This window comes from Chitinophagaceae bacterium, from assembly GCA_016710165.1.
Classification (GTDB): domain Bacteria; phylum Bacteroidota; class Bacteroidia; order Chitinophagales; family Chitinophagaceae; genus Ferruginibacter.
In genome coordinates, this window is the sequence record JADJLJ010000004.1 from 230687 (window position 1) to 288357 (window position 57671).

At 43.8% G+C, this 57671-nt stretch carries 46 protein-coding genes and 2 pseudogenes (1 of these 48 cut by a window edge); 16 read left to right on the forward strand and 32 right to left on the reverse strand.

From position 1 onward, the window contains the following. A protein-coding gene (locus IPJ02_15695) for a bifunctional hydroxymethylpyrimidine kinase/phosphomethylpyrimidine kinase (GenBank protein MBK7376928.1) crosses the window boundary here: on the reverse strand, nucleotides 1–585 show its 5' portion. The gene continues 339 nt to the left of window position 1, outside the view; 585 of the gene's 924 nt are visible here — the first part of the coding sequence; it begins with the start codon at nucleotides 583–585; the stop codon falls past the left edge of the window. A 110-nt stretch (nucleotides 586–695) separates the two neighbouring features. Here IPJ02_15695 and IPJ02_15700 point away from each other — a divergent pair. Continuing rightward, nucleotides 696–1303, forward strand: a pseudogene (locus IPJ02_15700) (threonylcarbamoyl-AMP synthase). A gap of 62 nt (nucleotides 1304–1365) precedes the next feature. Here the strand turns inward: IPJ02_15700 and IPJ02_15705 are convergent. After that, entirely contained in the window at nucleotides 1366–1668 is a 303-nt protein-coding gene (locus IPJ02_15705) for a hypothetical protein (GenBank protein ID MBK7376929.1), read from the reverse strand. Nucleotides 1669–1744: 76 nt separating this feature from the next. Beyond that, on the reverse strand, nucleotides 1745–2341 hold the full coding sequence (locus tag IPJ02_15710; GenBank protein ID MBK7376930.1) for a ribonuclease HII: 597 nt from the start codon (nucleotides 2339–2341) through the stop codon (nucleotides 1745–1747). Nucleotides 2342–2503: 162 nt separating this feature from the next. Here IPJ02_15710 and IPJ02_15715 point away from each other — a divergent pair. Beyond that, nucleotides 2504–3553: pseudogene (locus tag IPJ02_15715) on the forward strand (COX15/CtaA family protein). A 54-nt stretch (nucleotides 3554–3607) separates the two neighbouring features. Beyond that, on the forward strand, nucleotides 3608–5665 hold the full coding sequence (locus IPJ02_15720) for a patatin-like phospholipase family protein (protein MBK7376931.1): 2058 nt from the start codon (nucleotides 3608–3610) through the stop codon (nucleotides 5663–5665). 165 nt (nucleotides 5666–5830) lie between these two features. Here IPJ02_15720 and IPJ02_15725 read toward each other — a convergent pair whose 3' ends face one another. The 7 genes from IPJ02_15725 to obgE form a co-directional block, all read right to left on the reverse strand. Beyond that, on the reverse strand, nucleotides 5831–6730 hold the full coding sequence (locus IPJ02_15725) for a diacylglycerol kinase family lipid kinase (GenBank protein MBK7376932.1): 900 nt from the start codon (nucleotides 6728–6730) through the stop codon (nucleotides 5831–5833). A gap of 44 nt (nucleotides 6731–6774) precedes the next feature. Further along, nucleotides 6775–7824 carry a ketoacyl-ACP synthase III gene (locus tag IPJ02_15730; GenBank protein MBK7376933.1) on the reverse strand — a complete coding sequence of 350 codons (1050 nt, stop codon included), beginning with the start codon at nucleotides 7822–7824 and terminating at the stop codon, nucleotides 6775–6777. Nucleotides 7825–7935: 111 nt separating this feature from the next. After that, nucleotides 7936–8469 (reverse strand): hypothetical protein, encoded by a 534-nt coding sequence (locus IPJ02_15735; GenBank protein MBK7376934.1) that lies wholly within the window; start codon nucleotides 8467–8469, stop codon nucleotides 7936–7938. A gap of 79 nt (nucleotides 8470–8548) precedes the next feature. Then, entirely contained in the window at nucleotides 8549–8788 is a 240-nt protein-coding gene (locus tag IPJ02_15740; GenBank protein MBK7376935.1) for a hypothetical protein, read from the reverse strand. Continuing rightward, complete coding sequence (locus IPJ02_15745) at nucleotides 8785–9717, reverse strand: CPBP family intramembrane metalloprotease (protein ID MBK7376936.1); 933 nt, start codon at nucleotides 9715–9717, stop codon at nucleotides 8785–8787. The genes IPJ02_15740 and IPJ02_15745 overlap by 4 nt, the downstream gene beginning before the upstream one ends. An 87-nt stretch (nucleotides 9718–9804) precedes the next feature. Further along, nucleotides 9805–10653: a hypothetical protein gene (locus tag IPJ02_15750; protein MBK7376937.1), complete on the reverse strand. Its 849-nt coding sequence runs from the start codon at nucleotides 10651–10653 to the stop codon at nucleotides 9805–9807. 64 nt (nucleotides 10654–10717) lie between these two features. Continuing rightward, entirely contained in the window at nucleotides 10718–11728 is a 1011-nt protein-coding gene (gene obgE / locus IPJ02_15755; GenBank protein MBK7376938.1) for a GTPase ObgE, read from the reverse strand. 289 nt (nucleotides 11729–12017) lie between these two features. Here obgE and IPJ02_15760 point away from each other — a divergent pair, with 289 nt between their 5' ends. Continuing rightward, on the forward strand, nucleotides 12018–12245 hold the full coding sequence (locus IPJ02_15760; protein MBK7376939.1) for a hypothetical protein: 228 nt from the start codon (nucleotides 12018–12020) through the stop codon (nucleotides 12243–12245). Here the strand turns inward: IPJ02_15760 and IPJ02_15765 are convergent, their stop codons facing one another. The 12 genes from IPJ02_15765 to IPJ02_15820 all read right to left on the reverse strand — a co-directional run bounded on the left by IPJ02_15765 (nucleotide 12246) and on the right by IPJ02_15820 (nucleotide 21016). Next, nucleotides 12246–12836 (reverse strand): transferase hexapeptide repeat family protein, encoded by a 591-nt coding sequence (locus tag IPJ02_15765; GenBank protein ID MBK7376940.1) that lies wholly within the window; start codon nucleotides 12834–12836, stop codon nucleotides 12246–12248. A gap of 38 nt (nucleotides 12837–12874) precedes the next feature. After that, nucleotides 12875–13273: a four helix bundle protein gene (locus IPJ02_15770; GenBank protein ID MBK7376941.1), complete on the reverse strand. Its 399-nt coding sequence runs from the start codon at nucleotides 13271–13273 to the stop codon at nucleotides 12875–12877. A gap of 71 nt (nucleotides 13274–13344) precedes the next feature. Then, nucleotides 13345–13776 (reverse strand): hydroxyphenylacetyl-CoA thioesterase PaaI, encoded by a 432-nt coding sequence (paaI, locus tag IPJ02_15775; GenBank protein MBK7376942.1) that lies wholly within the window; start codon nucleotides 13774–13776, stop codon nucleotides 13345–13347. Nucleotide 13777: 1 nt separating this feature from the next. Next, complete coding sequence (locus IPJ02_15780; GenBank protein MBK7376943.1) at nucleotides 13778–14554, reverse strand: enoyl-CoA hydratase/isomerase family protein; 777 nt, start codon at nucleotides 14552–14554, stop codon at nucleotides 13778–13780. 24 nt (nucleotides 14555–14578) lie between these two features. Continuing rightward, nucleotides 14579–15223 (reverse strand): MgtC/SapB family protein, encoded by a 645-nt coding sequence (locus IPJ02_15785; protein MBK7376944.1) that lies wholly within the window; start codon nucleotides 15221–15223, stop codon nucleotides 14579–14581. A gap of 33 nt (nucleotides 15224–15256) precedes the next feature. Then, nucleotides 15257–15739, reverse strand: a complete 483-nt coding sequence (gene paaJ / locus IPJ02_15790; GenBank protein MBK7376945.1) for a phenylacetate-CoA oxygenase subunit PaaJ — start codon at nucleotides 15737–15739, stop codon at nucleotides 15257–15259. Further along, the gene (gene paaC, locus IPJ02_15795) at nucleotides 15733–16524 is read right to left on the reverse strand and encodes a phenylacetate-CoA oxygenase subunit PaaC (GenBank protein ID MBK7376946.1); all 792 of its coding nucleotides are present in this window, start codon (nucleotides 16522–16524) and stop codon (nucleotides 15733–15735) included. Before paaC ends, paaJ begins: the two co-directional genes overlap by 7 nt. A 58-nt stretch (nucleotides 16525–16582) precedes the next feature. After that, nucleotides 16583–16954, reverse strand: a complete 372-nt coding sequence (gene paaB, locus IPJ02_15800) for a 1,2-phenylacetyl-CoA epoxidase subunit B (protein ID MBK7376947.1) — start codon at nucleotides 16952–16954, stop codon at nucleotides 16583–16585. A gap of 12 nt (nucleotides 16955–16966) precedes the next feature. After that, nucleotides 16967–17383: a hypothetical protein gene (locus tag IPJ02_15805; protein MBK7376948.1), complete on the reverse strand. Its 417-nt coding sequence runs from the start codon at nucleotides 17381–17383 to the stop codon at nucleotides 16967–16969. Continuing rightward, nucleotides 17383–18327: a 1,2-phenylacetyl-CoA epoxidase subunit A gene (gene paaA, locus IPJ02_15810; GenBank protein MBK7376949.1), complete on the reverse strand. Its 945-nt coding sequence runs from the start codon at nucleotides 18325–18327 to the stop codon at nucleotides 17383–17385. Before paaA ends, IPJ02_15805 begins: the two co-directional genes overlap by 1 nt. An 87-nt stretch (nucleotides 18328–18414) precedes the next feature. Further along, a complete protein-coding gene (locus IPJ02_15815; GenBank protein MBK7376950.1) occupies nucleotides 18415–19095 on the reverse strand; it encodes a response regulator transcription factor in 681 nt (226 codons plus the stop codon). A 49-nt stretch (nucleotides 19096–19144) separates the two neighbouring features. Further along, a complete protein-coding gene (locus IPJ02_15820) occupies nucleotides 19145–21016 on the reverse strand; it encodes a hypothetical protein (protein ID MBK7376951.1) in 1872 nt (623 codons plus the stop codon). Between the two features lie 371 nt (nucleotides 21017–21387). Between IPJ02_15820 and IPJ02_15825 the strand changes: the two genes are divergently transcribed. From IPJ02_15825 to IPJ02_15850, 6 genes are all read left to right on the forward strand, one after another. Continuing rightward, complete coding sequence (locus IPJ02_15825; protein ID MBK7376952.1) at nucleotides 21388–30243, forward strand: hypothetical protein; 8856 nt, start codon at nucleotides 21388–21390, stop codon at nucleotides 30241–30243. Between the two features lie 28 nt (nucleotides 30244–30271). After that, a complete protein-coding gene (locus IPJ02_15830; protein MBK7376953.1) occupies nucleotides 30272–36112 on the forward strand; it encodes a hypothetical protein in 5841 nt (1946 codons plus the stop codon). 445 nt (nucleotides 36113–36557) lie between these two features. Continuing rightward, nucleotides 36558–38225: a trypsin-like peptidase domain-containing protein gene (locus IPJ02_15835; protein ID MBK7376954.1), complete on the forward strand. Its 1668-nt coding sequence runs from the start codon at nucleotides 36558–36560 to the stop codon at nucleotides 38223–38225. A 44-nt stretch (nucleotides 38226–38269) separates the two neighbouring features. Continuing rightward, complete coding sequence (locus IPJ02_15840) at nucleotides 38270–39466, forward strand: serine/threonine protein kinase (protein ID MBK7376955.1); 1197 nt, start codon at nucleotides 38270–38272, stop codon at nucleotides 39464–39466. Between the two features lie 3 nt (nucleotides 39467–39469). Continuing rightward, entirely contained in the window at nucleotides 39470–40396 is a 927-nt protein-coding gene (locus IPJ02_15845; GenBank protein MBK7376956.1) for a Stp1/IreP family PP2C-type Ser/Thr phosphatase, read from the forward strand. A 2-nt stretch (nucleotides 40397–40398) separates the two neighbouring features. Then, nucleotides 40399–42084, forward strand: coding sequence for a protein kinase (locus IPJ02_15850; protein MBK7376957.1), 1686 nt, complete (start codon nucleotides 40399–40401; stop codon nucleotides 42082–42084). Nucleotides 42085–42111: 27 nt separating this feature from the next. On the opposite strand, the gene paaK is transcribed toward IPJ02_15850, so the two are convergent. The 6 genes from paaK to IPJ02_15880 all read right to left on the reverse strand — a co-directional run bounded on the left by paaK (nucleotide 42112) and on the right by IPJ02_15880 (nucleotide 48936). Beyond that, nucleotides 42112–43188, reverse strand: coding sequence for a phenylacetate-CoA oxygenase/reductase subunit PaaK (gene paaK / locus IPJ02_15855; protein MBK7376958.1), 1077 nt, complete (start codon nucleotides 43186–43188; stop codon nucleotides 42112–42114). 5 nt (nucleotides 43189–43193) lie between these two features. Continuing rightward, nucleotides 43194–43784 (reverse strand): TetR family transcriptional regulator, encoded by a 591-nt coding sequence (locus IPJ02_15860; protein ID MBK7376959.1) that lies wholly within the window; start codon nucleotides 43782–43784, stop codon nucleotides 43194–43196. Nucleotides 43785–44281: 497 nt separating this feature from the next. Continuing rightward, nucleotides 44282–44941, reverse strand: coding sequence for a DUF2461 domain-containing protein (locus tag IPJ02_15865; GenBank protein ID MBK7376960.1), 660 nt, complete (start codon nucleotides 44939–44941; stop codon nucleotides 44282–44284). A gap of 80 nt (nucleotides 44942–45021) precedes the next feature. Continuing rightward, nucleotides 45022–45585, reverse strand: a complete 564-nt coding sequence (locus tag IPJ02_15870; GenBank protein ID MBK7376961.1) for a hypothetical protein — start codon at nucleotides 45583–45585, stop codon at nucleotides 45022–45024. 83 nt (nucleotides 45586–45668) lie between these two features. Next, nucleotides 45669–47768 carry an NAD-dependent DNA ligase LigA gene (gene ligA, locus IPJ02_15875; protein MBK7376962.1) on the reverse strand — a complete coding sequence of 700 codons (2100 nt, stop codon included), beginning with the start codon at nucleotides 47766–47768 and terminating at the stop codon, nucleotides 45669–45671. A gap of 79 nt (nucleotides 47769–47847) precedes the next feature. Then, a complete protein-coding gene (locus IPJ02_15880; protein ID MBK7376963.1) occupies nucleotides 47848–48936 on the reverse strand; it encodes a hypothetical protein in 1089 nt (362 codons plus the stop codon). Between the two features lie 193 nt (nucleotides 48937–49129). On the opposite strand from IPJ02_15880, the gene IPJ02_15885 reads away from it, so the two are divergent. Then, on the forward strand, nucleotides 49130–50776 hold the full coding sequence (locus IPJ02_15885; GenBank protein ID MBK7376964.1) for an amidohydrolase: 1647 nt from the start codon (nucleotides 49130–49132) through the stop codon (nucleotides 50774–50776). A 580-nt stretch (nucleotides 50777–51356) separates the two neighbouring features. Here IPJ02_15885 and IPJ02_15890 read toward each other — a convergent pair. The 3 genes from IPJ02_15890 to IPJ02_15900 all read right to left on the reverse strand — a co-directional run bounded on the left by IPJ02_15890 (nucleotide 51357) and on the right by IPJ02_15900 (nucleotide 52717). Then, entirely contained in the window at nucleotides 51357–51782 is a 426-nt protein-coding gene (locus tag IPJ02_15890; protein ID MBK7376965.1) for a hypothetical protein, read from the reverse strand. Continuing rightward, complete coding sequence (locus tag IPJ02_15895; protein ID MBK7376966.1) at nucleotides 51760–51924, reverse strand: hypothetical protein; 165 nt, start codon at nucleotides 51922–51924, stop codon at nucleotides 51760–51762. The genes IPJ02_15890 and IPJ02_15895 overlap by 23 nt, the downstream gene beginning before the upstream one ends. Nucleotides 51925–52069: 145 nt before the next feature. After that, nucleotides 52070–52717 (reverse strand): response regulator transcription factor, encoded by a 648-nt coding sequence (locus tag IPJ02_15900; protein ID MBK7376967.1) that lies wholly within the window; start codon nucleotides 52715–52717, stop codon nucleotides 52070–52072. Nucleotides 52718–52885: 168 nt separating this feature from the next. On the opposite strand from IPJ02_15900, the gene IPJ02_15905 reads away from it, so the two are divergent. Further along, nucleotides 52886–53071 carry a hypothetical protein gene (locus IPJ02_15905; GenBank protein ID MBK7376968.1) on the forward strand — a complete coding sequence of 62 codons (186 nt, stop codon included), beginning with the start codon at nucleotides 52886–52888 and terminating at the stop codon, nucleotides 53069–53071. Nucleotides 53072–53456: 385 nt separating this feature from the next. Here IPJ02_15905 and IPJ02_15910 read toward each other — a convergent pair whose 3' ends face one another. Further along, the gene (locus IPJ02_15910) at nucleotides 53457–54434 is read right to left on the reverse strand and encodes a hypothetical protein (protein ID MBK7376969.1); all 978 of its coding nucleotides are present in this window, start codon (nucleotides 54432–54434) and stop codon (nucleotides 53457–53459) included. A 181-nt stretch (nucleotides 54435–54615) separates the two neighbouring features. On the opposite strand from IPJ02_15910, the gene IPJ02_15915 reads away from it, so the two are divergent. The 4 genes from IPJ02_15915 (at nucleotide 54616) to IPJ02_15930 (ending at nucleotide 57568) form a co-directional block, all read left to right on the forward strand. Further along, nucleotides 54616–55146, forward strand: a complete 531-nt coding sequence (locus IPJ02_15915; protein MBK7376970.1) for a hypothetical protein — start codon at nucleotides 54616–54618, stop codon at nucleotides 55144–55146. Nucleotides 55147–55598: 452 nt separating this feature from the next. Next, nucleotides 55599–56294: a hypothetical protein gene (locus IPJ02_15920; GenBank protein MBK7376971.1), complete on the forward strand. Its 696-nt coding sequence runs from the start codon at nucleotides 55599–55601 to the stop codon at nucleotides 56292–56294. Nucleotides 56295–56316: 22 nt separating this feature from the next. After that, on the forward strand, nucleotides 56317–56739 hold the full coding sequence (locus IPJ02_15925) for a hypothetical protein (GenBank protein MBK7376972.1): 423 nt from the start codon (nucleotides 56317–56319) through the stop codon (nucleotides 56737–56739). A gap of 394 nt (nucleotides 56740–57133) precedes the next feature. Next, complete coding sequence (locus tag IPJ02_15930) at nucleotides 57134–57568, forward strand: hypothetical protein (GenBank protein MBK7376973.1); 435 nt, start codon at nucleotides 57134–57136, stop codon at nucleotides 57566–57568. Nucleotides 57569–57671: the final 103 nt, after the last annotated feature.

Genomic DNA, 57671 nt, shown 5'->3' on the forward strand with positions numbered 1-57671 from the left:
TTTTATTATTTCACGGGCGGCTTTCACCAAAGAAAGTTCCCCGCTCAATTGTCTTGCTTCTGCATCATTTACCAGCAGCACATCCACTTTCTTCAATACTTCTTTCAGGTCATCCATAGCGGTATCCATCCAGAAATTCATGGTGTCCATTACAATCAGCCTCGGACGGGTCTTCAACTGGTTGATCACACTCAGCTGCAGTTTCGGCATCAGGTTACCCAGCATTAAAAACTCGGCACCCTGGTAAGAGGCGGGGACAATGGGATTAAAATCTGCCAGTACATTCAGGTCGGTCACCAATGTATCCCGGCTGTTCATATCCATGTGGTATTTGCCGCTCCAGAAAAATGATTTTTTATCTTTTACGATCTCCACGCCATCGAGTGATACGCCTCTCCGCTTCAATTCATCCATTTCCTCTTTTGGAAAATCGTATCCCACAATGGATATCTGCTGCACAGGCGTTACAAAATTACCTGCTGCATACGCTACATACGTGGCTGAGCCGCCCACGATCTTATCTGTTTTTCCAAACGGGGTCTCAATGGCGTCAAAAGCCATGGTGCCAACGCAAATAACTGACATAAACTGGTTTTAGTATGATTCAATCAAAGCAGCCTGGGCGGCCACGGCGGCAAAAGTAACTGATTAAAATGATTTTAGTAAGTTGTGCCGGTAATTAAAAATAACCTGCATTGTTAATCAAGATACATCCGCAAGATCCGCAGCCAAGACTGGTAAAACAGGTGGCAGAATGCCTGAAAGACGGGGGCGTAATCATTTATCCCACCGATACCATTTACGGGCTGGGATGTGACATCAACCAGCACAAGGCCGTGGAGCGCATCTGTAAAATAAAGCATGTAGACCCGCAGAAGGCACAGCTGTCTTTCATCTGCCGCGACCTCAGTCACCTGAGTGATTATACAAAGAGTATTGATACCCCCCTGTACCGGATGCTGAAAAGTTACCTGCCCGGGCCCTATACTTTTATCCTGCCGGCCAGTAAGCAGGTGCCAAAGATCCTGCAGAGCAAAAAATCAACGATCGGGTTGAGGGTGCCGGACAATAATATCTGCCGTCACATATTGGATGAACTTGGCCACCCGATACTCAGCGCATCCCTGCCGGGAGAAATGGTGGAAGAATACACCGATCCGGAAGTGATCAATGAAAAATTCGGCGATGCCGTTGATTTTATTATCGATGGGGCATCGGCGGCATGATCCCTTCAACCATTGTTGATTGCACAGGAACGGAGTGGATAATAACCCGGCAGGGGGCAGGAGAGTGGGCTGCATAAAAAGATCCCGTCCCGCCATCGGCGGAACGGGACGGTCCCAAAACTGCAGAGGTAATACTGCTTTAGATCCGGTGCCTGCGGTTGTGTTTTTTACGGTAAATAGACCGGCTGGCCATTCTCTTATCCTTGCGGATATCCCTTCTTTCCCTGGGGGTTACCACTCCGTCTCTGCGGGCCATCTTTATATCCCGGCGGATGTTCCTTTGCTGCAGGGCAAGGCTCCTGGTTTCAGCACGGGTAAGCTCACCGCTTCGTATTCCTTCCCCGATACGGTGGCGGTGCATTCTGCGGCCAGGCTGTGCCTCAGCAATATTGATCCCGAGCACAAGTACCAGTACGGATGTTACCAATAATCTTAATTTCATGGCTGATGATTTTAAAATAAAAAAATTAATACAGCTACATAGACCCGCAGAAAGAAAGGAAGTTTAACCCCGGAGATTAAAAAAGCAAGGCGGTGGATGGAAGAATATCAAAACTCCTGCGGTGATAACTGCACAAGCCATGCGCTTCAATGGCTTGCCGGTGGGCAGGAGTGCCATAGCCTTTATTGGTATCCCAGCCATATTGCGGAAATTCATGGTGTATCTTTTGCATGAATTCATCCCGGTGCGTTTTGGCCAGAATGCTGGCAGCAGCAATGGAAGCATAAATACCATCGCCCTTAATGATACATTGGTGGGCTGTTTTTTTATAGGGCCTGAAACGGTTCCCGTCGATCAATAAAAACTCCGGCGTGGTGGCCAATGCATGTATGGCCTGGTGCATGGCCCTGAAACTTGCCTGCAGGATATTGATCTTATCGATCGTTATATTATCCACCGCTGCAACAGCGTATGCAACGCTTTCTTTTTCAAGGACGGGCCTTAACAGGTCCCGTTGCTTTTCAGTAAGCTGTTTACTGTCGTTCAGCAGCGGGTGATGAAAATCCTTTGGCAGTATGACGGCGGCTGCAAATACCGGCCCGGCATAACAGCCACGACCGGCCTCATCTACACCGGCTTCAACCAGGTCGCTATGTAAAAAAGAAGATAACATGGATGACTGGGAAATTAGCTAAGAGGATAAAAGAGCAAAAGAGAAACATATGGCATTTCTCACTATTCTTCTTTCAAACTCTTAGCCCAAATATCCGCTAAAAGAATAAAAAAACAAATCTATGTGTAATAACAGCTTTTGCTGCTGTAAATTTGCGGCTCAATGGATAATTCAGATCAGCAACGTTCCCAACGGCAGATAGCCACCTGGCTGATGATCGGGGTGGGGATGATCATCCTACAGGGCTGACTGGGCGGCATCACCCGGTTAACGGAATCGGGCCTTTCCATCACCGAATGGAAACCCATCACCGGAACCCTGCCCCCATTGAACGATATAGCCTGGCAGGCCGAGTTTGATAAATACAAAGTGACCGACCAGTTCAAATACGTTCACCAGGATTTTACGTTGAAAGAATTCAAATTCATTTTCTTCTGGGAGTGGTTTCACCGCACCTGGGCCCGCTTGATGGGGCTCGTGTTCCTGATAGGGTTCATCTATTTCCTGGCAAAGAAAAAATTCAGCAAGGGAATGATAAAGCCCATGATCATTCTTTTTATACTCGGCGGGGTACAGGGGTTCATCGGCTGGATAATGGTTAAAAGCGGACTGGTGCCGGAAAAATATTTTGTGGGCCATATTGAACTGACCACCCACTTCATTGCTGCGCTCGGCCTGTTGTGTTATACACTGTGGTTCGCATTAAGCCTGGTGGTAAAGGATGAACAGAAGATCATCAGCCCTTCACTCAAAAACTTTTTATTGCTGATACTGGTTGTGTTGTTTGTTCAACTGGTCTATGGAGGTTTCATGGCCGGATTACGGGCAGCCATCAGTGCACCTACCTGGCCGGATATCAACGGGTATTTTCTGCCGCCGTCATATGACGAGTTGACTCCGTTTACAAAAAACCTGGTTGCCAACCCCATCACCATTCATTTCATTCACCGGGGGGCGGCCTACCTGCTTGCCATATTGGTTGCGGTATGGTGGTATAAGACAAGACCGGTAAACAGTAGCCGGTTATTCTCAAAACTCCGGCTTTCATTATTGCTGTTGATCCTGCTGCAGGTATTGCTGGGCATCTTAACGGTATTGAATGCAACATACCCCGACAGGTTAGTGCTGCTGGGCGTTTCGCACCAGGCCGTTGCCATGATCTTGCTGATGGTCCTTGTTTCTTTACTTTTTATTGTCCGGAAAAGACAATAAGAATCAGTTTCTTCCTGTTTATTTTAATAGTAATTTTAGAAAACGCTGATCCTGATGAAACAGGCCCTTCGAAATATTTACTATTCTTTTCCTGTTCAGCTCTTCATCCTTCACTTCCGTAAAGTGCAGGTGTTGCTGCTTTTCTGGTATTTTCTGGGCAGCACCTTCAACAGCGGCTTCATGAAAACCTATGGTGCAGACGGGTTGTTCTTTTCACCGGAGTACCTGGGCAATGTGAATATCTGGAGCGGGGCCATTGTGGGCGTGGCATTGGGCGTGTTCATCATGAGCTGGAACATCACCACATTCATATTGCACAGCAAACGCTGCCGGTTCCTGGCAACCACCACCCAGCCTTTTTTAAAATACTGTACCAACAACGCCGTGCTGCCGCTGTTGTTCATCGGCTTTTATTTTTATAAACTTTATGTATTTGATAAAAGCAAGGAGTTGATGAGTACCGGGGAAATACTGGTCCTGTTATCAGGTATCCTGGCCGGCTTTATCCTTTTGCTTTCTTTTTCCTTCATTTATTTTTTTGGAGCGGAAAGAACCATCCAGCGTACCATTACCCCCATCATCGAAATGGACCAGCATTTCAACCAGAGCTATATGCCCGGGCAACCCGGCGATGATGATTTCGGGTTGAAGGTAACTTCCTACCTGGGCAATGGTTTCCGGTTCCGGAAGACAAGAAATGTGGCGCATTATAACCGGGAATTCCTGGACCTCGTATTCACCCGCCACCATTTTTCGGGGATCATTAGCATTGCCCTTGCCTTTATTTTCCTGATCGTGGTAGGGTTTTTTATGGATAGCCCGGTCTTCCAGGTTCCTGCGGCAGCCAGCATATTCATATTCTTTGCTGCCATGACGGCGGTTATCGGGGCGCTTTCTTATTTCCTGCAAAGCTGGAGCCTGCCCGTTTTCATCCTGCTGCTTTTATTTATTGATATCCTTTACCAGAACGAGATCATCGATACCCGCAATAAAGCCTATGGCCTCAACTACGATAACAAAAATGGCCGCCCGGGTTATGATAAAGGATCCTTGCAGAAACTCTGTCTGCCGGAAAAGATAGCAGCAGACAAAGCCAATATGATCGCCATACTGGATAACTGGAAGAAAAAGCAAAAAGAAGAAAAGCCGGTAATGGTATTCATCAATGTAAGCGGTGGTGGACTGCGCAGCGGAACATTCGTGATGAATACACTCCAACACCTGGACAGCATGACGCAAGGCAGGCTCTTACCACATACCATGCTGATAAGCGGCGCCAGCGGCGGCATGCTGGCAGCAACGTATTACCGGGAACTATACCGGCACCAGCTGAAGGACAGCTCCATCAACCGGTATGATCCGGAATACACGGACAATATTGCCAACGATCTGCTGAACCCCCTTTTCTCATCCATGGTTGCCAGGGATATTTTTTCACCGGCACAGAAATTTACAGTGGGAGATCTTAAATACGTAAAAGACAGGGGCTATGCGTTTGAACAGAAGCTGAATAAAAACTGCGGGGGTATCATCAATTGCCAGCTGAAGGATTATTATGAAGAAGAGCGGTCGGCAGCCATTCCGCTCATGATCTTCAACTCCACCATCACCCGCGACGGAAGGCGGATGATGATCAGTACACAGCCCATCAGTTTCATGATGAAGCCCGTGCAGGCTGCGGCCGATGCACAGGCAAGCCCGGATGCGGTAGATTTTTCAGCGATGTTCAGCAAACAGGGCCCATTGAATGTGCGGCTGCTCACCGCCCTGCGTATGAATGCAACCTTCCCGTATGTGCTGCCCAATGTGTGGTTGCCCAGTGACCCGGTAATTGATGTGATGGATGCCGGGCTGCGGGATAATTTCGGGCAGGAGACCACCCTGCGGTTCATTGAAAATTTCAGGGACTGGCTGAAGGAAAATACCAGCGCTGTCATGGTCATTCAATTGCGTGACCGGATGCAGGATAACTGGCAGGAGCCCTTTGAAACAGGTTCCATTACCGACATCATCATTAAACCCGCCACCATGCTGCAGCATAACTGGCAAAAACTGCAGGACTTTTCGGCTACCGACCAGTACAGTTACCTGAGCGCTGAAAAAAACCATTAACCTGCATCGCATCACATTTATGTATGTGCCCCAGTCGAACGACAAGGGCGCTGCGCTCAATTTTCATTTAACCGCACGGGAAAAAAGGGATGTGAAGGAGTCTTTTAATGATCCGTTCAACCAGGCATCGCTGAAGAAGGTGATGGAGATGATGCAGTAAGGTCGTTAAGGCATCAGCAATTTAAAAGCACGCTCGATGATCTCGATCTCAAACAGGGGAGAAGTGCCGGCAGGGTCGCCATCAATATGCAGGGGAGCCGATTGCGGATTTTTGATACTTAATTTCTTCGCCTGAAAATAATGAATATCATTGCGATGATATTTTTTATCCTCGTACATACGAACCTGGCCGCTGCGTATTTGTTTTAGTACGGTCCAGATCATCCGCAGTTTACTCATTTTATTCACTACCACAATATCCAGTAACCCGTCGTGCAGGCTGGCCTGCGGGGCAATGGTGAAATTATTCCCGAACTGGTTGCTGTTGGCAATACTTATAAAAAATGCTTCGGTGCTGATGCGGACCCCGTCCATTTCAATTTCGAAAGGGTAAGGCTTTGCTGAAAAGAAATTTTTAGTGGATTGTTTTACATAGGTTGCCAGTCCTCTTTTTTGCTGCCGGGCAAAATCGTGCGCCACCTGTGCATCAAAGCCGAGGCCGCAGAGCATGCAACTGAATCTTTTGTTGATGTAAAAACCATCTATGTATTCAGACCTCCCATTGAAGATGATGGCCAGGGCCCGGTCGATCCGTTTTGGGATCTTTGCTGCAAAGGCAAGGCCGTTACCGCTGCCCATTGGGATGATCCCGATATTGACCGAAGTACCCTGCAGGGAATTGGCAACCTGGTTTACGGTTCCGTCGCCGCCGCAAACGATCACATCGGTTATATTTTCTGCAGCTATTTTTTGAGGCAGGTAACGGTAATCGCCTGCTGCATTGGTGTGAACGATCTCGAAAGGGATCTTCTTTTCGGTTGTTTTTTCCCGGATCGTTTCCAGCAATGATATTTTTCCACCTGTTCCCGAAATGGGGTTGATGAAATAAATGAATTTTCTGTTCATGAAAGGACCAGTTGGCAGCTAAATTACCTAAAATACTTCCGTTATCACCACCGGATCAATGCACCGGCCCAGGTAAAACCACTGCCGAAAGCAGCCAGGCAAACCAGGTCGCCCTCTTTTATCTTTCCCTGCTCCCACGCTTCGCAGAGCGCAATGGGTACGGATGCAGCTGTTGTATTGCCGTATTTCTGGATATTGTTGTGAACCTTGTCATCAGGGAGGTGTAACTTATGTTGAACAAACTGGGCAATACGCAGGTTGGCCTGGTGCGGAATAAGCATGTCAATATCCGCCGTGGTCAATCCGTTTTGTGCCAGCGACTCCTGCACCACTTCGGGCAGTTTAATGACCGCTTTTTTAAAAACCGCCGGTCCGTCCATGTACGGGAAATTCTGTGCTTCATCGATCATGGCATGACTCATGAACATTTGCCCCATTTCTGCCGCATCAAATTTTGCCACGGCCTGTGGTGTCCAGTGGTTGGCATGTGTTCCCGGGTTGTACATGGCCAGTATCTCAGCACTTTCACCATCGCTGTGCAGGTGTGTACTTAATATACCCTGCCCTTCTTTTTGCGTTGGTTGAAGTACTACGGCACCGGCCCCATCACCGAATATCACACTCACATTCCTGCCACGGGTACTGAAATCAAGCCCGAATGAATGTTTCTCACTGCCTATAACAAGAATATTCTTATACATCCCGGTTTTTATGAATTGGTCGGCAACCGACAAGGCATAAACAAAACCGCTGCACTGGTTGCGTACATCCAATGCACCGATCTCTTTCATCTTCAATGCCCGCTGAACCAATACGCCACAGCCGGGAAAATAATAATCGGGACTGAGGGTGGCAAAGACAATAAAGTCAATATCCTGTGCCGTGATGCCCGCCCGTTCAATGGCGATCTTTGCAGCTTCCACACCCATGGTGGTGGTGGTTTCGCCCAGGCGGTTGGCATAGCGCCGCTCTTTGATGCCGGTACGTTCCTGGATCCATTCATCGGATGTATCCATGTATTTTTTCAGGTCGTTATTGGTAAAAACATTTTCAGGAACATAAAAACCAATACCGGCGATCTTACTTCGTTGCATGCAATCAATCGTTTAGAACAGGCAATTTACAACATTGCCATAGATCTGCAACTGTTTCATTTGCAACCAAACCCGTGTCGTTTTTTTGGAAAATGGGGTAAGAAAGCTGCTTCAATTCATCTTTACCATGTCCTTTAAACTGAAGTCCTCATCCACCATGGGATGAACCCTTGTTTTATAATGAAAGTCCACCGAATTACGCAATGCCTCACTGCTTAATATCATCTTGCCGGTAAAGTGTTCAACCAGGGGCAGCAATGAAAGCCGGTCGTCTTTCAGCCGTAGTTCAGCAATATACACTCTTGCGTTGAGGCTGATATTCAGGAACTGTCTTCCACCCACGGTAGACATGAAAGCAGTACCTTTCAGTGAATCGGATTTGTAAATTTTATAACGCAGCAGGTCATCCAGGTTGCCGGAAAAGGAAATATCGTATTCTGTATCTGACCGTTTGCTCATGGTAAGGTAAACGGGTTCCTCCCTGTTGCTGCCCGGTTTATTTACAAAGCTGATCCATTTCCCCAATAAAGCTTCTTCCACGTAAATACCGGGTTGTTCGTCTAAAGTGTAAGGAGAGCTGTAGGGACAGGAGCAGAGTACAACAGGCAAAAGAAACAGTAACGATATTTCGAATACTCTTCTCATTTTTCAATGCATAAAATTAAATATGAATCCTTATAAATGCAATAGTAAAACCCCCTCCCGCAGTGCGTTCATATACCAGTCAAAAGATACTGTTTACGTACCCGCCGCTGCTTTTTGTACCTGTATTTTTTACTTCCGTGGCGGCTGAATTTATCCCAACGTGATGTATGCCCTGTTCGCCGGCTAAAAGAAAATTGCTGCAGGTATCCCCATCACAACAGGGGAGGGCATTTGTCTTGCATGCCGGGCATTGATAATGTCCGTGCACATGAACCAGTGCAACATCGGCCCCGCAGAAGATACATTTTACCTGCATCATTGATTTTTTACCAGGGACCCCAGCCAGCCGCCCAGTTCCATGCACCAGGCAATTCCCAGGTGAACAACCAATCCGCCCCAGATACTTTTTGTATTATAACTCACGATCCCCAGCAACAATCCTCCCCAAAAACTGCTGATCGCTTCCCCCATGGGTTTGCCAAAGTGAATGGCACAATAAAAACAGGCCATGGGAATGATGCAATGCTGACCACATATCTTCCATAAAGCAAGGATGAGAAAACCACGAAAGAAAAATTCGATGCTTATGAAATCAAAACCATAACAGCCTTCAAATACGGCCAGGCGCCAGCCCTTTGAAGATAGGCTTAATTGTTCAAGAAACTTTGCCCGGGGATACATTTCCAGGAAATCTTTTTGTGTGCTGGCCAGTGCGATCAGCGGCAGCATGGCTAAAAGTAACAGCAGGTATGGTTTAATATCCGGTATGGCCCTGCTTCCATAAAAAGGCTGGTTGTTTTTGTCTTTTATCAGCCATACAATGAATACCGGGATGAGCAGCACAAAGACCTTCACTACCCAGTTGCTGCATTGTATCCAGAACCTGCGTTCATCATCCGTGAACGGATCCCCGATCAGTGACTGGTGAAAATTAAAATTCACCCGTAGCGAAAAGAAGGCCGGGGCCAGGAACAGGATGAGCCAGAACCACGGGTTCCGGTAATACGAACAATCTTTGTAAAAGAACAGTTGCAGGAAAAAAGCAAGGGCAAAAGGAATGAAGTACAGAAGATAGTAGCCCGCAAAATTTCCCAACAGGGTTGCATGCCCGGCAGCATAATGGTCTTCTAATGAATGTCCGTAATTAAGCCAGATGAGAATGCCCAGCAGCAGCAATACAAGGAAAAAATAAAATGCATTGAATTCCTTTTGATGATACTCCCGGATGTATTTGAGAACAGGAAACAAGTTTTTGATAAAGATAGCCGATGACGGGTAAAAAAAATACAGCTCCTGTTTTTTGCAGGAGCTGTGCTATGTGTGAGGCTGGTTTGATCATTTGTAACCGATCCACTTGCGTTCTTCTATATTGAAAAGCCAGTAGATACCGTTTGCAAAGGCAAAGTTGAAGGATGTTTCCACCACGGCATCCGAAGGGAGTTTAAGTTTCTGTGTAAGGAACCCTGTTTTGTAATCATAGAGTTCAACCAGTTTATCGTTTGTGTTCAGGGCACCGATCTCTGCACCGGCAATACCTGTGTAAACAATGCTGGTATTGTTGTATCCTTCCGGTCCTTCATTCAATACTTCCTCTTCTTCATTCTTTTCTTCAATGCCCTGGGTCTTTGTGCGGCCCCAGTGCAGTGTGATCTTAACCCCTTCTTTTTCTTTGGCATCGGCAGTATTGTATGCAAAAATATCAAGGCCGTTCAGGAAGAGCACTTCTTTTTTACCGGGGTTGAAAACGCCTACACACTGATCGCCGGGCTGGTGTGTTCCTTCAAATTCTATATTGTATTCAGCCGGGATCCCTGTTTTAGGGTCAAGGGTATAGTTGAACCATCCGCTGCTTCCATAACCGTTCCCGCTGATCTTTTTAGTTGCTGTATTGTACCAAAGCCCCCGGGTATCTACCTGGGTGGTCAGGTCATCGCCGGAAAGCCTTTTGCCTGTTGCATTGAATACGGCATGCGGGTATTCGGTATTGCCGGCAAAAGAGGCATAGTATTGTTTTTTTAACGGATGCCAGGCCACGGAAGCTCCCCGGGTGCCGGGCATATCGTCGTCAGCGGTTTTGGGCATTTTAAGCTCCATTACTTTTTTCAGGGTTCGGCCGCCAACCTGCGCATGAAGAAGAAATGTTCCGCTCATGAACGCAAACATCAGCAAGAGGGTCTTTTTCATTTTATAAATTTTAATGCAAAAAACGAAATAAAACCGGTTATTGGTATACCGGGAAGCGGGTATTTTAAAGCCCGCCTTTCCCCGGTGAATTGAGTGTATTCCACAGCAGGTCCTTGAGTTCCTGCAGGCCCTGGCCGGTAACAGAAGAGATGAAGACATGCGGAACATTTGCGGGCAGTTCTTTTGCTATGGCTGTTCTTAACTCTTCATCCAGCATATCGCTTTTACTGATGGCGATCACAAAATCCTTCTGAAGCATTTCCGGGTTGTATTGCTCCAGTTCGCTGTGTAATATCTCAAACTCCTGTTTGTGGTTCCTGCTGTCGGCAGGAATCAGGAACAGCAGGATGGAATTGCGTTCGATATGCCGCAGGAAACGATGGCCAAGTCCCTTTCCTTCCGCTGCGCCCTCAATGATGCCCGGCAGATCGGCGATGCAAAAACTTTTACCATCACGGTACTCCACCATTCCCAACTGCGGAACCAGCGTGGTAAAGGCATAGTCGGCGATCTTTGGTTTTGCGGCCGTGATGCTTGAAAGCAGGGTTGATTTACCTGCATTGGGAAAACCCACCAATCCTACATCGGCCAGCACTTTCAGCTCCAGAATCTTCCATCCTTCCACACCGGGTTCGCCGGGTTGTGCATATTCGGGTGCCTGGTTGGTAGCGCTTTTAAAATTACTGTTACCCAATCCGCCGCGGCCGCCTTTCAATAAAATGATCTCCTGTCCGTCTTCCAGGATCTCTGCCTCTTTTTCGCCCGTTTCTTCATCCCGTGCAATGGTGCCCAGCGGTACTTCAATGATGATGTCTTTACCGTATCTTCCGGTGGAATTGTTCTTACTCCCGTTCTCACCGTTTTCTGCCAGAATATTTTTATAATAGCGAAGATGCAACAGCGTCCATAACTGCGGGTTGCCTTTTAAAATGATGTGGGCGCCCCGGCCGCCATCACCCCCATCGGGCCCGCCCATGGCAGTTAATTTATTGCGCATGAAATGTTTGCTTCCTGCACCTCCATGGCCGCTGCGGCAAAAGATCCTTATCTGGTCAACAAAATTTGATTTTTCCATCTGGCGGCAAAGGTCTGTAAAATTTAAGGATTAATGACGGGTTAACTTCATTTATGATTTTATTGGAGAGTTACACATCTAAATCGTAGTACATTTGTAAGAAGTAAATCAAAAGAAAATGATCAAACTGTTTTTTATCCCCGTTATTGTAATCCTGAGCTGCGGTTCGGTAAAGAAAAACCAGTCTGCTTCCAATATGGATTCTTTGAACCAACCACCGCTCACCGGGCAGGCCGGGAAAGATTCCATCCCTCCCTGTATAAGAAAAAAGATCGATTCCTTTAAAGTGATGCCAAAACATGAACAGCCGCAACGGGTAACAGAGTACAGTTACAAAGGCAAAAAAGTTTATTATGTTGCCATGCCCTGCTGTGACTTTTTCAACGAAGTATATGATGATACATGCAACCTGCTGGGTTCTCCGGATGGTGGTTTCAGCGGCAGGGGAGACGGTAAATTGCCGGACTTTTTTACGGAAGCAAAGAATGAAAAACCGGTCTGGAAGGCAAAGGACTGATCATTTGTTCTCATTCCAGGTCTTGTAAGCAGCAGGTTGTGATTCCCGGTCAGCAGGAACAGACCGCAGTGGTTCACAGGCTTTCCACGATTCAAACATCTGTTTCGGCAACTGCTGGTATAAAGCAGTCCCTTCTGTTTTCCACCGGATCATTTCATCGGTTACTTCTTTGATCTTTTTTGCCGGGTTGCCCACAATGACGCTTCTTTGTTCAAATACTTCATCCGCTTTGATAAAACTTAAAGCGCCCACAATGCATTCATCGCCCAGCAGCACATTATCCATGATCACCGCATTCATTCCTACCAGGCAATTCTTTCCAATAGTTGCTCCGTGTACGATCGCCCCATGACCAATATGTGCTCCTTCCTTTAATAAAACCGTTACGCCGGGAAACATATGAATGGTGCAGTTCTCCTGCACATTACACCCGTCTTCAATGATGATCTGTCCCCAATCACCCCGGATGGCGGCGCCGGGCCCGATGTAACAATCCTTACCAATGATCACGTTACCGGTAACGGTTGCATCCGGATGAATGAAGGAGGATTCATGAATTACAGGTATGAAATTGTTGAATTGATAAATCATAAGTAAAAGTACTAAAGTAAATAAGGTATATAAAGGAGTTAGATTTCGGATTTTTTCTTTTCTTCGTCTCTTTTCTTCCGGAGGTAAATCAGATAACCATTAATAAGCCGTTCAAGTTCTTTTGCTTTTGTTTTTAAAGCAGTGAGTTGTTCTACGGTAATATATGCTTCATCATAGGCATCTGTTAAGTGGTTTACAGTTTCCGTAAGTGAACCTCTTGACTGTATGCAAAAATGGATCTGATCCGGATATGTAAATCTCCCATGCCCTTCTGAAATAAGTGCATTAACGGATCTTGTGCTTCTGATCAACTGGTCCGCCAGCCTGAATTTTTCTTCTTTCGGAAATGTTTTAGTGAGTTCCCTGATCTCGTTTTTAAATAAGCGGGCCTTTTTCCAGAGTTCAAGTTCTTCAAAACCAAAATTTGTATTGTCCATAGTAAAATATGGGTTGACAATGTTTTCGGGTAGTGTATGAATTTGAGGATACCGTTTAAACTTTTTCTACTTTATTTACTAATTAATTTTTTATCCGTACGGAAACAGGTTCCCTTGAATATAGCTACCACATGATCTTTTTGATTGTGGATGGAAATATGGTAGAGGCCGGTACTTTTCCCGTTATGCATTTCTTTTGCTTCGGCGGTTAATACATCTCCTACATGGACGGGTTTTAAAAAATTAATGGCAGTATCCAATGCTACCGATAATACATTCCGGTTATTGCAGGCAAATGCAAAAGCGCTGTCGGCCAAAGAAAAGGCAATGCCACCATGTACGATACCAAAGCCATTGATCATCTCTTCCCGAACCGTCATTTTGATCCTGCTGTAACCTTCCCTTACTTCCAGCACTTCAACGCCCAGCCATTGGGAGAACAGGTCGTTCTTCATCATATGTGCTACCACTTCCCTGGCAAACTTGTCTTTTTCCGGGTTCATTTTATTTTCCTTTAAAAGTTGGATTCCTTTTTTCCAGGAATGCGTTGATGCCTTCCCCGTAATCTTCCGTGGCTGCGGCTTTTTGCTGGTACTTATCCTCCAGCGATAGCTGCTCTTCCCAGATGGTGTGGAATGAACTGTTTAGTGCGTGTTTGGTATATGCCAGTCCCTTTGTTGGCATTTGCGAAAGCGAGACGGCGATCTTTTTGCTTTCTTCCTCAAAAGTATCCGGTTCAAAGACCTTATAGATCATTCCAAGCCTTTCTGCTTCTGGGGCAGTTACTTTATCGCCGGTCATCATTAACGCACTTGCTTTTTGCCAGCCGATCAAACGGGGCAGTGTAAAAGTCCCGCCACTGTCCGGGATCAGCCCGATCTTGCTGAATGCCTGGATAAAGGATGCCGATGCCGATGCAACAACCACATCGCAGCATAAGCCGATATTGGCGCCGGCGCCGGCAGCTACCCCGTTGATGGCGGCCACTACGGGCTTTGGCAGGTTTCTTATTCTTCTTACAATGGGGTTGTAGTGCTCAGCAAGGATCTGCTTTATTTCAATTTTGTGCTCACCAACCAGTTCGCTGATATCCTGGCCTGCTGAAAAGGCCTTGCCGGATCCCGTGATATACACGCAACGCACTTCATGCAGCGAAGCCGCTTCATCCAGCTTTGCCTGCATCAGCAAAGCCATCTCCCTGTTGAACGAATTGAATTTTTCGGGGCGGTTAAGGGTTATGTAAGCAACACCGTTTCTTATTTCAAATAAAATGGAGGACATGGTAGTAGTTTTAAAATGATTCATTTACACATCAAAGCTTCTCACTTCTTTGTGGCCAAGCAGGAACTGGTTTACCAGGTCGTAATTCCTGTCGGGCGAGCTGATGCGGTAAAGGTAGATGGCATCGTTGTTCTCTTTTAGTGATTTCATGCAGCGGAAGGAAAGATCGTGCGAATTAAAAAAGTCTTCCAGCTCTGGCTGGAAATTTTTTCCTGATTCCACGGTGCGGATCTTATAATCTTTTACCCGGTGCAGCCTGTTTATAAAACGCTGTACCGGTTCCAGCACAAACAATGCAATGACCACCATGGCAGATACAACAATGGCCAGCGGGTAATTGTGATATCCGATCGCCATACCCAGGGCTGCTGTTATCCAGATGAGGGCAGCGGTCGTTAAGCCGTTGACCGTTATTCCTTCTTTAAAGATCACACCGGCACCAATGAAACCAATTCCGGTAACAATATTGCTTGCGATCCTGTCGGCACTACCGGCTGCAGACACTTCCTTGGAAAGAATGGTATAAAGACAAGAGCCTACACAGATCAATATCATTGTCCGGAACCCGGCGGGCTTGCTGCGGAACTCCCGTTCCAGCCCGATAACGGCCCCAATGACAAAGGCAATGGAAACCTGGGCGGCTTCTTCAAAATAAATGGAAATGTCCATACAAAAGATTCAACGATGATAAAGTTAAGAAGATTAATGGCACTTGAAATAATCAAATGGCTCTTTGCAGTCGTTACACTGGTACAGGGCCTTGCAGGCGGTGCTGCCAAATTCGCTGATGACCCTTGTATTGGCTGAGTGGCATTGGGGGCATTCCACGCCGTCCTTTGGGATCGCAAATCTTTTATCGGGGGCGGCAATGCCGTAAGCCTCCAGCTTTCTTTTTCCTTCTTCACTCATCCAGTCGGTTGTCCATGCCGGGGAGAGGACAGGGGTTACTTTTACATTTACAAAGCCCTTTTCCAGTAATGCCAGTTTGATGTTCATGGCGATCATATCCATGGCCGGGCAACCGGTGTATGTGGGCGTTATGATGACTTCGACCCCGTCTCCGTTTATCTTAATATCCCGTACAATGCCCATGTCGGCAATGGTAAGCACGGGAATTTCAGGATCGGTGACCGTTTCAAGTATCTGCCGGATAGTATTTATTCCTATGGTTGAAGAATCTACCATTCACTGTTGGGATAAGCTCTTTGCATGTACTGCAGCTCGGTAAGAATATAACCCAGGTGTTCAGTATGGGTTCCTTTTTTACCACCGCTCTGCATGAATACTTTTTCAGGAATGGATAATGTGGCTTCTTCAAAGACAGCCTTTACTTTTTCATCCCATTCCTTTTTGATGGATGAAAGATCAATACCAGGAGAGATCTCATAACCGGCAGGTATGAACATTTCACCGGTATAAGGCCATAGTTCCCGGACGGCTTTACTGATCCTGCTATGACTTTCTTCTGTACCGTCGCCCAGGCGTATCACCCATTCGCTGCTCCAGCGTACATGGTATTTTGTTTCTTTCAGCGCTTTGGCGGTAATAGCGGCTAATTGTTCATCATCACCCTGCTGCAGCATTTCAAAGAGCAGGTATTGGTATTGACTGAACAGGTATTGGCGCAGGACAGTCTGTGCCCAATCACTGTTCGGTTGTTCCACCAATAAAAGATTTTTAAATTCTCTTTCTTTTCGCAGGTAAGCCAGTGAATCTTCGGTGACCTCACCCCCAACCCCCTCTCCAGGGGAAGAGGGGGCTTTGGACCCTGTAGATTTGATGGTGTAATTATTTAACTGTGCCGCATACTGGTAAAAATTTCTTGATTGCCCGAGCAGGTCGAGCGAAATATTGGTGATGGCAATGTCCTGTTCCAATATGGGTCCATGTCCGCACCATTCACTGTTTCGTTGCGAAAGTATCAGTGTGGTATCGGCAAGATGTAAAGTATAATCGATCTGAGAATTCATAAAGTCAAAAGTTAGAAGTTAAAAACCGTTCTTATTTTGAGTTTTTACTTTTTAATTATTACATATGATTTACTTCATCCGGTAACTGGTAAAAAGTAGGGTGCCTGTAGATCTTATCTGCTGCCGGTTCGTATAATTCACCCGCTTCTTCGGGATTTGAGGCAGTGATGTATTTACTTTCCACCACCCAGATACTGATTCCTTCCTGGCGGCGGGTATATACATCCCTTGCATTTTCAATGGCCATGGCAGCATCGGCTGCATGCAGGCTTCCCACGTGTTTGTGATCCAGGCCCTGTTTGCTGCGGATGAATATCTCCCAGAGGGGCCACTCATGCTTTGATTCCGGCTTGCCTGTGGTTGTTGAAACTCCGGCATTATCCTCGGGGATATCACCGTAGTAAAATTTCCGTATGAATGTATGGAACATGGTTGATGGTATTTAATTTTTTACTTCAATGGTATAAGTCCTGACCCTTGCGGAGTCTTCTTTTGCAGTTTTGTATGACAGCAGCTTATACAGCCGCAGGGTAGTGATGCCGGTTTTTACGGGTGCCAGTACCAGTTCTTTTCCAACATTCCCTCCTGCCATGTCCCCGGGGTTATCATCCTTGCTGATAACGGTCAGCAATTTCACCACACCCAGGCTGTCATTTATTTCAAAACGCACAGAGCCTTCATATTCGCAGCCACGACAGATGCTTTCATAGATCACCAACGTATCGGAAGGCTTAACAAGGTTGATGCTGTCTGTTCTGAGAACGATCCTGTTGTCTTTACTTGTTACATTCTCCTTTTCACTATTGTTGCAACCGGTAAGCAGAACAACAAGGCCCGTGAACCATACAAATGACCTCATCAGGCAGCTTTTGTTTTTACCACATTCTTTTTTTTGGCATAAGCAGATGCTGCTTCCCTCACCCAGGCGCCTTCTTCATGTGCCAGGCGCCTTGCATCCAGCCGTTGTTTGTTGCAGGGGCCGTTTCCTTTCACCACCTGCCAGAATTCATCCCAGTTTATTTCACCAAAGTCATAATGCTTTCTCTCCTCATTCCATTTCAATTTATCATCCGGCAACCGCATGCCCAGCACTTTGATCTGTTCGGCGATCATGTCTACAAACTGCTGGCGGAGTTCATCATTTGTTTTTCTTTTTATCTTCCATTTCATACTTTGGTCGCTGTTGGTACTTTCGCTGTCTTTGGGACCAAACATCATCAGGCTGGGCCACCACCAGCGATCGATAGCATCCTGGCACATGGCTTTCTGCTCATCTGTTCCCCTGCTCAATACCAGCAGTGATTCAAATCCCTGACGCTGGTGAAAACTTTCTTCTTTGCAGATACGAACCATGGCTCTTGCATAAGGTCCGTAGGAAGTGCGGCACAGCATCACCTGGTTCAGGATCGCGGCACCGTCAACCAGCCAGCCGATGGCGCCCATGTCGGCCCATGTAAGGGAAGGGTAATTAAAGATGGAAGAATATTTTGCCTTACCGCTATGAAGGTCACTGATCATTTCATCCCGGCTCATGCCAAGGGTCTCCGCAGCGGAGTATAAATACAGGCCATGACCTGCTTCATCCTGCACTTTGGCAAGCAGGATAGCTTTGCGCTTTAAGGAGGGTGCCCTGGAGATCCAGTTTCCTTCCGGTAACATGCCCACCACTTCACTGTGTGCGTGCTGGCTTATCTGCCGCAGGTTTGTTTTGCGGTATGCATCCGGCATCCAGTCCTTGGGTTCGATCTTTATCTCTGCATCGATCTTATCCTGGAATATTTTTTCAAAATCCTGTAGGGACATAAGGGATCATTTAGGCTGTAAAAATAATACAAAAAAACTAACAAGTGTTAGTAAAATTACCGGCCGAAAGAGGAGGTCGTACTATTATTATACCCAGTTGTTTTTATGGGCCAGGCTGATGATCTGGGCTTTGCTGTTGACGTGCAGCTTCTGGTAAATATTCGCTATGTGTTTCCGGATGGTCAACACGCTGATATCCAGTATGGCCGCAATGCGTTTTGCGTCGTGCCCATTGATGGTATGAAGTAATATCTCTTTTTCCCGTTCTGTAACCAATGTATCCAGCAGGTGAGGTTCGGAGGCTTTTGTTTCTGTCTGTAAATGAGATTTACTCAGCATTTCAAAGGCTTTACGGGCAATGGCCGGGCTCATGGGTGCTCCACCGCTTTCCACTACATTGGTAATGGCATTGTGCAGGGCAATGGCGCTTTCATCTTTAAGTAAATAACCATGGGCACCTGCTTTGATGGCTTCAAAAATTTTGTCATCATCATCAAAAACAGTCAATACAATAAAAAAAATGTCGGGGTACATTAAACGGGCGAGGCTGATCGTTTGTACGCCATCCATTTCCGGCATTTCCAGGTCCATGAAAATGACCTGTGGCATTTTTTCTACCGGGAGACCTTTTAACTGTTCTAAGCAGTCGTTCCCGTTGACAGCCATAAAACAAAAATTCAGATCCTCAAACTGCTTTATTTTATCTGCAATGCTGCTCCGGTTCACGGCTTTGTCATCCACCAGTCCTATTCGTAAAGATTTATTCATTGTTTATTTGCTTATGCAATGTGTTGATTTCCTGTTTTCTTTTATATACTTAATTTATAGTAGTGTTTGTTAAAAGTAATTCCGTTCCCCCGTTTATGCCGGATGCTATGGATAACTGCATATCAATTTCCCTTGCCCTTGCCTGCATATTCCGGAGGCCATTTCCATTGGCGGTATTATTTTCAGGCATACCTTTTCCATCGTCAGAAATTTTTATCCGGAAGGTTTCATTGCTGCCAATATAAACAGTGATGCTGGCAGCATTGCTATGCTTTAATGCATTGTGCAGTGCTTCCTGCACGATCCTGAAAATATTCAGGGCGTTTTGAGAACTTATGCGGATATCATTATTTATTTCTTCAAGGATGTGAAACTGGATATTGGTATAAGTGGGCCGCAGTTTACTGATATAATTCTTTATACGGTCGCTGATTCCGGTAATGGTGATATGATCTTTATTAAGTACCCAGATAGTATCCCTCAGAGAATTAATAATCTCCTGGGAATGTTGCTGCAGGTTTTGAAGGGAGGCATTGCTTTTTTCAAACCCGTTGTCGGTTATCTTTTCCACGTCGGCACGGATGGCCGTTGCATAGGCCCCGATGTTGTCGTGCAGATCGGCGGCAATCCGCTTCCGTTCATGTTCTTCTGCGTCAATAATGGATTGGGCGGCCATTCTTTTTTCTTCCTGTAAGGCCAGTTGCATTTTAATATTTTGTTTACGGCGGTAATTTTTAAAAGCCAGCCAGATGATAAGCGTTGCCATGGCTGCAAATATGGCTGATCCGAAAAGCCAGTAATTTTTTATTGTCAGGTTTAGTTTTTGCTCCGCAATGGTTCTTTCCTTTTTCTGCACTTCAAATTTTGTTTGCAGCTCTGCAATAGATCTTGCAGAGTTAGCCTGGTAGAATGCATCTTTTGCCGCTATTATTTTTTCCAGGGTTTCTTCATATTTTTTGCTGTTCCCTTTTAACCGGTAACATTGAGCCAGACTGTTATAGTAAGAAATTTTCAATGCATCAACTTCATAACCTGTATTTGCCTGCGGGACTGAATTATCGGGCTTTAATGCACTTGAAATCAGGGCATCATTTAATATTTTAATCGCTTTATCAATATTGCCTGAACGGGTATAGATATTTGCAACTGCAAGTTGTTCGTTAGACAGCAAGAGCTTCCCTTCGCTTTTTTCCCTTATTGCAATACATTCCAGCATTGTTTCTTCTGCCCGGGAATATTCTTTTTTTTCTTTATAGATATTTGCTTTTACCCTGAGTGCATTGGCAAGAAAAAATAAATTTTCATTTTTTTTACAAAGTGAAATTGCTTTGTCAATATAAAATGTCGCTGAGTCTATTTGCTGCACCCAGCGGTATGTTTCTGCCAGATTAATATACAATACAGCCGCAACGGAATAAAAACGGGGGTCATCAGTAATAAACAACAACCCTTTAAAATACCAGTTAAATGCCTCGGGCACATGATCAAGGTTATAGTTTATTACGCCGACAGTGCTAATGTTTTTTGCCAGTACCAGTGAATCTTTGTATTGCTCCGCTTCACTGATTATTCTATATAATTCCGAAAGTGCGTCTTTGTAATTGGAAGCATCGCCAAAGCAATCGGCTTTTAATGCAGCCAGATTAAAATAAATGTCCCTTGTCGCCGGATCAGATACAGGGTTTTTCAGCAGGCAAGCTTCAACCAGTGCAAATGCACTATCAGTTTTTCCATGCCGCAGCAGGGCGTTTATAAATATAATTTCTGCAAGGCTTTTGGTTTTTTCCGTTCCGACTTTTGACGCCAGCGTTTTGGCTGACAAGGCATACCGGTATAGCGAATCTTTATTAATGCTGTGATGATACTCCCCCAAACTAATTAAGGCCTCCAGTTTTTTCCTTTCATTCGTTTCGACGGACACTTTTTCTTTTAAACTGTCAATGCTATGAGTTTGGCCAATACTTAAAAACCGATTCAGGAGAAAAAAGCAAAATATTAATATGGTTGACCTGGCATTCATTTTTACTGTTCCCTTTCTTTATTTGAAAGTAATAAAATTCCCTATGCTTTCCTATGAAAACAAGCTTCTACTACAAATTAAGTATTTCCCGCTGCGGTATTAAATCCAATTTTTATGGTGTCCAAATCTATCCTGTAGCAGGCTCCCGTATCCTGCGGTTTAGTTAGTAAATACCATGATTATTTCCTGCAGGCTGCAGGATGTATGAATCTAAAAAAATGATGATGTACAGATATATTTACCTGCTACTGTTGTTGTTAGCTACATGCCCAATGCCTGTTGTTGCTCAGAAAAAAAGCACTTATAAAGTAAATATAGCAGCGCTTGAAAGCAAAATTATAACACCTGTGTGGGCCGCTGTACCCGCTAAGGGTTTTAAAAACTACCCCGGTAATAATCTTATAGAATCCATTTGCGATACCATCACCCTTATCCGCCAGTCACAAATAGACAGTTTTAAAATATTGTACCCCGGATGTACATCTGTTCAGATACTGCAGATAAATGGCCAGGGGGCCAGTCCGGCTATTACCAATCTGGATTCGCTGAACAATATCCAGAGTATATCACAGAAATTAAAAATTTCTTACACTTCCATTTCTTCCCTCTCAGGCTTTTCGGCGCTTGTTTCCTTAGGGGATACACTTGAATTGGAATATAATTTTTCTCAAACAAGTATCGGGCTCAGCAACCTGACGAGTTTGGGCGAAATAATTATCCGGAAACTGCCTTTGCTAAACAGCATCGCCGGTTTGAGCAATACAATCGATTCCATTGGCGGCGTATATATTGACAGCACTGCGCTTACCAGCTTAAACGGTTTAGGAACAGTGGTGTATATAGATGGCCCGCTTGATCTTCGATATTCACCGCTTGTAAACCTGAACAGCCTTAGCAGCCTTGTTTCGATCAACGGCCCATTACGGCTTGAAGAATTAAATGCCATGACCAGCATCGGGCTCAGCAATCTTACACAGTTACATGCCATTCTTTTCAGCCAGTTACCGAACCTAACAAACCTGGGGCCATTGACGCATAACCTCACCAATACAAACATCAGTACTTTCTGGATGATAAACACAGGGCTTACCAGCCTTGCGGGGCTTGACAGCCTTACATCCAGCTTTAATTTTTATATCTGGTTTAACCCGGCGCTTACCAGTTTGAACGGACTTGAGCAATTAACCTCTGTAACGGGTTTCGGATTTTCCATCTGGGCCAATAATGCTTTAACCAGCATTTCTGCATTAAACAATATCACAACAGTAAATGATGGACGGATAGAATTCCGCGGCAATACCAGTCTTTCCAATTTTACCGGGCTGGGAAATATTACCAATATTGGTGACGGATTGTGGATCTGGGAAAACCCGAATATCACTTCTTTGGGTTTTATGAATCCTGCATTGGTGATAGACCCGGCAACCACGGAAGGTGTAAAAATCAGGGACAATCCGCTGTTATCTTTATGTTCTTTCCCACCTCTTTGTTTTTATCTTAATAACAGCGGGCCATCCGATATTCAGAATAATGCTACGGGTTGCAGTACAGCGGCTGAAATTCTGGCATCCTGCAACAGTTGTACAAACAACATATTAAAAACCTGGACAGGGTCGGTAGATTCAAATTGGGATGAAGCTGGTAACTGGAGTCCCGCCGGAGTCCCGACCAGTTGCGATACTGTCCGAATCCCTACCGGCCTTCCCAATTACCCGGTTGTAAATTCCAATATCACTACCGGCGGCCTTATTATGGAGTCCCCGGCATCATTGGATCTTGATAACTACAGCCTGTTAAACAATGGTACCGTAAATATTTTTGATGCAACGATCAGTTCTACTAATAATAACAACTCTGTCATTTTCAGAAATGCAACGGATCTTTCTATTGAAAATGCAACGATTTCAGCAACCAATATCAGCATCGAGCGTTATGGAGGGTCCCTTTATTTCATAGAGAATATACTTAACGGTAATGTTTCAATCAGTGACAGCATCATCAGGAATGCCCCGAATACGATCTATGGAAATATTTTTAATGGAAACCTGGCCATCACCACGAATAGCCCCGATGCGAATGCTGAAACTTTTATTTCGCCTTCGGGCTGGGGTTCAGATGAAGTGATTGGCGATGTTACGTTCAATATTAATGCCCCCGTTTTATTCCGGGCAGGAGATGGCAATTCACTCAAAATAGGCAAGGATCTTACTCTTAATAGCAACGTTGATCCGCAGTTCATCGAATTAAATGATATCAGCTTTACCGGAGGAGCAGAAAGCCATATCAGGCAATTGGGTACAACAGCTGTAACATTTCAAAATCTTTATCCTGAGAAATTCTCTCCACAGGCGTATATCATTCCTGAGCAGGATATATTTATCGGCAATGATGTTCCGTTTTCCAGTGGTATCATAAAAACAACTTCAACAAAGCGGATCATCTTTAATGATGGCGCCTTTGTCAGTCAAAACTCAAGTGGCAGTTGGGTGTGGGGACCTGTAAAAAAGATAGGTAATGGACCATTTCAATTCCCTACGGGGGATAGCCTGTACCAGGCCGTGATGAGTATTTCTGCCCCGTCTTTACCAACAGATGCTTTTACCGCACAATATTTCCGTATTAACCCAACTGCTGCCGGTTATGATACTGCGCTGCATGTTTCAAGTCTCACAAGGGTATCCGGAAGGGAATACTGGTTGTTGAACCGGGATAACGGCAACTCGAATGTGAGGGTAACACTCAACTATGATAGCACCCGCAGCAATCCTGTTACATCGCTTTATAGTTTACGGGTAAGCCCGTGGAACGGGAGCCAATGGACGAATGCCGGTGTTTCCTCTTTTACCGGGAATCTTGACGAAGCTTTTATTACTTCATTGGATACGTTGTCTGCTTTCGGGCCACTTACTTTTGGTTATGTAATGCCTCCCATTATTCCGGTTATTACCGTTGGTGATATGGACAGCGTTGTATGCCGTAATGTGGTTTTTAAAGTCCGCTATTCGGTGGATACATTCATGTATTCAAATAATACGTTCATTGCACAATTATCCGATTCAACAGGCAGTTTCAGCAGCCCTTTAAATATCGGTTTTAAGAATGGCAATAGTTCAGATTCGATCTATGCCCTTATTCCTGTTAATGTTTCTGTATCAAACGGATACAGGGTAAGGGTGATTGGCACATCGCCTCCCGATACCAGCATCAATTCAAAACCGCTTTCTGTAAGAGCGGCACCCCTGGTGAGTTTTACTGTTACAGGCCCCACCCCGGGATGTATCAGCTCCGGTATTCATACCTATTATGCAAGTCAGAAAGAAGCCGGGGTAAATTACAACTGGTCGCTCAGTGGCGGCGGAACATTTACTACCAACCAGGATACAGCCTATGTTACCTGGACAACAACCGGCACTCATACAATAACGTTGGGTACATCTAATCTGTGCGGCAGCGGGCCTTCTGCCAATAAACAAGTTACTGTATGGTACCCTGCACCCACTGCGCTACCTGTACTAAACAATACAGGCCGCTGGCTCTATGCCTCTGCTCCCGATGCCAGCCAGCATGCAACAGGGTTTCATTGGTATAGAAATGATACTCTGGTCAACGGAACTTTTTCATCTTCCTATTATGCGTCTCTTGCGGGCAGCTATAAAGTGAGGTACTTTAATCTTTGTGGCGAAAGCCCGGCCTCGAACGTGATTTCATTTACAGCCAATTCAATTCCGCAAACAATAAATTTCCCGGCCATACCTGACAAGACATATGGCGATGCTCCGTTTGTTCCCAATGCCACGGCAACATCAGGCTTACCGGTTTCGCTTACTTTAATAAGCGGCCCGGCAACGATCAATGCACAAACAAATCTCTTAACTATTACGGGAACCGGGTTGGTAACAGTCCGGGCAAATCAAATTGGAGATAATGTGTACGATACTGCAGCACCGGTGACAAGAAGTTTTACGGTAAATAAAGCTGCACAGATCATAACATTCCCTGCCATACCCGAACAGGATATCAGTAATCTTACTGTTACTTTAATGGCATCAGCCACATCGGCTTTGCCGATCGGGTATAGTATTGTATCGGGTCCTGCAACCGTTTCTGGAAATATCCTGGCACTTACCGGTTTGGGAACCGTAACGGTCAGGGCTTCTCAAAACGGAGATACGAATTATTTACCTGCAACACCTGTTGAAAGGAGTTTCTGCACAAGGGTTGCTGACCTGGCCAGCATTTCGGGTTACACCAATTTATGTCCGGGTACGGCAATGTATACTATTAACAATATACCCGGCGCAACTTATTTATGGCGGATCGCAGGAGGAAGCACCCTTCCATCTACCACCAATACTACGAATGTGACATGGACAACCCCGGGCACTTATTCACTCATTGTTTCGGCAAGCGGCCCTTGCGGGGCAGCAAGTAATAATGATACATTGGTAGTGCATGTAATTAACAGTATTCAGCCGGATTCTGTACAAAGCATGCTGCCGCCGAATGGAGCGATCAATCAGCAGTTGCCGCTAACGCTTTCATGGGTGCCGGCGCAGCCTGGTTTATTTTACACCTTCGATCTGTATCTGTGGCGTGCCGATCTGCCGCAACCAGGTACTCCGTATGCGGCTAATCTGACAACCATAAATTATATCATCCCGGTAAACAGCGGGTTAACTACAAACCAGCCGTATAAATGGATGGTTGTTTCTCACAATGGTTCCTGCACGCAAATTAATACAGGGCCTGTTCAGGAATTCACATTAATACCATTGCCCGACCTGGTAGTGCAGAATGTGCAAGCGCCCACAACCGCCTTTTCAGGTCAGACCATTTCCATAAACTGGACGGTAAAAAACAACGGACCCGGTAACACTACTACCAATCAAAACTGGACGGATGGCGTATTCCTTACGTTTGATACGCTTCCTAATTTTTCAATACCTCCTCAAACAAATCCCCTGCTATGGGGCCAGGCAGATTTCCCTTCCAGGCCATTGCTTATTGCTGCAAAGCCCAATATAAGTGCATTGAATAATGGTCAGCAATATACCAATTCCGTGAACTTTACATTGCCTTTAAATTACAGCCTGCCTTTGTATGCCTATGTCATTACAAATTATCCTTCGGGTAGTAATGCACCACAGCAGGTTACGAAGGTCAATGATACGGCAAGAGCTCCCCAGCCCATTACTGTTACCCTTTCGCCCACACCGGATCTGCGGGTAGATACTGTATTTACACCCACTACCACTTTTTCAGGCAGTGCTGTTAGCCTGACCTATAAAGTAAAAAATTACGGGGTACTTACACCGCCCGGTGCTGTGTGGACAGATAAAGTATATATTTCTCAAAGTCCTTTGTTTAATATAAGTACAGCAATTCCGGTAAAACTGCCTAAGCCTAATGGAACCTATTATGACAATGCCAGCAATGCATTTGCTACAAATACAGGTCAACTACCTGCAGACAGTACGTACACGAGGAGCATGCAGGTTATAGTACCTAATTATATTTTTGGAACCTGGTTCATATATGTTCTTGCCAATGTGGGCGATACTCTTTATGAGGGAGCTTTAAATAACAACAATGTAAACCGGAGCCAGGTACAGGTATTCCTTACACCAACGCCTCATTTAAAAGCAACTTTATTATCATTGCCTGTAACTACGGCAAGTACCACACAGCCCATTGGCGTAAACTGGAGTATTACGAATGCGGGCTTTAATGATAATATAGAAAAAAACAAAGGGCATTATTTTGTTGTCAATGGTAACTGCACGATCCCGGGTGCAGCAACACAAGGCATTTCTGTTACAGACAGTTTGGGTTTTGGTTCCAGTTTCTGGGTAGACAGGATCTATTTGAGTACCGATGCCGGAGGGCTGAATATTGCCAATGCTGTTTTAGTTAACGAAACTGTTCAGGGAGTGCCAAACTCAGGATCAGGTTCGACTGAGACCCTGGTAACATACCCTTGCCAGCCAGGGGGTACAAATCCGGGTCAGCTCAATATAAATACATTCAATGTAATTAAACCGGGATCCAATCATCCCAAGGCAGGGAACTTCACTATTCCATCCAATTTACCGCAGGGCAATTATTATGTGTATGTGTTAGCCAATGCTTCTAAATCTGTGTTTGAATATCCCGGCACACCCGAAACAAAAAGAAGTACACTGCCCATTGCTGTTCAGCGCCCCGATGCGACCGTATCAACTATTACAGTGCCTGCCAATAGTACTGGAGGACAGGCTCTTACTATCAATTACAGCATTCTTAATAATGGTCCCGGTACCGTATTTAATCATGTAAGAAGGGATAAGATCTATGTAAGTGCTTCGCCGGTATTTAATGGCAGCGCACAATTAATAGATTCTGTAACCTATACCGAAGATCTGCCCACAGGTACAGCCGTGCCACATACATATAATTATACGTTCCCGGTATCAACATCCGGTACCCGGTATTTTTATGTGCATACTAATTTTGACAGCGCATTCAGGGAAACCAATCCAGCCAATAATATCAGTGCTGCTGCAACTACGATCGTTACTTCTGCAGCACCGTGCGACCTGGTTGTTTCAAATATTCTGCTGGCAGATACGGTGTTCACCGTTTTTTCGGCAAGTATAAAATATACAGTAGCTAACAACGGAACTGCTGCCACCACAGGCACCTGGACAGACAGTATCTATATAAGCTGCAGCCCGGCATTTAACCCCACCACCAGTTACTATATTGCCAAAAGAAGCCACAGTGAAACAGTGCCTGCCGGAAGCAGCTATACCGATTCGTTTAATGTAAATATGCCTTTTGCCTTTTACATCAACAGTTGTTTCCCGCAAATAAATAGTAATACGGCCTATTTCTTTATTAAAACAAATGCCAACAATGCCGTGTATGAAGGAACCAATGGAAATAATAATATAACAGGGACCGGAAGCAGGGTTTTAATTAATCCATCTGTTGATCATATTGTAACATCGGTGACCGGTCCGGATACAGCAACGGTTGCCCGGCCATACCCGGTCAGCTGGACGGTGAAAAACATTGGATATAATCCCGGCCAGGGTTATTACAGCGGATGGTACGATGCCATTTATTTTTCTCCTGATTCCCTGTTTAATAATAATGCCGTGCTGGCTTCGGGTTATTTTGAATCTACCCCATTAAACACCAACCAGGTTTATGGTGATACCAGGAATGCGGTACCACCAAATATACCAACCGGCGATTATTATGTATTTGCCCGGACAAACTATTATCCTCCTTATGGAATAGCACATGAAACGGTGCTGAACAATAATGGTAACCTGATTCGAAATGGGGCAGGGGAAGCTAAAAAAATTCATGTTGTGCAGCCGCAACTTCCCGACCTGACAGACAGCATAATATCTGCCCCTTCATTGATCGCTGTTGGCCAGCCAATAACGGTAATACACCGGGTCACCAATAATGGGACCGGGGTTACTTACCCGGCTAACTGGAGCGATGATCTGTGGCTTTCACCCGATTTCATTCCCGGAAATAACGGAAGTGATTTTCTGTTAGCCGGAAAGAATCATGTGGGGGCACTGCAACCCGGCCAGTCTTACACAGATACCTTTACTGTTACCATTCCTATGAATGTCACCCCGGGTAATTATATTTTAATAAGCCGGGTAAATGCGACCCATAATTTAATTGAAAGCAGCAATACGAATAACCTGGCCTTTAAATACGCAACCATTTACAGCCCGGCGCCCTCTGACCTCATCGTTGAAAATATAGTGAAGCCTGATTCTGTATTCCTGGGCTATACACTTGATACGGCTAAGTGGGTAATAAAAAATATTTCTCCCAATGCTGCTGTTGGGGCTTCTTCGGATGGTATTTATTTATCAGCAAGCAGTTTGCTGGATTCCACTGCCGTGTTGCTGGGTATTAAAAACAAGACCATCAATATGGCCCCCCTGGCAACAGATACGATCCGTATGTCGCCGCTGGTAACCAACGTAACCGAAGGAAATTACCATGTAATTGTGAAAACAGACCTGCTGAATAATATTGTGGAGAGCAATAAGGACAATAATACAGGAATAGCTGTTACGCCGCTTTATGTAAAAGTAAAAGAACTGCCGCTTAATGTTCTTACGCCGAATACACTTCATACGATCAGCCGGTTTTATAAACTGGTGGTACCCGATTCATTAAGCGGCGCCACTATCCAGGTAGTACTTAAATCAGGCGATTCGCTCACGATGAAGAACCAGGTGTTCATTGGTAAAGGTTATATACCATCCGCCGCCCACTTTGACTATACATACAGTACGCCCAATTATGGTAACCAGGAAATTGTAATGGCATCCGTAACAACCGGGGTGTACTACATCACAATCCGTTGTGCATCTGTAAACCCGGTGGTACAGAACATTACTTTAAAAGCAGTGAAGTTGCCATTTGCTATACTTAATGTGCATACTTCATCCGGTGGAAATTCGGGCAATGTAACTGTTAAGATCAGTGGTTCATTGTTTGTCAATAATATGACTGCTAAACTCAGCAAGCCGGGTACTACCATTGGTGCATCGGCGGTTTATTTCATTAACAGCACTACGGTATATGCCACGTTCAACCTGCAGGGCAAACCATTGGGTATTTATGATGTAACCTTAACCAAACCCGATAGCAGTATTGCAATATTGGCCAATGGATTCTCTGTAGTAACTCCCAACAACGGCGGATTGATCACGGGAGGAGGTGTAAATACGGGTCCGGGTAATGGCAATGCACCGGGTTGTGCACCGGGTGCAGCCAGTGGTTTAAACTCACAACTCGTTACAGAGATCGTGGCGCCGGAAAGGGTATTGATAGGCTGGCCGTTTGTAATACAGATCAATTACAATAACCCCACCAATGTGGATATACCTGCACAGGCTCGGACATTATACAGCGATCACAATGTATTGATGGCGCTTACGCCGGCAGGGGTTGCCAATGGTACTACTTCCTTGTATTTAGAACTAACCGAACAGGGAGGGCCTCCGGGTATCATACGTGCCGGTGGTTCGGGGTCTATATTGATCTATTCAAAAATGCACCTGAGCCTGCCCAGAGGCACGGTCATTCTGTTTAACCTGAAATAAAAGTATTTGACAATAAAAGATATAACACATGTACTCCTTAACCGATAAATATTGCATGGTCACAAAAAAAACAGCGGGCAGACTAATGTTGCTGGTGCTTTTTGTTTATTCAGCAATAACCGCTGCCGGCCAGAATATAAACAGGCCTAATAAAACGGGGCCATTGGGTACACAGGTAAATACTTATACCGGCAATCTTTATATAACCCGGAATGATATTTATATACCAGCAAGGGGGTTTGATATCGCTGTAACATTTAATTATAACAGTTTTAATCAGGAACAGAATACTGGTTTTGGAAATGGCTGGAGTTTTGGGTATTCTATAAAATATATAAATGATACAGCCAATAGCAAGACCATCATCTGGGGCGAAGGCAGGGAAGATAATTATACTGCCCTGCCGGGTGGCGGATACAAATCACCAAAAGGATTTTTTAATACACTTACCCAATACCAGCCCGGTAAATATTTACTTACAGAATTGAATGGTACAAAATTCTATTTTGACAACAGCACCCATAAACGGGTTACTAAGATGGAGGAGCCCAACGGCAATTACATCAATTTTAATTACACCGATACCTTATTGACTTCCCTGGTAAATACGGCAGGCCAAAGCATTTCTTTTACCTATTACGGCAATGGCAGGCTGGCAACGGTGGTAGATGCCATAGCAACACCCACCCGTACCTATACGTACACCTATGAAAGTAATGGTAATCTTAAGCAGGTAACCGATCCGTTGGGCGGCACCAATAAATACAGTTACCTGGTAAACGGCCCGATGAAGACCATAACGGATAAAAACAACAATACGGTTGATATAATATACTACAATGATTTTTCCATAAGCGAGATAATTGGCTGTAACAAACGGGTAAGCTTTTCGTATGATACCGCTACTAACATAACGATCGCAACGGATCATTTAACAACCGGGAGTAACCAGGTAACAAAATACGGATACAAAAAATCGGGAGACCAGGTTTGGTTAAGTTCCATATCCGGCAATTGCTGCGGTTACAATATGAGCTTTGAATTTGATGCTAATGGAAATAAGATCAAAGAGACGGATGCAAAGGGAAATGTGTATACCTATACGTATGATACCAGCGGTAATATGCTTACAATGAAAGATCCGTTGAACCAGGTAACGGCGTATACATATTCGCCTGTCTATAGCCAGGTAACCAGCGTTACTGATCCCAAAGGGAATGTTTACACAATGACATATGATGCGCTTGGTAATTTAACACAGTTAACAGAGCCTGGCAATAATATTTACACGGCTGCCTATAGTTCTAACGGAGATATTATAAGCAGTACAGATCCCAAGGGCAATGTGTACGCTTACAGTTATGATACTTATGGCAACCCTGCTGCAGTATCGGGCCCCAATGGATACCATGCAACCCTGGCAATTGATGCAAGGGGTAATTTATTGTCTTTTACCGATGCAGGGAATAATACATACACTGCCGAATACGATATTTTAAACAGGCTGAAAAAAATTATTGACCCGGTTAACAATAATATCAGGCTGAATTATGATGCAGAAGGAAATGCAGTTTCTTTTATCAATGAAAACAATGCAACAAGCCTGCTTGGTTATGATGCATCTAACCGAATTGTTCAGGTTACCGATGCAATGGGTAAAAAATCCTATGCAACCTACGATGGTATGAACAATTTAACCGGCATCACTAATGCACTCGGCCATTCGGTGAAATTAAGTTATGATACAAGAAACAGGCTGACCGCTGTGATGGACCCACAGGGAAATAACAGCAGCCTGAATTATGATGCCAACGGGAATATTACTTCCGTTAATTTTCCCAATGGCGAAACAATCAATTATGTATATGACCAGTTAGACCGTGTTACCTCCATAAATGACATCAACGGCGCTATCGCAAATTTTAGTTACGACAGGAATAGTAATATAACCAACTATACAAATGGAAGCGGCGCTTACATTACCGCAGAATACGATAGCCTTGACAGGATAAAAAAAATTACTGATCCGTTGGGTAATTCTTATTTGCTGACTTATGACAGGAACAGCAACATTACATCAGTAACCGACCGTAATGGCTTTACAAGCAATTATATTTACGACAGTCTTGACCGTGTTAAAACCATAACGGATAATAATGGATTTACAATTACCCGGACTTATGACGCAGCCGGGAATATTATTTATTTAAAAGACCAGAATAATAATATTACCAATTATACGTACGATAATTTGAACAGGGTGAAAAGGACCACTTATCCCGATGCCCGTTTTCTGGAGTACACGTATAACAACAAAGGGAATATTATTACTAAACGACTTACCGACGGCACCAATATTAATTTCACTTACGACTCCCTGAACCGGATTATTACAAAAACGCTGCCGGATGGCGATGTATATAGTTATACCTACGATGCATTGGGAAGAGTGCTGTCGGCTGCCAACAATACAGGTACAGTTAATATAGCCTATGATGCACTGAACCGGGTTATTTCAGAATCTTTTAATGGCAGAACGGTAAATTATGCATACAATATTTCCGGCCGCACACAAACAACCATCTACCCCGACAGTACCTCGATTACTAAAAACTTTGATACCCGGAACCGCCTGGTAAGTATTTCCAGAAACAATTCAGTATTGGTAAGCTATCAATACAATAACCTCAACCAGGTAATTACCAAAACATTTTCAAATGGTATAACAACCAATATGCAGTATGATTTTGCAAACCGGTTATCTAATTTTTCAACTGCAGGCGGCGCTTTTCAGAACACAGGATTTTCCTATAACAACGAACAGAATAAAACAGTCATCGAACGATTTAATAACCCGGCAAAGTCAGAACAATTTACTTATGACAATGGCCGCAGGCTTACCAACTATAAGAGAGGTATTATTGGCGGCACGCCAATTATACAGAACACGTACACCTATGATGCGTTGGGAAACAGAACTGCTGCAAATTTAAATGGTGTAAACACAACTTATACCGGCAACAATCTGAACCAACTGACCAACAGCAACAATGGCACACAGAATATTAATTTTACGTATGACAATAACGGCAACCTTACTTATGACGGGCTTTTTTATAAGGCCTACGATGCAGAAAAAAGATTAGTGAAAGACTCGTCATCACCTGCAAATGTTTTGACCTATCAATATGATGCATTTAACAGAAGGGTAAGAAAAAACATGAACGGGAATATCCTCAACTATACTTATTCCGGGATTAAGCCAATAGAAGAAAGGGACAATGCCACCGGAAATATTATCAACAAGACCGTTTTCTCAAATTTTCTCACTCCGCTGGTAAATGAAAAGAACAATACTTCTTTTTATTATCATCAAAACGAACTTAACTCCGTGGAAGCCATTTCCACACAGCAAGGAAGGTTGCTGGAAAGATATGAATATGATGCCTATGGAAAAATGAGTATTCATGATTCATTGAATAATCCCCTTCCTGGTTCACTGGCGGGCAACCATTTTGGTTTTACCGGCCAGGTATATGACAGTGCCACCGGCAATTATAAATTTTTCTTCCGGGAATATAATCCTTCAACAGGATTATTTAACCAGCGGGACCTCATTGGCTATGCTGATGGTATGGGTATGTACCAGTATGTGCATAATAACCCGGCGAATGGGGTTGATATTTTTGGGTTGGAGTGTGATGGCCAGGAGAAAACCACCATTGACAAAATTGAAACAACAGAAAGTTGGTTAAACGGAATTGGTGGTTGGGTAGAAAAAGTTGCTGGAGTGCCCATGAATGATCTTAAAACTCGTGAAAAATACCTGGAAGAACTTGCTGATTTTTATTGGAAGTCAGGGAATGTGAAAGCTGAAAAAGCGGTTGTAAAAGAATTAAAACAGGTTGTAAATGGCATAAATGCCCTTAAAGATGGAAAACTGGCTAAAACCGTAAGCGGTTTAGGAAAACTGGGATTTGGGTTAAACGCAGTTGATGCAGTCATTAAAGGTCACAAATTCGGAGATGCTATAAACAATTATAATAACGGCACGATTGACGGCTACCAACTGACAAAATCAGGAGCTAATCTGGCGCAAAGTGGCCTTGGATTTACACCGGCCGGGGGAATTTACAACCTGTTTGATTTTGCACAGGAAAAAGCAACAAGTGCACTCACTGGTGGCAACGGTCAAAGCATGAATGATAATGCAGAATATGCCGGACAATTTTATGGAGACCCATTTTGGAGTTGGTGGGATAGCCAGGATAGTAAAGTCATTCCGGAAGAAAGGTCTGAATCAGGAATGTCGTGGCAAAACAGCCAAAGGTTCATGCGGATCAGAAAGGGGCTTGAAAATAAAGTCTTCACTAATCCTCGTCCCAAACCCAACTGCCCTCAAAATGGCAGCCCCGGCGGCACTTTAAAAAATAATCCCAAATCTCCAGGTACTACTAAACCTGTTATTGCAGTTGGTCCCAAAGACCCCAATGAGATCATTGGCCCCGATGGGCAACCCAACAAACATTGGGTGAGTGTAAAGGACAGGTTGCCTTATACGATCTTATATGAGAATGATTCAACAGCCAGTGCACCTGCCAAATTTGTACGCATTACTTTGCCCATTGAACCTAAACAGGATGCAGCTACTTTCCAGCTGGGTAATTTCGGTTTCAATAACCAAACATTTGCCGTGCCACCCAGCCTGGCATCTTACTACCAGCGTTTAGATTGCAGGGATTCGCTGGGATTGTATGTAGACATTACCGCAGGTTACGATCAGATCAATCATGTTGCTTTCTGGGAATTTCAATCCATTGACCCCATTACACTGCAGCCTCCTGTTGATCCGTTAGTTGGATTTTTATTATTGCAGGACAGCACCCAGCCCTTTTACGGACACGGTTTTGTGAACTTTAGCATCAAACCCGTTCAAACCGCAATTACATTAGATACCATTGGCGCCAGGGCCGCTATTGTGTTTGATCTTAATGATACCATATCTACCAATATTCATACGAATACCATTGATGCCTTTGCGCCCACCAGTCACATGAATGCATTGCCTGCAAACACTACTAACCCGATCACGATCAGCTGGACAGGGGTGGATGATACCGGTGGCTGCGGAATAGCGTATTATACCATTTATGTATCTACCGACCAGGTCAACTACAGCGTGCTCATACCAAGGATCAGCCGCAATGACACTACGTTGTTCTTACCGCCGGATTCCAGTTATTGTTTCTTTGTGCTGGCAACCGACAGTGTGGGTAATAAAGAAACGCTCAGGCCGGGAGAAATAAAATGCACTTATGTGGGCCCGCCTTTACCGGTAACCTGGCTTTATTTTAGGGGTAAAACAGTTTCAAAGGATAATATTTTAGACTGGGCAACAGCGAATGAACAAAACAGCAAACAGTTTGATGTGGAGCGGAGTCTGAACGGTACATCATTCAGCCGGATCGGGATTGTAAATGCAGCCGGTAACAGTAACCAAACCAATACCTATCAATACACCGATCATGATATAGACAGGCTTAACAGCGAGGTAATGTTCTACCGGTTAAAACAAATTGATGTTGACGGGAAATTCAAATACAGTAACATAGTGCGGTTAAGGTATACGGAAAAGAATACAGCCAATACCATTGTTTATCCAAATCCAACGCCGGGGCTGGTCACCATTCTTGTTGGCGATAATTCATTGGTTGGCACGATGGCTGCTTTGTATGATATGAACGGGAGGCTTATGGAAAGCATAAAGATCAACGCAAACAGTCAGCAGGTTAATCTGGGTAAATATGTAAACGGTACCTATTTCATCAAACTAAATAATGGTGAAGTGCTGCGAATCATTAAGCAATAAAACGGGATAGCAAACATGTATGCTGTAAAGAAAGGCATGGCAATTATTTTGATCCTTTTGCTGCTAATCCTATTGGGTTAAAGCAGAACTGGCATCTGAAAAATACATTCACCCGGGTACCGCCTGTATTTACGCCAGGACTCCTTGATATAATATTCCAGTTTGGATTTTTATTTAGCCACCGAAAATGGCCAAAAAAATTGAATATTTAAAATGAATAGTGCTATATTTAAGTCATCGATAAGCAATATCGTATCTCTGCTCACTGGAAAAATACTTCTGCCACATAAAATAACAGTTGAAATGAATGCCAGGTGGATTGCTGTAATCACAGCTAATTCTCTGTCGTTGCCGTCCCCTCTTTTTTCTGATTTCCTATGCCAGAAACCGGCTATTTTGTACCCCATTACACATTTCTCTTACTTATTAATAAAACCTTTAAACAATGAGCACAACTATTGAACGGTATGTCATCCGGCATATCTCAGGTACCAAAGCAAACCAGGTTGAAGAATTTGATTTTAACAAAGGGGAATTGACCATCGGTCGTTTATCCGGCAGTGATATCCAGTATGACCCCGAGCAGGAAGTGATCGTGAGCCGGGAACATGGAAAGGTGGTGAAGGTAAGTTCCGACCCCCCCCGTTTCAGCATCAATGATAATAACAGCCGCAACGGTATCTTTGTTAACAAGATGAGGGTGAAAGGTTCGGCCACGCTTCATCCAGGCGATGAAGTACAGTTGGGAAGCAATGGCCCTGTTTTTACTTTTGATATCTATCCAAGACCTCAGGATATGATGATGGAAACAAAAGTGATGGATATTCCAACATCCATTAAAGCAACCACTGTTTCCGACGTAACACAAACCGCCGCGTCATCCGAACCGGTTAAAACCGGCCTGGGCAAACAAACCGTAGAAAGAATGCTGGTTGCTGAAAGAAAAAAATCATTCAGCAATATGGCTTATGTCATCGGTGGTTTGATCATCGTACTGGGTGCGATGGGTTATTTCTTCCGGGATAAGATCTTTGGTAAGAATACCACAACGGTTGTGAATGTAGGAGATTCAACTTTAAAAAATAAAAAGGCTCCTGATGTAATTGCCAGGGAAAATATTGATAAGGTGGTGCAGATAGAATTTGGCTGGCAATTATTTGATGCCAACTCGGGTCAGGAATTATGGCACCAGTATATGGCGGTTAAAGACGCAGCCGGCCAAACAACTTACCGTGCCGTATATATTGAAAACAACCGGGGCGAGATCGAACCATTTCTTGATCTGCAGAAAAATGTCCAGCTGGGTGTACCGCTTGGCATAGCAGGGGCATCGGGTTCAGGCTTTGTGGTGTCGGCTGATGGGTTTATACTCACCAACAGGCATGTGGCTGCAAGCTGGAACACCCGTTACGGCTTTCCGGATTTTGCGTTCCCGGGATTGTTGATACGGAATATTAACGGTAAAAGCCAGGTTGATCCCAATTACCAGGTGCAGCCACAGGATGTGGGATCTTATGTTCCTGCTACGGCCACGATGGTGGGAGGTCGCCCTGCCAATGAAGGATCGGTAAAAGGGAAAAATACCTACATGAATGTGATATTTGCCAACACGGCATTACGCAGGCCTGTTCAGTCATCCACTCCTTCCGACCAGCATGATGTGGCCATGATAAAAGTGGAACTGCCAACGTCTCTTTCACCGGTGACGATGAAGGATAATTATGATGCTGTAAAGCCAGGTCAAACGGTTACTGTTATGGGCTACCCGGGCGTGGCGCCTGATCAATACGTGGTGCGTAAATCAAATGATCCTTTCAACCCAAAGAGCCAGGTAACCACCATACCTACCCCTACAGTAACCACAGGAAACATTGGAAGGATCGTTCCGGCCAGTTCAGAAAAAACGAATATATATAGCGGATTCGGTGACTCGTACCAGCTTACCATCAATGCAACAGGTGGAGGAAACAGCGGTGGCCCGATGTATGACGATGAAGGGAATGTAATAGGAATTTATTATGCCGGGAAATCGGATGCAAGAGGTACCCAGATATCTTTTGCCGTACCAATTAAGTATGGGATGGAATTGATGGGAATAAAAAAGGTACAGTAAACAGATAAGCATATTACAGCATCGTTTTTTAACCGGGCTTAAACATGGGGTTCACTTACGGACAGATAACAGAAATAGCCGGGTACCACCTGACCGATCGTATCGGGTCAGGTGGTATGGGCGATGTTTATAAGGGATATAACAAGGCCCTGCAGCGGTTGGCGGCAGTAAAAATCCTGCACCAGAAAGAGATGGCTGAACGTTTCCGGAACGAAGCTTATATCCAGGCTTCGGTAAGTCATCCAAACATCGCATGCATGTATGAGTACATCGTTTCCCGGGGTATACCCTGCATCATCATGGAATATGTGGAAGGCGAAAACCTCGACAGTTACCTCCACCGAAAAGGAAAACTAACCAACCAGGAGGCAGAAGTGATTATCCGCCAGGTGGCATCGGCACTGGCATACCTGCATAAAAAGGATATTGTTCACCGCGATATTAAGCCGCAGAATTTTAAAATTAATTCCAATGGTAAGGTCACTATGCTTGACTTTGGGATAGCCAAGGCAAAATATACACCCAAACTAACGCAACAGGGCTTTGCCGTCGGTACTACCGAATACATGGCCCCGGAGCAGTTTCAGCAACAGGCAGATAGGAGATCAGATATTTGGAGCCTGGGCGTATTGGCATATGAACTGGTAACCGGTTATCTTCCTTTTGAAGCAAATAACCCGGTGACCCTGCGTTCCAAAATTGAAAAAGGAACATTTACCAACCCTAATATAATGGTGCCGCAGATTTCTGATAAGCTGAACCTGGTCATTGAAAAAAGCCTGCGCCTAAATCCCGCCGGCCGCATAACAGCCGGGGAAATTGAACGCATCTTAAATGACCACCATGCAAAGCATGCCTTGAAGGGGAATAAAGGGTCGTTAAAAATTGAGTGGAACCGGAAAAATACTTTCATAGCCGGGGGTGTATTAATGTTCATTATAGTCATGGTCCTTATCCTTGTTCAGCCAGCAGGGGAAAACAAAGGGCAGAATGTAAAAAAGGAAGAGCAGGCTGCTACGGAAACGCAAAAGTTGATGATCAGTTCACCGAATGCACCCAATGCCTATATTGTTTTTCCGGATGGCAGCACAAAAAAACTTCCATACGAGATCAACGGGAGTGAAGGGCAGAATTTTCAGTTCACCATCCAGGCTGAAGGATATGTTTCCCGGGAGATAGAAGTACCTATCACCACCCGGCGGAAATCGTATGAATATAATCTTGAAAAAATAACGGAATAAAAAATGAGCTGGTTCAAACTTTTTGGAAAAAAAACAAAGCAGGCCGTTCCGGAAAACAGCAACGGTTCATTTGAATCGGGAGACCTGCGGGTGATCGTATTATCCGACATGGGTAATATCCGTACCAATAATGAAGACACGGGAATGTTTTACAAAGTGACTGATGAGCATGTCATCCGGGAAAAAGGATACCTGCTGATTGTTGCAGATGGAATGGGCGGCCACCAGGCTGGTGAAGTGGCAAGCAGGATGGCAGGTGATATCATCAGCAGGGAATATTTCAATCAAACCGGTAATGGCGGTGTAGAGAAAAACCTGGCAAGGGTCTTTGCACTTGCCAATAAAAGTATTTTTGAAAAGGCGCGGTCACAAAAGGCTTATAATGGTATGGGTACCACCTGTACTGCGCTGGTTGTCATTGACAAGACAGTGTATTATGCCCACGTGGGTGACAGCAGGGCTTATATGCAGAAGGGAGATTCGATCGTACAGATCACCGAGGACCATACCTTTGTACAGGAACTGGTTAAGAACGGCGATATAACTGCCGACGAAGCAGCAAGCCATCCCAAACGTAACATCCTTACCAATGCCATGGGAACAAAACCCGAACTGAGGATCGATACTGGAAAATGCCCGTTGAGTTTTGAAAACAACGACCGGCTCCTCATTTGTTCAGATGGTTTGTATGATTATCTCAGTAATGAAGAGTTGAAAGAGATATTGCAGAAAGAAGGATTAAAAAATGCAGCAGGGTTTATGGTAAACCAGGCCAAAGCAAGAGGAGGACATGATAATATAACGGTGGTTCTGGCCGAAAGGGCAGCAATCAATAATGAGCCCGAAAACGGATTAAAATTAACCAGGGATGTTGAATTACCTAAACTTACGAGGGATGCAGATCTGCCTTCTGATACCTCACCAGCATAATTATGATCGGACAAAAAATACATAACTACCAGATTAATGCTCACCTTGGCCAGGGCGGCATGGGTAATGTTTACCGTGCCACCGACACCATGCTGGGCAGGGAAGTGGCATTAAAGATGCTTCATCCGCAACTTACCATGCAAGCCCAGTTCCTGGAGCGGTTTAAAAAAGAAGCCAGGGTGCTTGCACAATTACTACATCCAAACATTGCGGTCATTTACAATTTCATTGAACAGGGAGGAAATCACTTCATGGTGATGGAATACGTGGAAGGAACAAACCTGGATGATCTTTTAAAAAAACATAAGGCATTGCCACCGGAATTTGTTGTACCCGTATTCATACAGGCATTGGAGGGACTGCAGCATGCGCACCGTAAAAATATTTTTCACCGGGATATCAAGCCATCCAACCTGATGCTGACGCCGGATGGGACCCTTAAACTGATGGACTTTGGTATTGCCAAGGTTGCCGGCGAACAGAAAATGACCCAGGTAAACAAGATTGTAGGTACGGTAGAATTCATGGCACCGGAACTGATCCAGGGGAAAGACGCTTCTGCTGCATCAGATATTTATGCCGCCGGTATCACCATGTATGAAATGCTGTCTGGTAAACTGCCGTTCGAAAGCGATACAGATTTTAACCTGATGCAGGCCATCCTGAAAGAAAAAGTAAAATCGCCGGATAAATTTAATACTTCGGTCCCTAAAGCCCTGGCAGATATTGTCATGAAAGCGCTTGAAAAAAATCCAGCCAGCCGTTATGCCGATGCCCGGTCATTTCAACAGGCATTGATGGCGGCTTTCCCCCGTTTCAGGGAAGTAAGCCTGGGTAGATTACTGGCAACTTCAGCAGGGCTTTCAAGAGCAATGGATCCCGCACAGATCAGCGGTGACAAACTTACCGCAGAGAACATAAACACAAAAACTGAACCGTGGAAGCAAACCGGGGCAGTTCTGGAATCATGGAAAGAGAAAATCTTACGGAATAAGAAAGCATATTTTCTTGGCGTAGCAGTTTTGATCTTCCTGCTCTTTGTAATGGGAATATTATTCGACCGGAATGATACAAAGAACCTGCAGGCAGGCAACAGCATGAATACAGCGGAAAACAGTATTTCAGGAGATACCAATAACAGCAGTGTGCCCGCGAATATTATTCAGCAAGGTCCGGCAAATGAACCACCAACCGTACAGAACGTTCCGGAAAATAAACCTGTTCCTGAAGTTAAGCCGGTTACTGAAAAACCCAAAGAGAAGAAAGTGGATGTAATTACAAAGGAACCGGTTCCAAAGAGAGAGGAAGCCATACGGGAAGAAAAAGTTGTCCCCGTAGAAAAAAAAGAAGAGAAAAAGGACATTTACATCAATGCAAAGGTAGAAGTTGAACTTACCCTGCGTACAGACCTGGGCAATGCAGAAGAGCGGAAAGACATACCGGTAAGTTTTTCAGTGAGCTATCCCGTGGTGTATGACGGGGTAACCATCATCCGGCAGGGCGCCACCGCAAGCGGCACCATCAAACTCGGGAAAGTGCTTACTGATATAGAGATCAGTTCTGTCACTGCTGCCAACGGGCAGCAGATCCGGCTGAAAGCATCGAAAGGGCATGGTAAAAGAAATGAAATTACTTCCAACCGGGATTATACGGCTATTATTCAGCCGGGAACGAGGTTGAGTTTTTAGGGAACACTATAATCTTCTGAATCAGGGTTATTTTATATCAAAATCAACCACCACCTTCTCCGTTTTGGGATGTGACTGGCAGGTAAGTATAAATCCCTGTTCCACTTCTTCATGCTCCAGCCCCCAGTTAACGTCCATTTCCACTTCTCCTTCCAGGAGTTTTGCCTTGCAGGTACAGCATACGCCCCCCTTACAGGCAAAAGGAAGATCAGCTCCCTGTTTCAGCGCAGCGTCCAGGATGCTGTCGTTATCAAAGCCCAGGTCAAAATCAAAGCTTCTGCCATCCAGTTTAATGCTGATATGGCTTTTTGGCCCTGAATTATTTGTGTCCGGTACATGGCGATTTGTTACCTGCTTTTGGCCGGGGGTGGTGAACAGTTCAAAATGTATCTTCTTTTTATCAATGTGGATCTCTTCCAGGAAGTCCTTTACGCAAAAGATCATTTCCTCCGGGCCGCAGATAAAGATGTCGTCGGCAGTTTTGTAATCAACCAGTTTATTCAGTTCATTCAGTTTCCGGGTGTTTATTCTTCCGGAGTTGAGGGGAGCATCTGTCTTTTCCCGGCTAAGAATGTTTATAAAACTAAAGCGATTGAGATATTTATTTTTTAAACCTTCCAGTTCTTCGAAGAAAATGATCGAGTTGCGGCCTTTGTTGCCGAAAACCAGGGTAAAGCTGCTTTTAGGTTCAGCCTGCAGGGTTGTTTTGATGATGGAAATAACCGGCGTAATACCGCTTCCTGCAGCAAAGGCCAGGTATTGCTTTTCATTTCCCTTGTCCAGTTTTGTATTGAATTTACCTGTTGGCGGAAGTACTTCCAGCTCATCATTCACTTTCAGAACATCATTGGCAAACGAGGAGAATTTTCCATCTTCCACCTTTTTAATGGCAATGCGGAGCTCCTGTTCAAAAGGGGATGTGCAGATCGAATAGGACCGGCGAAGTTCTTCCCCGTCAATTGTTTTGCGGATGGTGATGTTTTGCCCATGCTCAAAAGAAAATTCAGTTTTCAGTTCCGCAGGTATCTCAAAAGCGACCGAGATACAATCCTGGGTTTCTTTTCTAACGTCCTTTACTTTCAGTGTGTGAAAATGAACTGCCATATAAATTATTTTGCTATTCCGTTTAATAATTGGTTCACCATATTAGCTTCCAGTGTTTCTGTGGTTATATTTTTTTTATGGTGCTGCCAGAACTCAAGTCCCCGTACGGCCGACAGAATGGTCAATACAGCAACGTAGGGGTCCGCTTTTTTCAATTCCCCGGCCTCCATTCCTTCTTCAACCAGTTTTACAAACCGTTTCTCATACCCCCTCCGCTGGTTTAAGAAATCGCCCAGCCAGGGTTCTTTCAAATGTTTCCATTCATGATTCGCCACATATACTTCGTCAAAGTCATTCAGCATCATCCCGATATGGAACCGGATGATATGCTCGATTTTTGATAATATACTCTTGCCGGTACTTTCTGTTGCATCCAGGTGTGTTGTGAAGGCACTGGCAACCTTAAAGCAAATGATCTGGAGTAATTCACTCTTTGAACCAATATGGTTGTACAGGCTTGGCGCTTCCACGCCGATCGATTCTGCCAGTTCTCTCATGGAAGCAGCTGTATATCCCTTTGTTTTGAAAAGAACGGCCGCCTTTTGTGTTATAGCCTCTTTTTTTGAGCTGTTTTTCCCAGGCTTTATTTTGGCCATCCGGTTTTTCAAACAAAACTAACACTTATTAGTTTTCGGCAGAATTTTTGTGATTGTTTTTTGTAGGTTCACTGGTTTTAAATGAGTGTAACGGCTGCTGATAAGCGTAAATCCATTGTTTACTATGTGTTTATAAGTGGTTGTTATTCTGATTTTAAGCCCTGGAGCCAGGGAAGGAGGGGGGCAAAAACAAATGATTATTTTTGTATATAGAAAAAGATGAGCAGAATCTGGAAAATAAATTATGATAATATTAAAAAAATACTAATTTTACAACCTGCTCAGTTATCTAACTCTCTCCAATCTTATTTAAAAACCGTTCCATAATATCATTTATGTAAGGACGCCAATTACCTAAACTATTTAAACATCCGTTTAATGTCATAATATTTTACCTTTTTTCTTGTGGTTTCAGAGGTAAGCAAGGCCGGAGATTTTTATCTCTGGCCATCTTTTTTATTGGACCTGCTGATCTCCGGGAAAAGGTAAATGAATGTCTAGCTGATAGCGCTGTTCAAAAAATCAACCAGCGGCTTCATTGCCTGGAACCTTTTGGCAGCTTCTTTTACGAAGTTCTTGTTTTGAACTTCCGCGTCGGTGAACGGGCTGGTTACAATGAAACTCTTCATTTTTATATAGGCAATGGCAGGGTTGCTGTCGTCATAATTCTTTGGGGGCCTGGTTAACGCTTCACCCTGCAATCCCCCAGGAAACATTTTTTTGAAGGATCTGCTTTCTACGGTTTTTTTCCATTCACCAAAGCTGTAATCAATTTCCTGGCGGATACCGGCAAGTACGGCCGGCTCAGGCATCCAGATCCCCCCGGCAGCAAAACTTTCACCCGGCTCTATGTGTAAATAATATCCTGCACCCAGGCCTTTCTTGCCATCTTTATTGAAGTAGGCGGCCATATTATGTTTATAGGGGTCTTTGTTCTTGCTGAACCGGACATCCCTGTTTATGCGGAAAATGCAGTTCTTTGCCTCCAGGTTTGCAATGGAAGGATCGAATGTGCCTGTGTTCCTGATAAGTTGCCCGGCCATCAATAGAAAATCATCCTTTGCAGCATCATACTGGTTACGGTTCTTGTCGAACCAGGTCTTGGTATTATTCTTTTTAAGGTCTTTCAGGAATCTGAGGGTTGAGGGTTGCAGCATTTGATTGAATTTTTGGAAAACGAATTTACAGAAAATAAAAAAGGGAACGGTATCACCCATTCCCATTCACCGGTTCCTGGTTACTTTATGCGGCCCCAGTTCTCGCCGCTTCGTATCCGGTACAGGGTCATTTCACTCACCTTATACCGGGCAGCAAGTTGTTTGTATGTGATGGTTCGTTTGGGGTCTTTCAGAATGTTCTTGATGGTCTTTACCTGGCTGGCATTGAGTTTCAGCCCGGTTGTTTTATTTGCCTGCCGTATCTTGTACGCTATTTTATCTGGGCTATCCTGCTGGTGGGTGCTCACCGTGTTGAGGGTTGCCCATGCAAGGTTTTTAAAATGGTTATCCTTTTTTTTGTGGTTGAGGTGAATAACATATTTATGTTTTGAAGAAGGCTTCTTACAGAACAACTTTGCCACTTCCCGGTGAATATAAATAGTGCCATTGCCATTTTTTACGTGGAGATTTAGTGTACGGTAGCCCGAAGTTATTGAGCCGCTTAAGAACTTACCGTCTTTTTCAACCGCTGTATTATAACTGGATGCCCTGCCATAGGATGATACGGCATATTTCTTCCGGAATTGTTTATGACCTTTAAAAAGTATCTGTTTCCAGATTTCGCCGGGATGTTTTTTAATCATAAGAGTATGATTTAAAATGATACCGGGCCAGCCCGATAGCCCGAATTGTAATAGGCTCCTTTTAAATATAATACTTTTTTTTGCTAAGTTGGTAGCATTTTTATGAATTCTTCTTCGGTGATGATCTTTACCGAGGCCAGTTTTTTGGCTTTCTCCAGTTTGCTTCCGGCATCTTCGCCTACCACCAGGTAATTCAGCTTACTGCTTACGCCCGAAAGGATCATTCCGCCATTCGCTTCCACCAGTGTCTCAGCCTCACTTCTTTTCAGTTTGGCAAGCGTGCCGGTGAACAGGAAAGACTGGCCAGAGAGGTTTCCGCCTTTAACCAGGTCTTTCTTCTCGTTTTTCAGCTGCACACCCAGTTTCTCCAGTTCTTTAAGTAAATGGATATTCTCTTTATTGTGGAAGAACCCATAGACTGTTTTAGCAACTTTAACGCCTACATCCTCCAGTTCCTGCAACTGCTCCTCCGTAAAATCACCAAACTGCAGCAGGTGTTCAACCGCATTGGCCAGGGTCTTTGCCGTGGTTTCTCCCACATAGCGTATGCCCAGGGCATAAATGATCCGGTGGAGGGGTTGCTTTTTTGAATCTTCAATGGCCTGCTGAAGTTTTGCAATTGACCGCTCGCCAAAGCCATCCAGTTTTTGAATTTCATCCCAGGGCAGGGTATATACACCGGGAATATCTTTTAAGAATCCCAACTCATAGAACTTCCGCACATTGGCTTCGCCAAAGTTCCGGATATCCATCGCATCCTTGCTTACAAAGTGAATGATGCCTTCCACGATCTGGGCGGGACAGGTTAGATTTATACAGCGCCATACTGCTTCGTCCTCCGGCTTGAATAACCCATTGCCGCAAACCGGGCAGTGGGTGGGGAACCTGATCTTCTTTTCATGGCCTTTTCTCAACTCAGCAAATGATCTTACGATCTGCGGAATGACATCGCCGCTGCGTTCAATGAGTATGGTATCGCCAAGTTTCAGGTCCTTGTCACTGATGTAATCCTCGTTATGGATGGAAATGCTGCTTACCGTAACACCACCTACCTGCACCGGTTCAATTTTAGCAACCGGTGTTACAGCGCCGGTACGGCCTACCTGGAATTCAACCGCAAGCAATTTGCTGGTGCCCTGCCTTGCTTTAAACTTGAAGGCAACCGCCCAGCGGGGATGATGCGATGTCATACCCAGTTTATCCTGCAGTTTAAGGTCATTTACCTTGATCACCATACCGTCAATTTCATATCCCAGGTTGTCCCTTTTTTTTTCAAATTCATGTACATGGCCGATCACGGCATCAATTCCCTTCAGTACTTTCATTTCTTTTTTGGGGCTGCGGAAACCAAGCTCCCATAGCATTTCAAGCATGCCGGAATGGGTTTGAGGCGCCAATTGCTCTTTACCAACAGCCAAATAACTTACGTGGTAGAGGAACGCCTCCAGGTTTCTCCTGCTCACTTCTGCGCTGTCTTTTATACGCAGCGAACCGGCGGCTGCATTGCGTGGATTGGCAAGCGGGGGGATCCCTTCTTCGATCAATGCATCATTATATGCCTTGAAATTATTCTTGTTCATCAGCACTTCGCCACGTATCTCCACCTGCTCTATTCCATACTCACTGAATTTTGCTGAAAGCGGGACGGATTTGATCTGTTTTATATTCAGGGTTATCTCGTCACCCACTTCTCCGTCGCCCCGGGTTGCCCCACGGGTAAGCAGGTCATTTTCATAAATAAGGGAGATGCTGGCGCCATCAAATTTTGGTTCCACGCAATACTCGATCAGGGCAAGGCCGGATAATTCCCTGGCCTTGCGGTCAAAATCAATAAGGTCATAAGCATTGTACGAATTATCAAGCGATAGCATCGGCACCAGGTGCTGCACTTTCGGGAAATCCTTTATCAATCCCTTGCCCACTCTTTGTGTTGGGGAATCTTCCGTAATGCTGTCGGGGTGTTCCTTTTCAAATCTTTCCAGCAACTTATAAAGGGAATCATATTCAAAATCACTGATCAGCGGATCATTCTGCACATAATACCGGTACTCATGAAAACGGAGGCAGTTCCTCAGCGCTTCTGCATTTTTCTTATTTACATCACCGTGTTCCGGATCTTTCGCCAACGAAAGCCATTCCCCGGTCTTTTTCTGTAATTCTCTGGTTTGTTTGGGATCGTACATAATCAGCATAGCTTCTTAAAGATAAAAAATAATCCTTCGGCATCCCGGTAGTTACCGGGACAGGATGCCATTCGTTTCATCAGGAGGGTTTCACCTGCTGCAGGTATTCCTTCAAAACAATTTTCAATTGCCTTTTTACAATGGCGCCCATGGTCTGGCACCGGGAGAAATAATGCGTGTTGAAGTGTACGTTCAGTTCTTCCTTCAGCATTTTTATTTTGTAGTTGTCCGAGATCTCATCTTTGGCCATGATGTTGAGCATTTCCAGCAACTGCCTGCGGCTGGCAAATGCCCGGTGGGCCATGGCGGTACGTTCTTCGGCCTGGTATTGTTCGATCACTTCCGGGCTGAGGGTTTTTAATACCAGTTCAACGTACTCGTAATTCTCTTTGTAAAACTGGGGCAGGTACAGGTTCTTTCTTCCTTCATAACTCTGCTGGTCAAAATCAATGGAACGGATGCGGTATTGGTAGTCTTCAATATCAGGGGTGATGTCTATCACAAAATTGTAACTCCGCATATCGCCCAGTAATCTTGCGAAACACCGTTCGTTGAACTTTACAAACTCTTTGGCAATGCGTATCTTGTTTGTTTCCGGTTCTTCGAGGTAATCTTCCAGGAAAACATCGCCGGGTATGCCGGGTATGTGCTCTTCCACCAGGGTATTCCGGTGGTATAAGAACGTGATGCGGTTGGGACTGAGCAGGTGTTCCAGCTCCAGCCCGTAAATACGGGATGCATCTGCCGCCTTCACATAATAATGATCGTAATTATCGTTGATGCGGTTGATGATGCGGATCCGGAACGGCATGCTGTTGCCGAATTCGCAGAAATCTATCCGCTCCACGTCAAGGTGCTTGATAAAACTCAGGTTGCCTTCGGTTTTCAGTGTTGCATAGGTTTTTATCAGGCCTTCTTTTAAGAATTCCATTTCTTTCAGGTCGTACACGGCTGTTTCCCAATGGGTGAGTTTCCCTTTCTTGTTCCGTAAAGCGGTGCTGTGGCGGTAATTCAGCAGGTCTTTGTAAGAAACCGGCAATGCAACATCCCGGCCGTATTGGTGCAGGTATTTCTGCAACCGCTCATTCACCGGGAAGAGGTCTTTCTTCATCAGCGGCTTGTCCGGCTCATTATTTATCCTGGCATTGATGATCTTGTCGAACTGCATGTTGTAAAGATACGGTTGAAAACCTCACCCCCAACCCCCTCTCCAATGGGGAGAGGGGGCTTCAGAGTATGTTGGTGCAGCAGGAACCCATTCCGCCCATTCTGTTTAGTAAAGGGTAGCGCCATCAATTCAATTATCCTATTTTTGAAAAATAATCAACTGCCATGACTTTTAAAAACACCAGCACCCGATCATTTTTAACCTTGCCTGCCGGCAGGCAGGTTTTTCCTTGTTCGTTATTCTTTCCGCTTCCTGCAAGTTTCGCCAGAAGGCCGACCTGATCATTCATCATGCCACCATCTATACGGTGGATGAAAGATTTTCTGTGGCAGAAGCCATAGCAATACGGGATGGAAGGATTGTTGAGGTGGGAAAGAACGATGATATACTGAAGCAATACGAATCGGACCTGGTGGAAGATGCCAAGGGGAAAACAATATTCCCGGGCTTTATTGATGCCCATGCGCATTTTGTGGGATACGGGTTCAGCCTGCAAACCGTAGATCTTGTTGGCACCGGAAGCTGGGAAGAGGTATTGAACCGCTGCCAGGATTTTGCAAAGAACCTGCCGCCGGGCATATGGCTTACCGGGAGGGGCTGGGACCAGAATGACTGGGCCGTAAAAGACTTTCCATCCAATGAAAAACTGAATGAATTATTTCCCGGCCGCCCGGTGCTTTTGAACAGGATCGATGGACATGCTGCCATTGCCAACAATAAAGCGCTTGAAACAGCCGGGATAAGACCCGGTGATAAACTGGAGGGTGGGGAGATCGAAGTAAAGAGCGGCAAACTAACCGGTATACTGGTTGATAATGCAGTAGACCTGGTTTCTGCCAAAGTACCCGGTCCGGATGATGCCCGTGCGAAAGAGGCGTTGCTGCTGGCACAAAAGAACTGTTTTGCCACCGGGCTTACCGGCATTCATGATTGCGGACTGGATCATGAGACCGTGGAAAGGATACAGAAGCTGCAGCAAAGCGGCGACCTGAAAATGCGGATGTACGTCATGCTGAGCGATAATAAAAAGAATTTTGAATGGGCTTTTGCCAAAGGGAAAATAAAAACAGACCGGTTGACGGTGAGCGGATTTAAAGTGTATGCCGACGGTGCGTTGGGTTCCAGGGGAGCCTGTTTGCTGCAGCCATACACTGATAAACCCGATTGGTCAGGTTTCTTACTGAGTCCGCAGGCGCATTTTGATTCGGTGGCCAATATCATTTACCAGAAAGGATGGCAGATGTGCACCCATGCCATCGGCGACAGCGGCAACCGGACGATCCTGAATATCTATGCCAGGTATCTGAAAGGAAAAAATGACCTGCGCTGGCGCATAGAACATGCACAGGTGGTTGATCAAAATGATTTTAAAATATTCGGAGAGAATAATATCATTCCTTCTGTGCAGCCCACGCATGGCACATCCGATATGTACTGGGCCGGCGACCGTTTAGGCCCGGTACGGGTGAAAGGGGCATATGCTTACCAGCAATTACTGAAAGAAAACAACTGGATACCGTTGGGCACGGATTTCCCGGTGGAAGACATCAGCACGTTTAAAACATTTTTTGCTGCGGTGGTAAGGCAGGATGCAAAAGGTTTTCCGGGAGGAGGTTACCAAATGGAGAATGCACTGACAAGGGAGCAAACCATCCGGGGCATGACCATCTGGGCAGCCAAAGCAGCTTTTGAAGAAAAACAAAAAGGAAGCCTGGAGAAAGGAAAGTTCGCCGATTTTATTATACTGGATACAGACCTGATGAATTGTAAAGAATCAGCGATCTTAAAGACAAAAGTATTGGCTACCTACGTTAATGGAGAGAGGGTCTATGGAAGATAACCTTTTAGTTAACTAACCTTAAACAAATAACTGACCTAAGGTCTGATTCAGGGGGAGATTTAAATCAATAAACTTTACATCCAAAAAATTACGACTTGTTAATGGGTTAATATATTTTCTTAAACTATTTAAGTCCTTTGAAATAACTGCATCAATTTTCTTGGTTTTGATCTGAGCTAAAATCTTTACATCGTTTGCAATAATTCTTCTATTGTAGCCTTGAATATTGCTGTTGTCACCAATTAATTCTTTATGGAAAGAACCAGCAGCTTCTCCATCAAGAAATCAAAAGTCTCTATTTGTATGTTGTTTAAGGGAAGGTTTGCGTCCAACAGCGTATTCTGCTACGGCAATTGTAGAAATATGCATGGTTATTTTTTCTGTTATAAAATATTTGTAATAATCAAGTGCATTTTGATGTAATGGGTCACTTTTATCCATTAGCGGAACAAATGATGTATCAAGCTATCACACTATAAAGCCTAACTTATTCAGAATACCCCTCTTATGTCTGATAACCACTCATCTTTATCTTTACATTCTTCCAATTTTTGAAGCTTTTTCAATTAGTTTTTTAGCGCTATTTCATCATATTCTGTTTGGTAAGTAAGGCGAAACCAATTAATGTGAGATCTTTTAAAGAACCAGTTTGTAGGTTTTGCTTTCCTTCGTATATCTGGAAAAGTTTATTGGTTCCGGTTGTAAGTTGTTCTTCTGTAGCGTCAACTACTAGTTTTCCGTATCGGTCAGTAAGAATATGTAAATTGACCTTGTTAAGCCCACCTTCTTCATATATTTTTCCATATAGATAAAGGCTGGTAGTTATCCATTCTGTCTGAGGTGCTATGTATTGAGATTCTTTAGTGATTTTAATAAATTCCTGATCTGTTGAAATAGAAGAAGCTATTGAGTATTGCCTTCCTGTTGTATAGGCCTTTCTCTGCCATTTATCAATAATGGAAGCTTGTTTTATATCTAATAAATCAACATTTCCTTTGTTTGCCAACTTCACTCATTAATGCTGTAAACATTATAGCTTTAGCCGCTGGGATAAAAAAAATATTTTTTACAGAACCATCTTTTACTTCATATGAGACTTTTGGCCTTTCTTCTTTTTCTGACTTAGAAGGGAATAATAATGTTTCCACATCACTTAATAACTCCTTGGTTTCAGCAATATCAATGTCTCGTGGGTTTAAATTTCCTCAGCAGTTTTACCATAAATAATAATTGATATGTAACTATTGCTTCCATGAGTTTTAACAACCAATAAGGGATTATTAATTTGTCAACCTATACATTAACAATCCCATTCTTAATTGCATACATCACCAGTCCCACCCTTGTTTTTACATGCAGTTTTTCAAACAGTACATCCCGGTAGCCGTCGATGGTACGTGGGCTTACAAACATCTTATCCGCAATTTCCTTGTAGGTGAGTTCGGTACAACTGTATTTAAGGAATTCGGTTTCCCGGTCATTCAGCGGAACCAGGTTCTTCAATCCTTCGCCATCATCATCCATCTTATTGATGGCATGCATCAGTTTGCCGCTCACCAGGTCGCTGTAGTAAAACCCTTTGTCCATTAAGGCGTGAATGGCTGCTTTCAGTTCGGCCGGTTCACTGTCTTTTAATATATATCCCCGGGCGCCGCATTTAAGCATCCGGATGATGGAGGTTTCGTTATCGTACATACTGAGGGCAAGGACTTTTACATCGGGGTGGTTTGTTTTGAGCCATTGGGTGGTCTGGAAGCCATCCATTTCGGGCATATTGATGTCCATGAGGACAATTTCAGGCAGGTTCTTTTTATCTAATTTTTCCTGGAATTCCTTGCCATTGTTGGCTTCAAATAGTACCGTATTGCCAAGGCTTTCCACTAATTGGGCAAGGCTGATGCGGAGGAGTGAGTGATCATCTGCTAAAGCAATGGATGGCATAGTGATGGTATATTAAATTCTGAATGAAAATAATACTTTAAAGGGAGAAAAGGTAAAAAACACCTGGGGAGAATGTTATGAGTTGCAGGGTCATTTTTCCGGATTTTTAGATATATTTATAACAGGTTGCAAATTTGCAACACCATTATTAACCTAAAAAATTTTATCATGACAAAGAAAAAGCAGCTCCTAAACCAAGGATCCCTTCAAAATCTAAAGGCTGCGCCTAAAAAGCCAAGAATTCCTTCAAAATCTAAAAAAGCTTCTGGAGTAAAACCTCCGGAAAGAGTTCCGTCAAAGTCAAAAAAAGCTAAGGCAAAGAAGCCAAGGATCCCTTCAAAATCCAAGAAATAATATATTTCTTGCTGAACTTATTTGAATTCCAAATAGACAGGGATAAATTGACTCCACAATGTTTTCTTGGAAAATGCTATCTCAAACTTAGCATTATGTTTATAAAAGTAGCGGTAATAATCCCTGTCTATATCTTTTTTATTCTTGGGAAAATAGATTGAGAAACCGTTTATTCTTTCAATATTAATGTCTGCCATCTCAAAGTCATTTCCCACCCTGCGTGCAATGATATATTTGTTATTAATGACTTTCTAAATAATTTTTTAATAATTGCTTCATTTTATGATCCCTGTCAGCCAAAAAGTGAAATAAAGTATAACAGGTCAATTATGAATAAGGGATAAGGAAGGGGATTTCACCTTTTTCGAATATAAGGCTTGAAATTTCAGTTGAACTCTTTCTTGCCTTTTTTTATTAACGGATAGTAAGTTGCAGTATCTGTATTTATTATTCTCACCATATCGTTCACAGCATCTGCCAGGCTTTTGGCATAGCTTAAGTCACATGCGCTTACCACTACGTCATCCAGGTATTGCAGTTTATTTATTCTTCTGTATGTGTTTTCAATTGTCTCTATAAACAATTTTGCTAAATCCCTAGAGTCCGAGTCTGGTCTGGCAATTACCTTATTAAAGACACTAGCATAATCAAATCCATAAGCCCAAAAAGCCGTCTCGCATGCCACTAAATAATTTACGCAATCTTTAAAGGAAAACCCTGTCTCTGTCATCTGCATGAAACAGTTGACCATTATGAGAAGATCCACTTTCTGACCTTTAAAGCCCACTTTTATTGATTCAGCAAGTTCATCATTTGTTAAGATATCTGTTTCTTCTTTTACATCTGCCAGTTCGATATAACGGTCTACCTTTCCAAAAAAACCAACATTTTTAAAATCTTCTGAAAAAAGGTCACGGCCCTCTTTTTGTCGGTCCTTTTTGAGAAGAACCACATTTTCCATGTTAGCAATATCGTTATTGGTAACTTTGAACCGGACAGGGTGATCTTCGCTGGTTGCATTCAGGATAAAATTCTCAAGTTCGTTCAGGACATTAAATTTCATTGTATTGTCAAAAATAGGGTCTGCTTCCCATACACCAAACCCGGAGCCATGATCCCATGTATACAGCATTATTCTTTCCGATGGAAATTGTTGATGTATTTCAGAGAATATGGCGGTTAAATTTATTTTACTGCCTATATTGATCTGGCCATAATTTTTAAGTTCATTACTGTAGAAGCTGTTTCCTCCACCGGCTGGAACTATCTGAAATAATTTCGCTTCAATTTTCCGTTTCTTTCTACCCGTTTCCCCTGGGAGAATATGCATTCTTAAGATACAACACATTGCATTCATGAACATTCCACAGCATGGTTTCAAGAATGTTGATCAATACATTTACATGCTTGGTTAATTCTGAATCTATAGCATGCATAATGAAAAAGATGGTCCATTTTTTTTGCATATAATTTATTAACTTGTCAATACTATATAATGAAATTAAGAATTTTTATTACAAAGCAATTGCTTTTTTCCCTGCTCTGTGGTCTTCCCCTGCATTGCCTATTCCAATAATGATGAAAGGTACTATCCATTTAGAAAATACAGCCAGAAAGAAGGACTGAGTAGTTATAATATTAAAAAAGTCATAGAAGACCCTTATGGTTTCATTTGGATTGCAACTCAATCCGGATTAAACCGTTTTGATGGCAGGTCTTTCATAGTTTATGATAAATCTTCTCCAAATCCTGCCAGCCGGATCGTTGAAAATGATATAACAGACATCGTCATAGACAAGCAACGGAACCTTGCTTGGGTGTCTTCTGCAACCGGGGGGTTGAATGCAGTTGATCTTAGCACTTCAAAAGTTCAAATATCGGTCCCGTTAACAGGAAGGAATCTTATACTTACCAGCGATTGGATATTATCGATGCAACTTATTGGTGATGATATCTGGCTGGCAACAAATAATGGCTTGTCAGTGTATAACATAAGGAAAAATATAACGACCCACCAATGCATCATTCCTTTTCGGAAAATGCAAATGGAAAATTTTGTCATAAACCCTTACTGAGGCTAAATGAAGAGTTAATGGTTGCATCCGTAGAAAATTTTGGATTGGTTTTATAGTATAGTTACAAAGGAAATAGTTTATAAATATAATCTTGATAAAACCGGGTATAATCCTGGTAGTATGTTCGATATTGTTCAGAACCCAAAGGGGGTGTTTTTATTTCCACAAAAAATGGGCTGGCAAAGATCATGTTGGACCCAAAAGCTGGCATGAATAAAATAGAATTGTATACGCATAGTGATTATCTTTTTTATCTGGCACCAAATGAGTTCCATAGGGTTTGATAAAAACGGTACTCTTTGGTTCAGTAATGATGCCGGGCTTTCATAGCGAACAAGGAGAACAGAAAGGTCATTACAGTAAAAAGTTCGAGACTTGCTGCCGAAATTGACAAAGAGAACAGGATTACCGACATCTTTTTTGACAATAGCGATAATGTTTGGCTTTCTTCAATGCAGGGAGTTATGGTTTCAGCTAATAAGATCAGCCCATTTATTTCATACTCTTCTTTTAATAATGGTACACTTAAAATTAATCATACTTATGGCATTAGTCCATTTTCAGATGGCAGCCCGGTATATATTTGCACGGAAAGGGGGCTATACCTATCAGATAGGGCCCTGAAAACTGCAAGCTGTTTTGACAAGGCAACTGCCTACTATTCATCATTTTTTCTTAATACTAAGGTTCCCTTCTTTTGCACCTCGGGTGGTTTAAAGATACTTAGCAACAACAAAATGGCCGATCCTAGTTTATTTTATCCCGAATTAAAAGGAATTGAAAAAGAAAGATTTGGCGCAGTAATTAATGTGGATGACTCCCTGATCTACCTGGCAAGCTATATTGACAAAGGTCTTTGGATATGGGATCATAAAAAAAGTTCAGTAACCTATTTATTACCTCAGGACGCTTCAGATTCAAATGTGACAATGCAGATCAATTCCTTGTATGTAGATAAGGCCAAAAATGTATGGCTTACATGTAACCAGGCAATATTTGTTTGTATGCAGGGGAAAGGTTTAAAAAGAATGACCATTCACAATAATAAAGACTATAAAAAACAGCTATTTTTGACATGTGTGAGATCAGGGAGGTTATATGGTAGCCAGTTATGGAGAAGGTTTATTGATACTGGACTCGGAATTTAATTTAAAAAAACAGCTAACTGTATTGAACGGCCTTTCTAATAATGGCGTTTACAATCTTTATCCTGTAAGCGATACAATGGTCATTGTAAGCAGTAATTCAGGCATATCCAGGATCAACACTGCCAATTATCAGGTAAACACTTACACTGAAGAAGATGGACTTGTGTCAAACAGTCTGGAGTTTAATTTCAATCCCGGGGCAACCCCTGGCCGTTTAAACTCGATATATGGTTTTACGATAGTAGAACCGCGCTACTTTTCAACTAGCCAAACTATTCCTAAAATATATATATCAGAAATAAAGATTGCAGCAGAGGACAATATCCGTGATATTAAAGATCTGGATTTATTAAGTATCCATTTCGAATACTACTATTCAAACAACTGTATATTTTCGGTGTCAATTACAGCAACCACAGCGAACTGTTTATCAATACAGAATTAAAGAGTTACATAGCAAATGGATAGAACTAGGTAATAATAACTGTTCAATTGGTTGGTTTGAATCCCGGCAGGTATCACCTGCAGGTAAAAGCTACAAATGAAGACGGTGTATAGGTGAACCCAAAGAATTAATATTAACCTTCCTGCCCAAATGGTACCAAACATGGTGGTTTAAGATACTTGTGTTTTTTGCCACAGCGGGCATCGTCTATGCCTTTTACCAGTACCGCATTGCACAGATAAAAGCAGCACGAAATACCCAAAACATTGCTACTGATCTGCACGATGATTTAGGCAGCACCCTCAATAGCGTAAAAGTATTACCAATCTTGCCATCAGTGGCGTGAAACAGGAAGAAACCTACAGCAAATAAAGAGAATCTGACCGAAGCCACCATGAGCTTGCGGGATATGATCTGGGTGCTGGATGATTCTCTGGATACTGTGGATGAACTGGTAACCCGACTTAAGCAGTTTGCCCTTCCCGTAGCCGCCGCCAGTAATATGGAGGCAGTTATAAAGGCCGACAGCGAAGTAAACAGTATCAAGTTAACGAAGGAGGAAAAACGGAACCTCTTCCTGGTATGTAAAGAAGCCATTAATAATAGCATAAAATACTCCGGGGCCACACAGATCAATGTGAATATTAAACCAGCTGGGAAAAAGATACAGGTAACCATCACCGACAACGGAAAAGGTTTTAATGTGGATGAGGTGAAGAAAGGGTATGGACTTAAGAATATGCAATACCGGGCAGGGCAGGTCAAGTATAAGGCTGTTACTAGTTCTGAGCAGGGTAAGGGAACCGTGGTTGATATTAAACCGGTTTAATTGCATTTCTTCGGGATATTGAATTACTGCGTTATTGTTTCATCTCTATTGTTTTATTCCGCCATCCGTATTAGTTGGGTATTCTTTCCCAATTTCCTCCTGC

Bases quoted from the DNA above. Each gene is read 5' to 3' on its own strand.
- IPJ02_15840 (MBK7376955.1), top strand. From the start codon at position 38,270: ATGGGGTTCACTTACGGACAGATAACAGAAATAGCCGGGTACCACCTG.
- IPJ02_15850 (MBK7376957.1), top strand. From the start codon at position 40,399: ATGATCGGACAAAAAATACATAACTACCAGATTAATGCTCACCTTGGC.
- IPJ02_15920 (MBK7376971.1), top strand. From the start codon at position 55,599: ATGCAGGGAGTTATGGTTTCAGCTAATAAGATCAGCCCATTTATTTCA.
- IPJ02_15825 (MBK7376952.1), top strand. From the start codon at position 21,388: ATGCCTGTTGTTGCTCAGAAAAAAAGCACTTATAAAGTAAATATAGCA.
- IPJ02_15705 (MBK7376929.1), bottom strand. From the start codon at position 1,668: ATGAAATTAAGATTATTGGTAACATCCGTACTGGTACTTGTGCTCGGG.
- IPJ02_15805 (MBK7376948.1), bottom strand. From the start codon at position 17,383: ATGAGGTCATTTGTATGGTTCACGGGCCTTGTTGTTCTGCTTACCGGT.
- obgE (MBK7376938.1), bottom strand. From the start codon at position 11,728: ATGGAAAAATCAAATTTTGTTGACCAGATAAGGATCTTTTGCCGCAGC.
- IPJ02_15860 (MBK7376959.1), bottom strand. From the start codon at position 43,784: ATGGCCAAAATAAAGCCTGGGAAAAACAGCTCAAAAAAAGAGGCTATA.
- IPJ02_15845 (MBK7376956.1), top strand. From the start codon at position 39,470: ATGAGCTGGTTCAAACTTTTTGGAAAAAAAACAAAGCAGGCCGTTCCG.
- IPJ02_15880 (MBK7376963.1), bottom strand. From the start codon at position 48,936: ATGCAGTTCGACAAGATCATCAATGCCAGGATAAATAATGAGCCGGAC.
- paaJ (MBK7376945.1), bottom strand. From the start codon at position 15,739: ATGGTAGATTCTTCAACCATAGGAATAAATACTATCCGGCAGATACTT.
- IPJ02_15905 (MBK7376968.1), top strand. From the start codon at position 52,886: ATGACAAAGAAAAAGCAGCTCCTAAACCAAGGATCCCTTCAAAATCTA.
- IPJ02_15730 (MBK7376933.1), bottom strand. From the start codon at position 7,824: ATGCAACGAAGTAAGATCGCCGGTATTGGTTTTTATGTTCCTGAAAAT.
- paaI (MBK7376942.1), bottom strand. From the start codon at position 13,776: ATGAACCCGGAAAAAGACAAGTTTGCCAGGGAAGTGGTAGCACATATG.
- paaC (MBK7376946.1), bottom strand. From the start codon at position 16,524: ATGAATTCTCAGATCGATTATACTTTACATCTTGCCGATACCACACTG.
- IPJ02_15865 (MBK7376960.1), bottom strand. From the start codon at position 44,941: ATGCTGCAACCCTCAACCCTCAGATTCCTGAAAGACCTTAAAAAGAAT.
- ligA (MBK7376962.1), bottom strand. From the start codon at position 47,768: ATGTACGATCCCAAACAAACCAGAGAATTACAGAAAAAGACCGGGGAA.
- IPJ02_15785 (MBK7376944.1), bottom strand. From the start codon at position 15,223: ATGGACATTTCCATTTATTTTGAAGAAGCCGCCCAGGTTTCCATTGCC.
- IPJ02_15770 (MBK7376941.1), bottom strand. From the start codon at position 13,273: ATGGACAATACAAATTTTGGTTTTGAAGAACTTGAACTCTGGAAAAAG.
- paaB (MBK7376947.1), bottom strand. From the start codon at position 16,954: ATGTTCCATACATTCATACGGAAATTTTACTACGGTGATATCCCCGAG.
- IPJ02_15780 (MBK7376943.1), bottom strand. From the start codon at position 14,554: ATGTCCTCCATTTTATTTGAAATAAGAAACGGTGTTGCTTACATAACC.
- IPJ02_15835 (MBK7376954.1), top strand. From the start codon at position 36,558: ATGAGCACAACTATTGAACGGTATGTCATCCGGCATATCTCAGGTACC.
- IPJ02_15735 (MBK7376934.1), bottom strand. From the start codon at position 8,469: ATGAGAAGAGTATTCGAAATATCGTTACTGTTTCTTTTGCCTGTTGTA.
- IPJ02_15725 (MBK7376932.1), bottom strand. From the start codon at position 6,730: ATGAACAGAAAATTCATTTATTTCATCAACCCCATTTCGGGAACAGGT.
- IPJ02_15720 (MBK7376931.1), top strand. From the start codon at position 3,608: ATGAAACAGGCCCTTCGAAATATTTACTATTCTTTTCCTGTTCAGCTC.
- IPJ02_15900 (MBK7376967.1), bottom strand. From the start codon at position 52,717: ATGCCATCCATTGCTTTAGCAGATGATCACTCACTCCTCCGCATCAGC.
- IPJ02_15910 (MBK7376969.1), bottom strand. From the start codon at position 54,434: ATGTTCATGAATGCAATGTGTTGTATCTTAAGAATGCATATTCTCCCA.
- IPJ02_15930 (MBK7376973.1), top strand. From the start codon at position 57,134: ATGAGCTTGCGGGATATGATCTGGGTGCTGGATGATTCTCTGGATACT.
- paaK (MBK7376958.1), bottom strand. From the start codon at position 43,188: ATGGCAGTTCATTTTCACACACTGAAAGTAAAGGACGTTAGAAAAGAA.
- IPJ02_15765 (MBK7376940.1), bottom strand. From the start codon at position 12,836: ATGATTTATCAATTCAACAATTTCATACCTGTAATTCATGAATCCTCC.
- IPJ02_15710 (MBK7376930.1), bottom strand. From the start codon at position 2,341: ATGTTATCTTCTTTTTTACATAGCGACCTGGTTGAAGCCGGTGTAGAT.
- IPJ02_15870 (MBK7376961.1), bottom strand. From the start codon at position 45,585: ATGATTAAAAAACATCCCGGCGAAATCTGGAAACAGATACTTTTTAAA.
- paaA (MBK7376949.1), bottom strand. From the start codon at position 18,327: ATGTCCCTACAGGATTTTGAAAAAATATTCCAGGATAAGATCGATGCA.
- IPJ02_15750 (MBK7376937.1), bottom strand. From the start codon at position 10,653: ATGAAAAAGACCCTCTTGCTGATGTTTGCGTTCATGAGCGGAACATTT.
- IPJ02_15815 (MBK7376950.1), bottom strand. From the start codon at position 19,095: ATGAATAAATCTTTACGAATAGGACTGGTGGATGACAAAGCCGTGAAC.
- IPJ02_15740 (MBK7376935.1), bottom strand. From the start codon at position 8,788: ATGATGCAGGTAAAATGTATCTTCTGCGGGGCCGATGTTGCACTGGTT.
- IPJ02_15760 (MBK7376939.1), top strand. From the start codon at position 12,018: ATGCCAAAACATGAACAGCCGCAACGGGTAACAGAGTACAGTTACAAA.
- IPJ02_15830 (MBK7376953.1), top strand. From the start codon at position 30,272: ATGTACTCCTTAACCGATAAATATTGCATGGTCACAAAAAAAACAGCG.